Annotated in this window: 51 protein-coding genes (2 of these 51 running past the window's edge); 26 read left to right on the top strand and 25 right to left on the bottom strand. The window is 61.5% G+C overall.

The window, feature by feature from the left end; translation table 11 throughout:
* The 6 genes from AC56KW_RS13460 to AC56KW_RS13435 form a co-directional block, all read left to right on the top strand.
* On the top strand, positions 1–285 hold the 3' end of the coding sequence (locus AC56KW_RS13460) for a copper resistance system multicopper oxidase (protein WP_109343472.1). The gene continues 1,575 nt to the left of window position 1, outside the view; 285 of the gene's 1,860 nt are visible here — the last part of the coding sequence; its start codon lies off the left edge, out of view; its stop codon occupies positions 283–285.
* A gap of 623 nt (positions 286–908) precedes the next feature.
* Positions 909–1,649 (top strand): copper resistance protein B, encoded by a 741-nt coding sequence (locus AC56KW_RS13455; RefSeq protein ID WP_040778337.1) that lies wholly within the window; start codon positions 909–911, stop codon positions 1,647–1,649.
* 105 nt (positions 1,650–1,754) lie between these two features.
* Positions 1,755–2,132, top strand: coding sequence for a four-helix bundle copper-binding protein (locus tag AC56KW_RS13450; RefSeq protein WP_109343470.1), 378 nt, complete (start codon positions 1,755–1,757; stop codon positions 2,130–2,132).
* A gap of 84 nt (positions 2,133–2,216) precedes the next feature.
* On the top strand, positions 2,217–3,719 hold the full coding sequence (locus AC56KW_RS13445; protein WP_005670894.1) for a calcium-binding protein: 1,503 nt from the start codon (positions 2,217–2,219) through the stop codon (positions 3,717–3,719).
* 139 nt (positions 3,720–3,858) lie between these two features.
* Positions 3,859–4,425: a c-type cytochrome gene (locus tag AC56KW_RS13440; RefSeq protein WP_081590007.1), complete on the top strand. Its 567-nt coding sequence runs from the start codon at positions 3,859–3,861 to the stop codon at positions 4,423–4,425.
* Positions 4,426–4,505: 80 nt separating this feature from the next.
* The gene (locus AC56KW_RS13435) at positions 4,506–4,955 is read left to right on the top strand and encodes a DUF305 domain-containing protein (protein WP_005670891.1); all 450 of its coding nucleotides are present in this window, start codon (positions 4,506–4,508) and stop codon (positions 4,953–4,955) included.
* A 312-nt stretch (positions 4,956–5,267) separates the two neighbouring features.
* Here the strand turns inward: AC56KW_RS13435 and AC56KW_RS13430 are convergent, their stop codons facing one another.
* From AC56KW_RS13430 to AC56KW_RS13395, 8 genes are all read right to left on the bottom strand, one after another.
* Positions 5,268–5,711 (bottom strand): YybH family protein, encoded by a 444-nt coding sequence (locus AC56KW_RS13430; protein ID WP_005670889.1) that lies wholly within the window; start codon positions 5,709–5,711, stop codon positions 5,268–5,270.
* Between the two features lie 25 nt (positions 5,712–5,736).
* Positions 5,737–6,675 carry a CopD family protein gene (locus AC56KW_RS13425; protein WP_497171209.1) on the bottom strand — a complete coding sequence of 313 codons (939 nt, stop codon included), beginning with the start codon at positions 6,673–6,675 and terminating at the stop codon, positions 5,737–5,739.
* A 1-nt stretch (position 6,676) separates the two neighbouring features.
* Positions 6,677–7,042, bottom strand: coding sequence for a copper homeostasis periplasmic binding protein CopC (gene copC / locus AC56KW_RS13420; RefSeq protein WP_005670885.1), 366 nt, complete (start codon positions 7,040–7,042; stop codon positions 6,677–6,679).
* 75 nt (positions 7,043–7,117) lie between these two features.
* Positions 7,118–7,474: a copper-binding protein gene (locus tag AC56KW_RS13415; protein ID WP_005670883.1), complete on the bottom strand. Its 357-nt coding sequence runs from the start codon at positions 7,472–7,474 to the stop codon at positions 7,118–7,120.
* Between the two features lie 32 nt (positions 7,475–7,506).
* Positions 7,507–7,950, bottom strand: coding sequence for a DUF411 domain-containing protein (locus AC56KW_RS13410; protein ID WP_005670881.1), 444 nt, complete (start codon positions 7,948–7,950; stop codon positions 7,507–7,509).
* Between the two features lie 23 nt (positions 7,951–7,973).
* Positions 7,974–9,365, bottom strand: a complete 1,392-nt coding sequence (locus tag AC56KW_RS13405) for a multicopper oxidase family protein (protein ID WP_109343467.1) — start codon at positions 9,363–9,365, stop codon at positions 7,974–7,976.
* Between the two features lie 18 nt (positions 9,366–9,383).
* A complete protein-coding gene (locus tag AC56KW_RS13400) occupies positions 9,384–10,751 on the bottom strand; it encodes a TolC family protein (protein ID WP_005670877.1) in 1,368 nt (455 codons plus the stop codon).
* A 534-nt stretch (positions 10,752–11,285) separates the two neighbouring features.
* Complete coding sequence (locus AC56KW_RS13395; protein WP_040778120.1) at positions 11,286–11,714, bottom strand: hypothetical protein; 429 nt, start codon at positions 11,712–11,714, stop codon at positions 11,286–11,288.
* 497 nt (positions 11,715–12,211) lie between these two features.
* Between AC56KW_RS13395 and fdx the strand changes: the two genes are divergently transcribed.
* The 3 genes from fdx to AC56KW_RS13380 all read left to right on the top strand — a co-directional run bounded on the left by fdx (position 12,212) and on the right by AC56KW_RS13380 (position 15,219).
* On the top strand, positions 12,212–12,550 hold the full coding sequence (gene fdx, locus AC56KW_RS13390; protein WP_109343465.1) for an ISC system 2Fe-2S type ferredoxin: 339 nt from the start codon (positions 12,212–12,214) through the stop codon (positions 12,548–12,550).
* Between the two features lie 69 nt (positions 12,551–12,619).
* A complete protein-coding gene (locus tag AC56KW_RS13385; RefSeq protein ID WP_370659806.1) occupies positions 12,620–15,037 on the top strand; it encodes a heavy metal translocating P-type ATPase in 2,418 nt (805 codons plus the stop codon).
* Entirely contained in the window at positions 15,034–15,219 is a 186-nt protein-coding gene (locus AC56KW_RS13380; RefSeq protein WP_040778113.1) for a hypothetical protein, read from the top strand. The genes AC56KW_RS13385 and AC56KW_RS13380 overlap by 4 nt, the downstream gene beginning before the upstream one ends.
* Positions 15,220–15,323: 104 nt before the next feature.
* Here AC56KW_RS13380 and AC56KW_RS13375 read toward each other — a convergent pair whose 3' ends face one another.
* Positions 15,324–15,857 (bottom strand): hypothetical protein, encoded by a 534-nt coding sequence (locus AC56KW_RS13375; protein ID WP_157225732.1) that lies wholly within the window; start codon positions 15,855–15,857, stop codon positions 15,324–15,326.
* Between the two features lie 308 nt (positions 15,858–16,165).
* Here AC56KW_RS13375 and AC56KW_RS13370 point away from each other — a divergent pair, with 308 nt between their 5' ends.
* The gene (locus tag AC56KW_RS13370) at positions 16,166–17,245 is read left to right on the top strand and encodes a DNA-binding protein (RefSeq protein WP_005670865.1); all 1,080 of its coding nucleotides are present in this window, start codon (positions 16,166–16,168) and stop codon (positions 17,243–17,245) included.
* Between the two features lie 1,740 nt (positions 17,246–18,985).
* Here AC56KW_RS13370 and AC56KW_RS13365 read toward each other — a convergent pair.
* Entirely contained in the window at positions 18,986–20,062 is a 1,077-nt protein-coding gene (locus AC56KW_RS13365) for a DNA-binding protein (protein ID WP_497171208.1), read from the bottom strand.
* A 345-nt stretch (positions 20,063–20,407) separates the two neighbouring features.
* Here AC56KW_RS13365 and AC56KW_RS13360 point away from each other — a divergent pair, with 345 nt between their 5' ends.
* The 4 genes from AC56KW_RS13360 to AC56KW_RS13345 all read left to right on the top strand — a co-directional run bounded on the left by AC56KW_RS13360 (position 20,408) and on the right by AC56KW_RS13345 (position 24,855).
* The gene (locus AC56KW_RS13360) at positions 20,408–21,217 is read left to right on the top strand and encodes a redoxin family protein (RefSeq protein WP_497171207.1); all 810 of its coding nucleotides are present in this window, start codon (positions 20,408–20,410) and stop codon (positions 21,215–21,217) included.
* Between the two features lie 760 nt (positions 21,218–21,977).
* Entirely contained in the window at positions 21,978–23,453 is a 1,476-nt protein-coding gene (locus tag AC56KW_RS13355; protein ID WP_497171206.1) for a SulP family inorganic anion transporter, read from the top strand.
* A 14-nt stretch (positions 23,454–23,467) separates the two neighbouring features.
* Positions 23,468–24,313: a universal stress protein gene (locus tag AC56KW_RS13350; RefSeq protein ID WP_497171205.1), complete on the top strand. Its 846-nt coding sequence runs from the start codon at positions 23,468–23,470 to the stop codon at positions 24,311–24,313.
* 8 nt (positions 24,314–24,321) lie between these two features.
* Positions 24,322–24,855: an NUDIX hydrolase gene (locus AC56KW_RS13345; RefSeq protein WP_497171204.1), complete on the top strand. Its 534-nt coding sequence runs from the start codon at positions 24,322–24,324 to the stop codon at positions 24,853–24,855.
* Between the two features lie 319 nt (positions 24,856–25,174).
* Here the strand turns inward: AC56KW_RS13345 and dsbG are convergent, their stop codons facing one another.
* The 3 genes from dsbG to AC56KW_RS13330 are packed head-to-tail and all read right to left on the bottom strand — an operon-like array spanning position 25,175 to position 28,696.
* Positions 25,175–25,990, bottom strand: coding sequence for a thiol:disulfide interchange protein DsbG (gene dsbG, locus AC56KW_RS13340; protein WP_273162127.1), 816 nt, complete (start codon positions 25,988–25,990; stop codon positions 25,175–25,177).
* Positions 25,991–26,016: 26 nt separating this feature from the next.
* Positions 26,017–27,846: a protein-disulfide reductase DsbD gene (dsbD, locus tag AC56KW_RS13335; RefSeq protein WP_497171203.1), complete on the bottom strand. Its 1,830-nt coding sequence runs from the start codon at positions 27,844–27,846 to the stop codon at positions 26,017–26,019.
* A 43-nt stretch (positions 27,847–27,889) separates the two neighbouring features.
* Entirely contained in the window at positions 27,890–28,696 is an 807-nt protein-coding gene (locus tag AC56KW_RS13330; protein ID WP_497171202.1) for a redoxin family protein, read from the bottom strand.
* Positions 28,697–28,901: 205 nt separating this feature from the next.
* On the opposite strand from AC56KW_RS13330, the gene AC56KW_RS13325 reads away from it, so the two are divergent.
* Positions 28,902–29,567 carry a response regulator gene (locus AC56KW_RS13325; RefSeq protein WP_497171201.1) on the top strand — a complete coding sequence of 222 codons (666 nt, stop codon included), beginning with the start codon at positions 28,902–28,904 and terminating at the stop codon, positions 29,565–29,567.
* Positions 29,564–30,886 carry an ATP-binding protein gene (locus AC56KW_RS13320; RefSeq protein WP_497171200.1) on the top strand — a complete coding sequence of 441 codons (1,323 nt, stop codon included), beginning with the start codon at positions 29,564–29,566 and terminating at the stop codon, positions 30,884–30,886. The genes AC56KW_RS13325 and AC56KW_RS13320 overlap by 4 nt, the downstream gene beginning before the upstream one ends.
* A gap of 202 nt (positions 30,887–31,088) precedes the next feature.
* Here the strand turns inward: AC56KW_RS13320 and AC56KW_RS13315 are convergent, their stop codons facing one another.
* Positions 31,089–31,463 (bottom strand): SpoIIAA family protein, encoded by a 375-nt coding sequence (locus AC56KW_RS13315; RefSeq protein WP_349680687.1) that lies wholly within the window; start codon positions 31,461–31,463, stop codon positions 31,089–31,091.
* Positions 31,464–32,009: 546 nt separating this feature from the next.
* On the opposite strand from AC56KW_RS13315, the gene AC56KW_RS13310 reads away from it, so the two are divergent.
* From AC56KW_RS13310 to AC56KW_RS13290, 5 genes are all read left to right on the top strand, one after another.
* Complete coding sequence (locus AC56KW_RS13310) at positions 32,010–33,377, top strand: UDP-glucose dehydrogenase family protein (protein WP_497171199.1); 1,368 nt, start codon at positions 32,010–32,012, stop codon at positions 33,375–33,377.
* Positions 33,374–34,375, top strand: a complete 1,002-nt coding sequence (locus AC56KW_RS13305; protein WP_027867971.1) for an NAD-dependent epimerase/dehydratase family protein — start codon at positions 33,374–33,376, stop codon at positions 34,373–34,375. The genes AC56KW_RS13310 and AC56KW_RS13305 overlap by 4 nt, the downstream gene beginning before the upstream one ends.
* On the top strand, positions 34,348–35,838 hold the full coding sequence (locus AC56KW_RS13300) for an ArnT family glycosyltransferase (protein WP_497171198.1): 1,491 nt from the start codon (positions 34,348–34,350) through the stop codon (positions 35,836–35,838). Before AC56KW_RS13305 ends, AC56KW_RS13300 begins: the two co-directional genes overlap by 28 nt.
* Before the next feature lie 197 nt (positions 35,839–36,035).
* Positions 36,036–37,022, top strand: coding sequence for an aldo/keto reductase (locus AC56KW_RS13295; RefSeq protein WP_027867972.1), 987 nt, complete (start codon positions 36,036–36,038; stop codon positions 37,020–37,022).
* Between the two features lie 5 nt (positions 37,023–37,027).
* Positions 37,028–37,837: an SDR family NAD(P)-dependent oxidoreductase gene (locus AC56KW_RS13290; protein WP_051306776.1), complete on the top strand. Its 810-nt coding sequence runs from the start codon at positions 37,028–37,030 to the stop codon at positions 37,835–37,837.
* Between the two features lie 59 nt (positions 37,838–37,896).
* On the opposite strand, the gene AC56KW_RS13285 is transcribed toward AC56KW_RS13290, so the two are convergent.
* From AC56KW_RS13285 to AC56KW_RS13275, 3 genes are read right to left on the bottom strand one after another with little or no spacing between them, the layout of a single operon-like run.
* Positions 37,897–39,510 (bottom strand): ABC1 kinase family protein, encoded by a 1,614-nt coding sequence (locus AC56KW_RS13285; RefSeq protein ID WP_497171197.1) that lies wholly within the window; start codon positions 39,508–39,510, stop codon positions 37,897–37,899.
* On the bottom strand, positions 39,503–39,796 hold the full coding sequence (locus tag AC56KW_RS13280) for a hypothetical protein (RefSeq protein ID WP_497171196.1): 294 nt from the start codon (positions 39,794–39,796) through the stop codon (positions 39,503–39,505). The genes AC56KW_RS13285 and AC56KW_RS13280 overlap by 8 nt, the downstream gene beginning before the upstream one ends.
* Positions 39,797–39,856: 60 nt before the next feature.
* Positions 39,857–41,314, bottom strand: coding sequence for an MDR family MFS transporter (locus AC56KW_RS13275; RefSeq protein WP_036216186.1), 1,458 nt, complete (start codon positions 41,312–41,314; stop codon positions 39,857–39,859).
* Positions 41,315–41,808: 494 nt separating this feature from the next.
* On the opposite strand from AC56KW_RS13275, the gene AC56KW_RS13270 reads away from it, so the two are divergent.
* Entirely contained in the window at positions 41,809–42,018 is a 210-nt protein-coding gene (locus tag AC56KW_RS13270) for a DUF6640 family protein (RefSeq protein ID WP_369094361.1), read from the top strand.
* A gap of 620 nt (positions 42,019–42,638) precedes the next feature.
* Here AC56KW_RS13270 and AC56KW_RS13265 read toward each other — a convergent pair.
* The 5 genes from AC56KW_RS13265 to AC56KW_RS13245 are packed head-to-tail and all read right to left on the bottom strand — an operon-like array spanning position 42,639 to position 49,170.
* The gene (locus tag AC56KW_RS13265; protein ID WP_497171195.1) at positions 42,639–44,855 is read right to left on the bottom strand and encodes a heavy metal translocating P-type ATPase; all 2,217 of its coding nucleotides are present in this window, start codon (positions 44,853–44,855) and stop codon (positions 42,639–42,641) included.
* Between the two features lie 4 nt (positions 44,856–44,859).
* Positions 44,860–46,017, bottom strand: a complete 1,158-nt coding sequence (locus AC56KW_RS13260; protein ID WP_027867974.1) for a c-type cytochrome — start codon at positions 46,015–46,017, stop codon at positions 44,860–44,862.
* A gap of 25 nt (positions 46,018–46,042) precedes the next feature.
* Positions 46,043–46,930 carry a c-type cytochrome gene (locus tag AC56KW_RS13255; RefSeq protein WP_497171194.1) on the bottom strand — a complete coding sequence of 296 codons (888 nt, stop codon included), beginning with the start codon at positions 46,928–46,930 and terminating at the stop codon, positions 46,043–46,045.
* On the bottom strand, positions 46,927–47,559 hold the full coding sequence (locus AC56KW_RS13250; protein ID WP_497171193.1) for a cbb3-type cytochrome c oxidase subunit II: 633 nt from the start codon (positions 47,557–47,559) through the stop codon (positions 46,927–46,929). Before AC56KW_RS13250 ends, AC56KW_RS13255 begins: the two co-directional genes overlap by 4 nt.
* Positions 47,560–47,562: 3 nt before the next feature.
* Entirely contained in the window at positions 47,563–49,170 is a 1,608-nt protein-coding gene (locus AC56KW_RS13245) for a cbb3-type cytochrome c oxidase subunit I (RefSeq protein WP_497171192.1), read from the bottom strand.
* 390 nt (positions 49,171–49,560) lie between these two features.
* Between AC56KW_RS13245 and AC56KW_RS13240 the strand changes: the two genes are divergently transcribed.
* The 4 genes from AC56KW_RS13240 to AC56KW_RS13225 all read left to right on the top strand — a co-directional run bounded on the left by AC56KW_RS13240 (position 49,561) and on the right by AC56KW_RS13225 (position 55,031).
* The gene (locus tag AC56KW_RS13240; protein WP_497171191.1) at positions 49,561–50,325 is read left to right on the top strand and encodes a glycosyltransferase family 2 protein; all 765 of its coding nucleotides are present in this window, start codon (positions 49,561–49,563) and stop codon (positions 50,323–50,325) included.
* Positions 50,322–51,026 carry a TVP38/TMEM64 family protein gene (locus AC56KW_RS13235; RefSeq protein ID WP_497171190.1) on the top strand — a complete coding sequence of 235 codons (705 nt, stop codon included), beginning with the start codon at positions 50,322–50,324 and terminating at the stop codon, positions 51,024–51,026. Before AC56KW_RS13240 ends, AC56KW_RS13235 begins: the two co-directional genes overlap by 4 nt.
* A complete protein-coding gene (locus tag AC56KW_RS13230) occupies positions 50,998–52,725 on the top strand; it encodes an ArnT family glycosyltransferase (protein WP_497171189.1) in 1,728 nt (575 codons plus the stop codon). Before AC56KW_RS13235 ends, AC56KW_RS13230 begins: the two co-directional genes overlap by 29 nt.
* A 299-nt stretch (positions 52,726–53,024) precedes the next feature.
* Positions 53,025–55,031 carry an LTA synthase family protein gene (locus AC56KW_RS13225; protein WP_497171188.1) on the top strand — a complete coding sequence of 669 codons (2,007 nt, stop codon included), beginning with the start codon at positions 53,025–53,027 and terminating at the stop codon, positions 55,029–55,031.
* Between the two features lie 48 nt (positions 55,032–55,079).
* On the opposite strand, the gene AC56KW_RS13220 is transcribed toward AC56KW_RS13225, so the two are convergent.
* The 3 genes in view from AC56KW_RS13220 to AC56KW_RS13210 are tightly spaced (at most 55 nt apart) and all read right to left on the bottom strand, a layout consistent with a single transcriptional unit that may run on beyond the window.
* On the bottom strand, positions 55,080–55,478 hold the full coding sequence (locus AC56KW_RS13220; protein WP_497171187.1) for a diacylglycerol kinase: 399 nt from the start codon (positions 55,476–55,478) through the stop codon (positions 55,080–55,082).
* Between the two features lie 55 nt (positions 55,479–55,533).
* Entirely contained in the window at positions 55,534–56,307 is a 774-nt protein-coding gene (locus tag AC56KW_RS13215) for a phosphatase PAP2 family protein (RefSeq protein WP_497171186.1), read from the bottom strand.
* Between the two features lie 35 nt (positions 56,308–56,342).
* Positions 56,343–57,671: the 3' portion of a phosphoethanolamine transferase gene (locus AC56KW_RS13210; RefSeq protein ID WP_497171185.1), read on the bottom strand. Its footprint extends 312 nt past the window's final position; the window shows 1,329 of its 1,641 coding nt (coding positions 313–1,641); its start codon lies beyond the right edge, outside the window; it ends in the stop codon at positions 56,343–56,345.

The following is a 57,671-nucleotide window of genomic DNA, read 5'->3' as shown; positions in this document are numbered from 1 at the left end:
AAATTTTCGGAGTCCCTGCCAATTCATTTCAGGTATGGCGAGCGGTTGCGCGTTGTGCTTGTCAACGACACGATGATGAATCACCCGATCCACCTGCACGGGATGTGGAGCGAGCTTGAATCTGCAACCGGACAATTCCAGGTGCGCAAGCACACCATTAACGTTCAGCCCGCGCAACGCGTCAGCTTCCGGGTGACCGCAGATGCGCCGGGCCACTGGGCTTTTCACTGTCATCTGCTTTATCACATGGAAGCCGGAATGTTCAGGGAGGTAGTAGTGTCATGAAGAATCAACTGAGGAAGCCGATTCCTTATGCCTTGGTGATCGCCTCGCTTTTTTCGCAGAATGCTGCCGCGCAAGCGACTGCGTCCGTCCAGCAGGTCCCCTCGGTGCAATCATTGACGGGGGACACTCACTCGACAATGGATCATGCGGCCATGGGTCACGTGACACCGCCGAGCTCTCCAGCTAAGCCTGTTCTGCAACCAGCAGTGCCTGCAAAACCAGATGCCAGACAAAGTTCTGGACAAGCAGCTCATTCTGTCCCAACGGAAGCAAAGACATCACGGGCGGAACAGCAGAATCAGCAACAAGGACAAGGATCTGAACATACTGGCCATCATACGACAGCTCCAGCCAATCGCTCAGGCACGCCTACGGCTCCGGAACCAGGAAACGTTGGGCAGCCGGTAAGAGAGCAGAGCCCGGCTTCAGGGCACGCAGGACACGCGATGCCAGCGCAAGCAAGTCCGACAGTGCAGGGGCAACGCAACGCGCCTCAAGCGCAGAATATGGATCACTCGGCGATGGGCCATGCACCGCCCCCCGGAGCGTCCGCCAGTAACGCCCATGCTGGGATGGATCATGCCGCCCAAGCCATAGTTTCGCCCGCCGCCGGCGGACAGGACATGCAGATGGGGCGCATGCAAGGCGGTCCACCGCCGGCCGACGCGCGCGACCCGAACGCGTATAACGAGGGCACGAAGTTCGCGCACCTCGGTAATCATGAGATGAACGACAACGCGCCATTCTGGAAAGTCCTGTTCGACAAGGCCGAGGCGGCGAAAGGCGACGGTGAGCAAGGCCAGAATGTGGAGTTCGAGGCCTGGTATGGCAACGACTACGACAAGGCCTGGGTGAAGGCGGAAGGCGAGCGCCGTGGCGAGGCACTTGAGTCGGCGCGCACTGAGCTCTTATGGGACCGGGCGTTTGCAACATTCTGGAGCACGCAAGTAGGTGTCCGGCACGATAGCGGCGAAGGCAAAAGCCGTAACTGGTTAGCCTTTGGCGTGCAGGGCCTGGCTCCCTACTGGTTCGAGACCGAGGCGACAGCGTACTGGCGTCCTGGCAGCGGCTTGGCAGCACGCCTGAGTGTCAAGTACGAGGTTCTATTCACTTCCCGACTGATCCTTGAGCCCGAGGTGGAAGCGAACCTTTACAGCCGTAGCGATCCGGAACGTGAGATAGGCAGCGGCCTGTCCGACATCAGCGCGGGCCTGCGGCTGCGTTATGAAGTCACACGCCAGTTTGCACCTTACATCGGGGTGACATGGAGTCGGCAATTCGGCGAAACCGCCGACTTCACGCGCATTCGTGGGCGGGGCCAAAGCGAGGTGCAGGCTGTTGCCGGCATCCGGTTCTGGTTCTAGTTCTGGATTGAGTAAATAAAGAAGCGAATTCGTATGAGACACGCTGAAAAGCGTGCGGGATTAATGGAAGAGGCAACCTTTCAATGAACGCTTAAGGAGAAGATCATGATCCAAAATCAGTTCCAATCGTGCATTCAGGCTTGCTACGAATGCGCTCAAGCCTGTGACACATGCGCTGCGGCCTGCCTTCAGGAACCGGATCCAAAGATGATGGCTCGCTGCATCGAACTGGACAACGAGTGCGCTGCGATCTGCCGTCTTGCTGCGCAGCTCATGAGCCGCTCGACCGAGCACGCAATTCAAGTGTGCCAGCTGTGTGCCGACATTTGCGAAGCTTGTGGGGACGAGTGCGCGCAGCACCAGGCGCAGCATTGCCAGGATTGCGCTGCCGCATGCCGCCGTTGCGCACAAGAGTGCCGAAACATGAGTCAGTCGGCCGCTGGAGCCGCATCGATGTCTGGATCGCAAATCGGATCCCACTAAGCGTATGGGCTGCAGTCATCGATGGGATGAAAACCGACTGTAGCCCCTTTTTGGAACAAGTATTGCATTCAAGGAGAGCAGATTATGGCAAATAACATGAACAGGGCAAAGGATGCACAGGATGCGGGCGCCCGGGCATTGGAGCGGGTTGGAGCACAGCACGCAAAACGTGATGGCATCTCTTTTGATTTCGACGCTGGTAGCGCCCCTTATGACTATGCAATCCGTGTCGGCACTGGCGCAGTCAATACATTGTCGGGCAGCGAAACGCGTGATTATCTGTGGGGCCTGGGCGGCGATGATGCGCTCGATGGCGGTGCTGGTGAAGACAATCTCTTCGGGGACGCAGGCGCCGATCTGCTCGTCGGCGGCGATGGTGGCGACCGGATGATGGGAGGGATGGGTAATGACCGGTTGTATGGAGGTGCTGAAGCAGACGGTCTGATGGGAGGAGCGGGTAACGACTTGCTTGACGAGGGCGAGGGCCATGGCGACCTCAACGGCGGCGCCGGCGACGACATCCTGATCGGGGGCTTGGGCGCGGACGCTTTCATGATCTCGCCCGACAGCGGCAATGACGTCATTCGCGACTTCACTGCTGGGCCAGGAATGTTCGATCACCTCGCGATCAACGGCCTGAGCTGGGCGGACCTTTCGTTTGCCGACACTCCCGACGGTGTCAAGATCAGCTGGGACGGCGGTTCGGTGCTCATGAATGGAGTGACAAAGGCGGATTTATCGCAAGACGATTTCATGTTTGCCGAGTCTCCTGAGCTTCCACCCTCCTCACGCCCGGCTGACGCTCCTACGCCTGAGCGGCCGACTATGAGCGAAGAAGGACCTGTGATTAACGGTTCGGACAGAAGCAATCCAGCGTTTGATCGCATCGCTGATGCAATGTTAAGGCGTGATACACCGGTGCAGTTCGGCTTTACCGGTGATGAAACCTACAGGGTGAAAGTAGGTACGGAGGTCGCAGACACCTTCGATGGGGCCGAGACATGGGATCACTTTTTTGGTCGCGATGGCAACGACCAGCTCTTCGGCAATGGTGGTGACGATATCCTCCAAGGCGACGCAGGCGACGATAGCCTGGAAGGTGGCGCAGGGTCTGATAGGCTCGACGGCGGGATGGGTAATGACCAACTTGACGGTGGCGATGCGGAAGACGAGGTCATGGGAGGGGACGGTAACGACGTCATCGATGCGGGCGCTGGTCACGACATGATTGAAGGCGGCATGGGTAACGATACCATACGCGGCGGTACTGGCGCAGACGCATTCATGGTCATGCCTGACAGCGGTAACGATGTCGTACTTGACTTCGAAGCGCGTGGTGCTGCCCAAGGGGCTTTCGATCACATCGCATTCATCGACATCATGCCAGACCAGGTATCTGTCCAGGATGCGACGGCTGGTGCCTTGATCTCGTGGGACACGAATGGGGATGGCGCGGCGGACGGTTCGGTCTTGCTGCAGGGTGTCTATATGGCGGATCTACGCCAGTCCGACTTCATGTTTAATGAAGAGCCTGCCTTTATCGCTGGGGTAAGTACGGTTGGCTCTAATTACGTCTTCCCGCTGTAAGGCCAGACGCCTTGCATGAGCTGTCAGTGACATCTTAGGCATCTTTTAATGCTTTAGATGTCACTGCTTAAAATTGCTATTAGCGTAGTATCGGGGAAGGTAAAAACACAACTTAAGTTTCCGTTCTTTGAGGTGACTGATGGTGGCATTGAAAACATTGCTTCTGGCGGCCGTGATAGTAATTGCCGCTGGATTCGCGTTTATATACTCTGGCTTATATAATATTGCGGCAAATGATATGCATACGGCGCCAGTCCGTTGGGCGCTTGAAACTACGCGCAACCAGTCAATTGATCGTCGTGACGACAGTATAAGGGTCCCTGCCGATCTCGCTGACATGCGACGAATCGAGAACGGCGCGAGGTCGTACGCAGCAATGTGCCAGATATGTCATCTCGGGCCTGGTGTCGAGCCAACGCCAATACACCTTGGGTTAAATCCGCAACCACCTTTATTTACCAAAGAAAATAGCCATCAGTCAGACGAGAGTTTGTTTTGGATTATAAAGAACGGTATCAAGATGACAGGGATGCCTGCGTGGGGAGCGACACACAGCGATAAAGAGCTATGGGATATCGTTGCTTTTCTCAAGAAGCTCCCTGAATATTCAATCGAGCAGTACGAAGATCTTAGTGGTCGCGCGGAGCACAACAGTAACCCGAGTTCGACACATGCGAATGGAGATTCCCCCGCTCATTCGCACTAGCAGTTTATTCCATAAAAAGCACTCGCACTGATGAATCTTCGAGCCTGAAGATTTTTTCACTCAACATGACAGGAGTAGCCATGAATAGTTATTTGCGGTTCGGTACGATGATTGCAGCATCTACGGTGGTAATGTTTGGCTTGATGTATTTGAACGTCTATGAGTCGGCGCATATATTTTTCAGCGAAACTCGGCTGTATATGGCCTTAGTGATGGGCGCGGCAATGGCGGTAGTTATGCTCGGATTTATGCTCGGCATGTACTCAAATAATAGGCTCAATGTAGGTATCTTTGTCGGCAGCATCGTATTGTTTGCGGTGGCGTTATGGCTGGCACGCAGTCAGAGCACAGTCGATGACGTGTCTTGGATGAAGGCAATGATTCCTCACCATTCGATTGCGATCTTGACCAGTGAGCGAGCGAATATTTCCGATCCACGCGTGCAGAAACTCGCTGATCAAATCGTCGAATCGCAGAGGAGGGAAATAGCGGAGATGAAAGCTCTTATTCTAGAGCTTGAGGGAAAATGAAACGCTGCGAGATCTGAATTTTTTGCCAAAAAAATATGTGTAAGACACCGTCGAGACACGGAATGTCTTTGTTCAGGTCCAATTTTTAAAAGCGGAAGTGATTCGAGGCAAACGAGGAGATAGAGCGCGGTAGAGGCTGATTTTCAGGTAAGCGCCATCTTGTTGTGCGTTGCGTACATCGCTGCGCGCGTATCACAACAGGGGACATCTGATGCTGAGTTCACTGTGTTTTGCTGGATTCGCCGTCAGATTTCGCTGTACAAGCGAGGAGCAATGCTCCTCGTTTCGAAGTATCAGGCGCAAGGCTTGCGATTACTTAGCCTTCCTAGAGGACCAATGCACGTGCACGATGGACCAGATATCGCCCTTCTTTTCGAGGACCGCCGTGCCTGTTCCGAATACGTGCACTGGTTTGCCTTTAGAAGTGCCCGTGGTTTCAGTTTCCTCCCACACGACGGCAGTATTGCCATCGATGCGTTCGGTCTGCTTCAGTACCTTCCGCGTCGAGTTCTTTGCGAATTCCATGTCGCCGCCCAGATGATGGCTCGCATATTCATCGCGCGAACGCTCGACGTAGCCCGATTCATAGATCGCAATTTCCGGGGACAGCAGGCTGAGTGCTTTCGCCTTGTCGCCGCTCGTGAGGGCATCATGGAAGGCTGCGAGCGCCTCTTTCGGTGACGCCGCCAGACTCGCTGCGGAGACCGCGAAGAGTGCAGCGCTCAGGACGAGCGCTGGAATGGTTTTCTTTTTCATTATTATTCCTTGGAAGATGAAGTCCTCACGACGCCGTCGGCGGTGAGGTGGAACTCAGGACGGCTGCTGCGACGAGTACGGCCACCAGGATGCATGCCTCGACCTGAAGGATGAGAGCAAACCTCCCATCGGCGCCGCCTTCCGGCTTTGGCTTGCGCAGTTGTGCCAGCAACTGGGGCATCACGACGAACCGGTTCAGGCCACCCAGTGCCGCTGCGGACAGCACCAGTCCGATCTTGATGAGCAGGGTCGTCCCATAGGGATTGCCGAATGCGTTCTCGAAGCTTCCCAGTCCGCGCCAGGCGCTCAGCACACCCGTGATGAAGATGCCGACGAGGGCGACGGTAGCCGATGTCGACAGCGACTTCACGAAGCGTGCGCATTCGCCGCGGTTCGTCGACTCCCATTCAGGCTGGGTGCGCAGCGTGACCAGGCCGGCCACGATGACTTCGCCGATCCAGATGCTGATCAACACGAGGTGGACCCAGTCGACGAGCACAGCCCAGGTGAAGTCGCCAGCGGCGCCGGCGTGGCTCACCATGCTGCGCGAATAGAGCAGTACGCCCAGGGCAACCGCACGCACCAGCGCGGCTGCGGCACCCGGCCGTTCGCCATGGTGTGCCCGGAGGGTGAAGACAACGACGAGCAGCGCCGCTGCGCCGATCATCCAGGCGAGTCCGTAATGCGTCGCGGTGATGACGGACCGCACTGCGGGAAAAGCCTCGCTTATCGGAACCTCCGCCATAGATGCCGCTTCGAGCCACAGGACCGCGACATACGCCACCGCTGCCGCCGAGACCGTAAGAAGCATGAGCTTGCGCAGTCGCGGAACCATGCCGATGCCCCATGCCGACCGTGCGCTGCGCAGCCAGATATGGGCTGCACTGGCGCCGACAAGTATGGCCATCGACAGGTTCAGGACGACCGTGACGAAGCGTTGTGCCAGTGCGAGGTCAGCCTCCATGTCACTTTACCCGGAAGTCGAATTGGCCTTTGACCTTGTGACCGTCCCGTGTAACCGTGGACCATTGAACCCGCCAGGCCCCGGAGTGCAGGGCCGGAACGGTGGCGACCAGCACCTTGGGATTCGCATCGTCGAGGGCTGTCTTGCTTGCCTCGACGACCGCGCCTTTCTCGTCAACCAGTTTGACCTTGCTGAATGGCAGCTCAAGTTGCTCGCTGAACTGCAGGCGCACTTGCGAAGGCGCCGGGCTCACTATCGCATTCGCTTGTGGCGACGACGACTCGAGTTTGGCGTGTGCGGACGCGGCGGAAGTCGCCACCAGTCCGGCTACCGCTACTGCCGCTGCAAAGAAAGATTTGATTTTCATGCTGGTCTCCTGGGAGGCTCGCCAAACGCGGTTCAAGCGTACCGAGCCTCCGGTTGATGGATGGGCTCGGTGGGCTTACTGGGCCGCCTGGAGCTGGACGATCGTGACCGCGCCGTTGACGCGGTCGGCTGCGAACTTGACCTTGTCGCCCGCCTTTACCTGGTCCAGCATGGCCGGGTCTTTAACCCGAAACACCATGGTCATCGCTGACATGTTGAGGTTCTTCAATTCGCCATGGCGCAGCGTGATTTTGCCGGCTTCCTTGTCGATCTTCTTGACTTCGCCATCGGTGAGTTCAGCCGTCGCCGGCGCCGCGTGGCCAGCATGAGCGTCATGAGCACCATGGGCGCTGTGCGCGCCGTTCTGGGCGGTGGCAACGGACGCTGCGGCGGCCAGGGTGATTGCGAGAGTCAGTTTCGAGAGTGCGTTCATGTTCATTCCTTTCGTTCGTGAGGAAATACTGTTCAGTTGTAGTGCTTGAATACTTTGGTACTGCCGTCGGCCTGTACCAGCAGGACGTTGTACGGATCCTTGCGCGGGCCCTCCATGCCCGGAGAGCCGAGCGGCATCGCGGGAACTGCCAGCCCTTTTGCCTTGGGCTTCTCGGCAAGGAGGCGCTTGATGTCGCTGGCAGGGACGTGGCCTTCGATGGCATAACCGCCTACCATCGCGGTATGGCAAGAGCCGAGTTCATTCGGGATCCCGCCACGTTCGCGGTAGTCCGAAGGATTGTCGACGTTGGCCACCCTAGTCTGGAAGCCGTTCGTTTTCAGGTGCTCCACCCAAGCGGTGCAGCACCCGCACGAGGCGCTCTTGAAGACGTCGATAACCGGTGCGGCCGCCATTGCGAGCGCCGGAGCGCACAATGCAGCGGCGAGCGCGATCTTGCTTGCTAGTCGTCGGATCATGGGTTCGTCCTTTCCTGTTGCGATCAGTGATGACCCTTGTGGCTGGTCGGCTTGCGGACGGTGACTTCGACGTCCCCAGGCTTGGCAGCGGGCATCGCCTGGCCGCCCGCGCTCTGGCTGCGCACTGCGGCCGGCGGCTCGCCTTTCCACTCGTAGGCGACGGTGCCGGCGGGGTGCTTGTACCAGCCCGGGTCCTTGTAGTCGCCCGGCTTCTGGTCCTTGCGCACCTTGAGCACGGTGAACATGCCGCCCATCTCGACGCCGCCGAAGGGACCCTGGCCGGTCATCATCGGCAGGGTGTTCTCCGGGAGCGGCATTTCCATGTCGCCCATCGAGCCGCCTTTCTCGCCCATCACCATGTAGTCGGGCACGAGCTTCGTGATTTTCTCGGCGACGCCGCGGTGGTCGACGCCGATCAGGTTCGGCACGTCGTGTCCCATCGCGTTCATGGTGTGGTGCGACTTGTGGCAGTGGAAGGCCCAGTCGCCCGGCTCGTCCGCGATGAACTCGATGGCGCGCATCTGGCCCACGGCGATATCGGTCGTCACTTCCGGCCAGCGCGACTCCGGACGGGTCCAGCCGCCATCGGTGCCGGTGACCTCGAACTCATGGCCATGCAGGTGGATTGGGTGGTTCGTCATCGTCAGGTTACCGGCGCGGATGCGCACGCGGTCGCCCTGGCGCACGTTCATGGTGTCGATGCCTGGGAAGGCGCGGCTGTTGAAGGTCCAGATGTTAAAGTCGAGCATCTCGTTCACGCGCGGCGTGTAGCTGCCCGGCTCGATGTCGTAAGCGTTGAGCAGGAACACGAAATCGCGGTCGACGCGGTGGTGGGCCGGATTCTTCGGGTGCGTGACCCAGAATCCCATCATGCCCATCGCCATCTGGACCATTTCGTCGGCATGCGGGTGGTACATGAAGGTGCCAGGGCGCCGGGCGACAAACTCGTAGACGAAGGTCTTGCCCGGCTGGATGCCCGGCTGATTCAGGCCTGTGACGCCATCCATCCCGTTCGGCAGGCGCTGGCCGTGCCAGTGGATACTGGTGTGCTCCGGTAGCTTGTTGGTGACAAAAATACGCACACGGTCACCTTCGACCACTTCGATGGTCGGCCCCGGGCTCTGCCCGTTGTAGCCCCACAGGTTCGCCTTCATGCCGGGCGCGATCTCGCGCACGACCGGTTCGGCGATCAGGTGGAACTCCTTGACGCCATTGTTCATTCGCCAGGGCAGCGACCAGCCGTTCAGGGTAACGACGGGGTTATACGGCCTGCCGTTGGGCGGCGGCGGTGGCGGCTGCGTGGCGGCGCTGGTCATGACCGGGGCTTCCGGGAGGGTGGCCGCGCCAGCGCGGCTGACCAGTCCGGCGCCGACCAGGGCGGCTGCGCCAGTGAAAAAATCTCGACGAGAACTCATTGCTGATTCAATCCTTGTTTAATGTTCGGCGGCGGCTTCGGTGGACGCGGCGGAGGAAGCCATGGAGAGCGACGAACCGCCGCTGCCGCTGATGGCGGCCTGCAGATCCGTTTCCGCGATCCAGAAATCACGCTGGGCATCGATGGCCGCGTTCACGCCCGCTATCTGTGCGCGTGCGTCGGCCAGCAGTTCGAACACGCTCATGAGCATGCCGTTGTAGCGAAGCAGACTCTCTTCGGAGATCTTCTTGCGCAGTGGTACCAGCTCATCGCGGTGCTGCCTGGCGACGTCATAGGTGGTCCGGTAAGCTGAATACGCTTCGCGGACCTGCGACCGGGCATTGATGGCGGTATCGGCGGTGCGGTGGACCGATTGCATGTACAGCGCCTCGGCCTTTGCGACACGTGCGCCTCCCCAGTCGAAGATCGGCAGGGCGAGCTCGATCTCGTAACCGTTCTCACGTGGCGCGCCGGATGTGCTCTTGTTGACGTAGCCAGCGTCGAGCACGTTGATGACGCCGGTTGCCTTCGTCAGTCCCAGGGCGCGCGCGGTCGACTCGGTCCCAAGCTTTGCCAGGCGCACATCGAGGCGCTGCTGCATGGCGAGCGACTCGATATTGCCTGCCTCACGTGGCGCCGCCGGCAGCTCCGGCAGCTTGTCGGGAAGCTGGAACGTCGTGTTCTCTCCCCACACACCCATCAGCCGCGCAAGCTGCTCGCGCGCAGCGGTCGCATTGTGGCGCGCGCGCGCAAGCTGGGTCGAGGCTTCGCTCGAGAATGCCTGTTCGCGCGCCTGGTCAAGGGCACTCAGGTGTCCGACCTTGGTCATGCGTTGCGCCAGCTCGGCACTCGCGCCGGCCGCCTCGCGGACCTGCTCTGCGTAGCGCGCCGACTGCACAGCGGCAACAGCATTGAAGTAGGCCTTGCGAGTGTCAAGCGCGAGCCGGACCGCTTCGGTTGCCGCGACCAGCTTGGCGCTCTCGAAGCGGCGCGACTCGATATCGCGGCGGATCGGAATGGTCACCAAACCGACGAGATCGAACATGACGCTGCGTTCGATCTCCGTTTCGCCGCCGCCGGACATGCGGCCAAAACTGAAACCTGGATTAGCCATTCGGCCCGCCTGCACCAGGTCCGCCTCGGCGACACCCAGCTCGGCGAGCGAGGCGCGCAGGCCCCGGTTGTTGATCAGGGCAATGCGAACGGCACTGTCGGCGGTGAGCGGCTGTTTCAGCAATTGGTTCAGCTCGTCCTGGATGGCCGCGCCATTGGCATTCGTCTTGGGCAGGCGAACGTCCTGGCCGGTGCGCTCGGCGGTCAAGGATGAGACTGCGTCCAGGCCGCCGTCCTTGGAGAACGTCGCGCAACCGCTCAACGCGAGGGCCATGGCAGCTGCCGCGACGGCACGCATTGTGGGAATTGAAAGCTTTGTTGTCATTATGTGTTCGGCTTAATGATGTTTGCTGTGATCCACAGGCGCAGGACTGGCCGGCTTCGCTGGCGACGTGGGCGCTGGTGCGGACGGAGCCGGCGCTTCTTTATGGCCGTGGTGATTCTGTTCACCGCCGTGGGCACCATGTCCCGCGTGTCCCGGCGCTCCGGCAACGGCATCGTTTGCGGCGCGCCAGGATTTGTCAGGCGTGGCCTGGTCGGCCTGCGGCGCCGGCGAAGATCTGGTGATGACCGATTCGTACACGGTCGGTGGCACTGCGACGGCGGGGTCTGCAGGGTCTGGCAGCGGACGGGATTGCTGGGCGTGCGCGTACATCGGCAGGACCAGCAAGGCGCCTATAGCGGCGGCCAAAAGCTTGGAGGTCATGGACAATCCTCAAAATCGGTAACAGGGCGTGCACGGGCACGCACGAGTGCTCAAGAGCGACGACGGCGCCGCCAAAGGACAGCGGGTCAGCTCTTGTTACGATTAAGCGGATTGGTGCCGGGGAGGGCGTTGAGGGCCGTCCTGGATGAAGCCAACGGCGAAGGCCGCAGGAGCAACGACGACTGCGTTGGAGCCGTCGAAAGCCGGGACAGCGAAATGAGTGGAGGGTGGCGCGACGGCGCCCAGGCAGAACGCGGAGCACGCACTGCAGGTGGAGTGCGGCTTTTTACCTGCCTTGGAGTCTGCCGGATCGGCGTCGACCAGGGAGTCGTCCGACTGGCTTGCATGCTCGCCACCGTGATGAGCGTGCGCATCGGCCATGTGCTCGTGGGACTGCATGCCCGGATCAATCGAAATCTGGCTGGACTGCTGGTGAGCCGGGCCGCACGACATACGGTTGGCCGCAAGCGCGTGCAGCGGAAGCACGGCCAGCAGGAGCCAAACCAGAAATGTCTTGAGTGCGCGGTTCATAGGTGTCGCGAGTATAGCACGACATTTTTTGGCCTGAAGCAGCTCTTAAGGCTGACTAAAGTCAGGGCGACAGGTACGCCGCATTGGCGAGATATGCAAACAGGGTGCGTCAGCGCACAGCATGGGTCGTCGGACTTCTTCCAGAATCGGAAATGGACGCGCAGTGTTTTCCTACGTCGCACGCGGCGCCGCTTCACCCTGGAAGGCATGCCGCTACCTGCGCCTTCGTTCAGCGGAAATTCCGCTTGACCTTTCCATCATTGGAAGGTTTACAGTGGAATAGTCCACTTTCCGGAGGCGTTTTATGTATGAATCCACCCGTCGCGAGGCCCACAGCTCAGACAAGCGCGTGGCCGCAATGCCAAGTACAGGCCTGCGCGACTTCGCGCGTGCGAAGCAGGCAGGGAGTGCCCTTTCCGATTCGGACGAGACGCCAGTGACACCACGCTGTCTGTTCTGCCGGTACCGCAGTCCAGGTGCCGGAAAGGAGTTGGCACATGCCTAGAATTACTGTGTTACCGCATCCTGAGTGCGCGCCTTCCGGCGCATCGATCGTGGCCGCTCCCGGCACCAGCATTTGCGACGCGCTGCTGGAGAATGACGTCGACATCGAGCATGCATGCGGCAAGGTTGGTGCCTGCACGACGTGTCACGTCATCGTAAGGGAGGGATACTCGTCCCTCGTCCAAGCGAGCGAGGATGAGGAAGACATGCTCGACCGGGCATGGGGCGTGGAGCACTTGTCCCGGTTGTCGTGCCAGGCCATTGTCGCGGAGGCGGATCTTACGGTCGAGATCCCACGGTATTCCCTGAATCACGCCAAGGAAAACGGATAGACATCACAGGTCGCGCACCGCTTGCGACAGGCGGGCCGCGCGAGGACAATGGTTTTTACTGGAGCTGCCATGAAACATGAAGTGCATGATCACGTCGGTCACCAGCAGAAGGGCCACGAATGCCACCACGCGCACGGGCATCATGCCGTCGACGCCTCCGGTGCAAGCATGGCCGGTGCATCCCAACATCATCCGACTGCTGCGTCCGATAAGCCCTATACCGATCCCGTATGCGGGATGAACGTTGCCGACCGGCCGGATCGGCGCGTCGAGCACGACGGCGTCCTCTATCACTTCTGCAGCGTGAAGTGCATGGACAGGTTTCGCGCCGATCCCACCAGCTATACGGAGAAAGGCGCCCCCGCGGCTATGCCCGAGGCGCCGCCAGGGACGATCTACACCTGCCCGATGCATCCGGAAATCCAGCAAGCCACCCCGGGTAATTGTCCGATATGCGGAATGTCCCTGGAGCCGATGCTGCCGTCGCTGGAGGATGAAGAGAATCCGGAACTGGAGGACTTCCGCCGTCGTTTCCGGTGGACGCTGCCGCTGACGGTCGTCGTCACCATCCTGGCGATGGCAGGGCACCGGATCTTCAGCGGAGGCCTTGCTTACCAGAGCTGGATCGAGCTCGTCCTCAGCACGCCGGTCGTCCTGTGGGCCGGGTGGCCTTTCTTTGTCCGTGGTGCGCAGTCGTTCAAGAATCGCAGCCCCAATATGTGGACCTTGATCAGTATCGGGGTCGCCGCGGCGTATGGTTACAGCCTGGTTGCGACCGTGTTCCCGGGCCTGTTTCCGTCGAACTTCGCGATGCACGGCCGTATCGGCGTCTACTACGAGGCCGCCGCCGTCATCGTTTCGCTGACCCTGCTCGGTCAGATCCTCGAGCTGCGTGCACGCTCGCAGACATCGGCTGCGATCAAATCCTTGCTCGGCCTTGCGCCGAAAACGGCCAGGCGGATCCGCGCCGATGGCACCGAGGAAGACATCGAGCTTTCGCACGTCCACATCGGCGATTCGCTGCGGGTCAGGCCTGGCGAGAAGGTGCCGGTCGACGGGGTGGTCCTGGAGGGCGAAAGCGCGGTGGACGAAGCCATGCTCACTGGCGAGCCGCTACCGGTGACGAAGCGCCCCGGCGACAAGGTCATCGGCGCAACCATCAACACTAGCGGCAGTCTCGTCATTCGCTCCGAGCGCGTGGGATCGCAGACCATGCTGTCCCAGATCGTGCAGATGGTCGCGCAGGCGCAACGTTCGCGGGCGCCCATGCAGCGCCTGGCCGACGTGGTGGCCGGCTATTTCGTCACCGTCGTCGTGGCCGTCGCGCTGCTTACCTTGATCGGTTGGGGGCTGTTCGGGCCCGAGCCCAGCTGGGTCTACGGCTTCGTAAACTCCGTTGCGGTCCTGATCATCGCCTGCCCGTGTGCATTGGGCTTGGCGACGCCGATGTCGATCATGGCCGCGACAGGCCGCGCCGCCACCCAGGGCGTGCTGTTCCGCGATGCCGCGGCGATCGAAGCGATGCGCAAGGTCGATACGTTCATCGTCGACAAGACCGGCACGCTCACGGAAGGGAAACCTGCGTTCGACCGGGCGATCGCTGCCCCCGGGTTCCAGGAAGTCGATGTTCTACGGATCGCGGCAAGTATCGACCAGGGGAGCGAGCACCCGCTGGCACACGCCATCGTCGCGGAAGCACGCAGGCGGAATCTGCCGCTGCACAAGCCTGAAACCTTCGAATCGTCCAGTGGGATCGGTGTACGGGGCACAGTGCAGGGCGAGCGGGTTGCGTTGGGCAATACGGCGCTCATGGACACCGAAAAGGTCGACTGGACGCCACTACAGAAGGCCGCGGAAGAGCTTCGACAAGTCGGTGCAAGCGTCATGTACCTGGCACTTCAGGGAAAGCTTGTCGGCCTGATCGCGGTGTCTGATCCAGTCAAGGCGACGACGCCGGAAGCGCTGGCGACGCTGCGCGATGCCGGCATGACGGTGGTGATGGCGACCGGAGATGGCGTGACCACGGCGAAGGCGGTCGCGTCGAGGCTCGGGATTTCGGAGGTCTACGGAGAGGTCACGCCACAGGATAAACTGGCCCTGGTCGAAAGGCTGCAGCAACAGGGCAAGGTAGTGGCAATGGCCGGCGATGGCATTAACGATGCCCCGGCGCTGGCGAAAGCGGACGTTGGGATTGCAATGGGTACCGGTACTGACGTCGCCATCAATTCGGCACACGTCACACTCATCAAGGGCGACTTGCGTGCCATTTCGCGATCGCGACTTCTTTCGTTGGAGACTGTGCGCAACATGAGGCAGAATCTCGCCTTCGCCTTTGTTTACAACGCCATGGGAATTCCGCTGGCCGCAGGTCTGCTTTATCCCTTCACCGGGCAGCTACTATCGCCGATGATCGCCGCGCTGGCCATGAGCCTGAGTTCGGTATCGGTGATCGGTAATGCACTGCGCTTGAGGGGAAGTACCACATGAACCTGGTTGTTACGGACGAGATGCGGGATCTGACGGTACTGGTCGGGGTTATCTTTGGCATCATCGCGGCCGGGTTCATCGCTTACGGCGAGGTTCAGCGACGTCGCGGCCGCAAAAGCCGGACGAAAGAAACCAATACGCGTGGCAGAAGGAAGCCTGGCAGGGCCGGCAAGAGCAGGTAGTGCGCAATTTCGCTGATCGTCTGGCTGCGGCGGACTCACAATGTGCTCAGGCGGGCGAGGACCACTCGTCCGGTCGTAAGGTCGGGTCGCTGGAGCCTAGGGGCTTAGCGCACAGCGAGGACCGACTTCCGGATACTCTCGGCCCCAGACGGCATTGCGCCGCACTCAAGCGCTAACTTGTGGAACTCTTCCGCGGCCTCGTGTGGATTAAGCCGAGCTGATCGCACAGCGGCACGTGCAGCAGGAGCCAGGTCGTTGATGTCCCCATAGGTCAAATGCCCGGAGAACGACATGGCCTCCGTGAATTTCGCGACGATATTCGGCGGAAGGGCAGGGCCATAAATGAAGTATTCGAGAAACTTCAGGAAATTCCCATGAGCATAGATTTCAGTACCTGAGATGCCGTTATTCTCGAAAACCTGCTGACGGGATTTCCCGCGCCCTCCTGGATTGCGCTCGGGATCGGTGAAGTATAAAAGCCGCACCTCGGGGATCGCACCGCGTTCCAATAACGACTCGGTCAGGCCTGCCATCGGCATAAGAGACGCACGGAGCTCATCATGCGATGTGTAGCGGAACCTGATTTGGTTCAGGAGATCGGTCTCTCGCTCGGTCAGTTCGATGTCGGGTACTCGCAAACCAGAACCCCCTTACAAGATGAAAAAGCGACCAGCTCGACCTATAGCCTGCTATTGCTGCCTGCCAGTGTAGCAAAGACTAATTTCTTACGGTAGCTGAGCAAAAGGCCTTTGCTTCGTCGATATCTCCATGTTGTGGCTGCAGTTTTAGATCCCGCGGCTGTTAGACGGAGAGTGGCAGCCCGCGACGCTTCTCCAGCCAGCGCTTGAGCATATTCGACATTATAGAAGTAATGTCAGAATTATGGAGCAGGGCGCTAGTATTTCAACGGTTTACGTAATATTACGAAACCCTAACGGAGGTCAAAATGCTCGGAAATTCTCAAGTCACCCATTCGATCCAGGAGGACATTGAAGAGCTTCGTCATCGATATCCACGCACTGCGGACCTGTATAGGGAAGCCTGTACGACCATGTTCTTCAGGTACGGCATTACTCCGACCGCAAACTCACTGTATCAACTGGTCCGCAAAGGGAGCATGTCTGTCCCGACTCAGGCCTTACGGGATTTCTGGTCCGAACTTCGCAAACGGGCAAGGGTCGACCTGCAGCACGTGGATCTGCCGGATCAGGTCAAAGAAACCGGTGGCAGGCTGATCAGCGAAATTTGGACCATGGCGCGCGAAGCTGCCAATGCCCAGGTATTAGAGATAAAGCAAAGCTCGCTCGTCGAGCTTGCAGCAGCGCGTGCCGAGAAGGTCCAGTTAGAGCACCAAGCCGCTCAATTATCGGCGTCTCTATCCGAGACCAAAGGGCAAGTTGCAGCAGTTGAGGCAGCGATGGGGACGCTGCAAGAAGAACTCTCTGCTAGCCGGGCAAACCAACTCAAGGCAAGTTCGGAATTAACAGACGCGTACGCGAATCTGCAGCGTGTTCGTGAACAGGTCGACACGATGGCGGAAGCCCATGCTGAGGAGATCAACATGGTTACTGGCCGCATTGTACAAGCGGAGCATCGTTACACCGAGTTAGAAAAACGGATGCTAATCGAGGTAGACAGGGAGCGTACAGCGGCCGTTAAACTACAGAAGCAATTTGACGCCGAGCGCCGGGCTGCAACAGCGCGCGTCGAGGAGATGCAGGCCCAAGTCCAAGAGGCGCAGTTTCGGCTCGCGCGGCAAGGCCAGGAACTTGGATCGTTTCTGACGAGGGCCGAACTGCTGGCCGAGGAACGAGATCGTGCTGTAAGCAATGCGGAGAAGTCAGCAAGCCTTCGCGCCGAGCAGGAAAGTGAACTTGCGGCTGAGCGTGCAAAGGTTGCGGAGCTGCGTAAACAGCTCGAAGCAATGAGCGCGCCATCGAAAACGATCACACGTAAAACGCGCCAGGATCCGGCAGCGCCTGGCCAACGCCGTCGCGTGAAAGGAAAGTCAGGCGACGTCAATTAACGTACTCGAGCCGGTCGAGGCGGTGTGCCGGTCCGCAAGTTCCAGTCCAGGTTATTGAGCATCCTTGGGAAGTAAATTCGTGTGATGGTTGCGCCGAGAAGGATCTAACAACTTTACTTCCCGAAGTCTAACAAATTCACTTCCGAGAGCTACTGGACGGCCAAGTTCAGGCTGCGGAGTCTCGGCGTGTGAGGCAAGGCCAGGAGCTCGCTGGCTATTTGGCGAAGGGTGAACTGTTTGCTGACGAGCGTGACCGAGCGACTAGGCAGGCTGCGGAAGGCGCACTCCAGAGTGCTTAGCTGGACAGCCAACTCGACGCAGAGCGCGCCCGGTGGCCGAACTTCGCATGCAGCTCAAACGAAAGGCGCAGAAAGTGGTATCGGCCGGTCGGGCTTCGGGTCTAGCGCGGGCAGTACTCCCCAGCGGAAATCTGCCCGGGCATGCCAAGCAAGTGCAGACGGCGTTGTACCTAAAGCTAGCGACTTGGCGAGTGGGCCTGGAAAATGTACCTAAACATATAAACTAAGCCTTGAAAAAGACGCCTTTAAACTGAGTCGGTATATTTAGGTATGCTGAGTGTGCAGTTTTAGGTACGAGCACTATTCTCGATTGCTGCGAGCGTTCGACGTGTGTCGCCGTCTCCGTCACTGATCTTCGCATAATCTATATTATGTTAAATAGACTCTCTGGGGACGCGTATTCGGAAGGTACGTGCACTAGCTTCCGGCGAACTAAAAGTGTACATTTAGACGAACTAAATTTGAGACTCGCCGGAAGTTGCGAACTAATTTTGAGACATTCATAGGGCTTAGGCCTCTTCGGCTCCACGAAGATCGTCGTAACGATTCTGTGAGGGCTGCAGCCATCTTTCTTGAGGGCTTGTATGCGTTTGGGAATGTCTTCTTCCAGGACTCGGCAATGTACGCGGTTTTGGATCGAGCCACAATGCAGCCAAACTCCTCGTGCCGTCCAGGAATCTTTTACGCCGAGTGGACCCCGGCCAATCATGGGTGCGTGGCATGATTTACTATTTTGTCGCCAACGGAGCGCTAGCATTATGCTGTTGGGTGCCGGGCGGCCCATCCTCGCTGGCAACAACGGCGTTCTGAGGGCTGTACGGTGGCAACTACTTGCCTACATCGTAGGTTTTAAACGGAATAGAAACCTTCTCGGTGCGACGACAGCCTATTCGTTCCGCTACAGGAAACTGTAATAGTTCCTGGGCTAGCCGTCGTTCGCACTCCGCCGGCGCGGACCGACTTCCTTATAGGACTACGGGAGGAATGATGCACAAGAGTCCAGCGGTAACTAGCGGGCCTTGGAGGTCGAGCTCTGGGTAGATAATTCCTAATAGTCGTACGGACATTGCATTTGATTTGGAATACGAGAACTGGAGCCAGAGCCAGGCAAAGTGCTCATCTGAGCTCTGTGTTGTCGAATTAGCCAGTGGGTTGCAGGTGCGCTCGATCCCTGTTCGTTGACTTCCGACGTGGGTAGCTATTGCTATACAGGTTGGTTTAAGGAGTGATACCGGAATGCCGGAATAAATAAACTCGACATTACAGGAAATAATGTCGATTTAAAGAAAGAAGCGCGAAGTAGCGTGATGAGGCGTCAACTTCTCACCTTTCTTGGCCTGCGTCGCTGCTCTAAATCAAGCGGATTCTCTGTTCCATCACCGGCGTTGATCCATCGACCATTTTATCTAAAAGTGCAGAGAGGGCGGAAAAGTTGACCTATCTACCCGTCGCTTCCGCCGACTCCTTTGTCGCGCCGTTTGCTTCTGACGCTGCGCCGTGCGGATGGCTCCTGACGAGTATTAGCTTTGGCTCGGCTCCTCTCCAGTTCGTCCCGCAGAAGGTTTGCTCGTGCACTGTCGGTAGCTGCTTGGCGTATAGCTGTTTCTAGCTGCTCCCGCACTGACTGTAGCTCTGCCCTCTCGCGGTCACGCTCATTAGTCAGCGTCTTCACGGAGTTCTGCAGCGCGCCGATCTGTTCCCTGAGCTGCCCGATTGTCGCCTGCGTCGCGTTTTGCTCGATGCGTGCCCGCTCAATGGCAGCAGCATGCTCTGTCCGTTCCGCTTCGGCCTTCTTCTGAAGCTTCGCCGCGGCTGTGCGTTCCCTGTCAATTTCGAGGAGCGCACGTTTTTCCATGTCGGCGAACCGATCCTCGGCCAGACGAGTGCGATCCGCCAGCCTCTCCCGCTCAGCCGCATGTTCGGCGCTCGATTGGTCCATGCGCGCCTGCATGGCGTCAAGTTCGCGTCGAGCGTCTTCCAGTCGTTGCTCCAACCCTTTCCTGGTTGCGGCGGCGGCCGCAAGCTCCTGTCGAAGCTGCGAGGCGCCGTCCTCGCTCGTTCGGAGTTGCGAACGGACGTGCTCGAGGGCTTGTAGAGCGTCAGCGCGATCGGCATGCGCATTCACCTGATCGGCCTTTGCGCTGTCGACAGCGGCAGCGGCTTCTGCCTGGAGCGTGGCTAGGGACTCAAGGGATTTTGCCTGAGCCGATTTCCATAGGGTAGCCACCAGGTCGCCGGCGGCCGTCCGCAGCTCCTCAGGAAGATCCGAATGTTCGATCGTGACGCGGGATCGTTCGCGCAGCGTTTTCCAGAAATGGTTCAGCGCTTCGGTCGGCGCTGACATACTACCCTTGCGCACCAGCTGATATAGCTTGTTTGCCGTCGGCGTGATGCCGTGGCGGAAGAATAGTAGTACGCAGACCTCGCGGTAAAGGTCCGGCGTTCGCGGAAACCGCTCGCGCAGTTCTGCGACGCTGGCTGCGATAGCTGTTTCGCTCGAAGGTTCTTCGCTCTTCATTAGATCGCCTCGGGGTCGTTTAGCGTCAATATTATTACGTAATACGTAAACTATCAAACTCCCGACTCGGGAAATATGACATTATTCTTATAATGTCAGATCCGGCCAAGGTTCCTTCCTCTTATACCGCGGCTGCGCCGCAAACGCTTCCCGCACAATCGAGGCACGCGCCTAGGACGGCGTGCCCATCGTCAGCCGGAATGCTGGCGGCAGCCCACCACGCAGCCTTATTGAAATGCTAATGCTCCGTTAACCCTCAACCCTTAGGCTTCTTTCCTAAGCGGTCCGCCAGCACGGAATGGCCGTGGATGGCAGCCATGTCGGCTGTCCGTTAGGAGCGCCGTAGTGGACGAATTTGACGTGGGTAGATGGGCAATACCGGCGCTGGCAATCTCCGCCAGCGCTGCCGTGAGCTGGTGGTACCGGCACAGGCGCGGCTGGCACAGCTGGCCAGCGATATGGAAAACGATTCTCGGCAGCCTGGTTGTGGCGCGTGTCATCTTCGTGCTGCAGAACGCACCGGAATATGCGGCCGAACCGCTCTCGATAGCCGATTTGAGTGACGGCGGCTTCTCTGACGCTGGCGGCATCCTTACGGCATTCGTGCTGGGCGCGCACTTCACGGCCCGGACTGGCACGCCGCGCCGTCCGGTCCTTGCCTCGATCCTCACCGGTGCCGTCGTCTGGATAGGTGGCGCGATCGCCACGCTCAATTTCAGGCCGCCCAGTACTCCAGTGCCCCTGGTCGAACTTCGGCGTCTCGATGGCACTCCGGTCCAGTTGCGGACCCTGACAGACAAGCCGATGGTGGTCAACCTGTGGGCGACGTGGTGTCCACCATGCCGACGCGAGATGCCAGCGCTTGAGGAAGCCCAGCGGCGTCACCCCGGCATCACCTTTGTCTTCGTCAACCAGGGTGAGGACGCGGCGACAATACAGGCCTTCATGGCGCAGCAAAAACTCAAGCTCGACAACGTATTCACCGACCGTGCCCGGGAAGTGGGACGGCGCACCGGCTCGTTTGCCATGCCGACAACCCTGTTCTATGGCAAGGATGGGCGCCTCTTCCTGCGTCACATGGGGGAGCTAGACCGTGATGGCCTCGACACGCGCCTCGAGATGCTGGCGGCGCCGGTGAATGGATTCAAGCGCTGAACATCCAATAGCGCCCTGCCGAAGCGCCTTAGCTTACCGTCGCCGGCAACGAGTGACGACGCGCGTGGGTAGCCACGCCTTCCACATGCGGCCGATGCGCGACCTACCCGCGGCGAGCTTGAAAGTGCTGACCATTGCCAGAAGCTTCTCGGCCTGCGCCTGCATTGAACCGCCGCAGCAGCGGCCTCTTCGACGTGTGCCGCATTCTGCTGCGTAACTAGGTCCATCTGCGCGTTGGCGTGGTTAACGCGGGCGATCGCGGCGCTCTGCTCCTGCCCGGCAAGGGCGACTTCGGTGTGAACGATAAAAGAAAATGTCACTGATCGGTGTTGGGAGTCCCTTGATCTTATTGGCGCACGTGAGAATCCGAGGTCAAATAATTCTCACTACTGATATAGAAATAGCAATTTCGACTGTAACTTGGGATGAAAATATCCTTCACTACAACTACGTCGGCACGCTACCTTTCGGCGCGTCCACAGAGTGTAGGCGCGTCGATCAGCCAGCAATGCCCTACTGGTGTAAAATTACGGGAGTTTCCAAAGCAATCAACCGGAGTCAGACCCTTGTAAGCCTTATTTCTCGCTGCGAGTCAGCTACTCTACACATCACTCGCGCGAGGCTTACGCCCGGTTCATTGCGTCTTTGCGCCCCTACGCCAGGGGCCGTCCTGATTCTTTTCCGAGAGGTCGGAGAGGCGCATTTTCCATCGCGCCTCCCCCACGGTCACGTCAGTGGCCACACCAACGAAAAGAACTCTATGAAATCATTACGTCAGGATTGGCTCTCTAATATTCGCAACGATCTGCTCGCAGGCGTTGTCGTTGCACTGGCACTCATACCAGAAGCAATCGCATTTTCGATCATCGCCGGGGTGGACCCGAAGGTCGGTCTGTATGCGTCATTCAGTATTGCAGTCGTTACCGCGTTCGCCGGTGGCCGTCCCGGCATGATCTCGGCGGCCACCGGGGCAATGGCACTTCTGATGGTCACGCTGGTCAAGGAACACGGGCTGCAATATCTGCTGGCCGCAACTATCCTGACTGGCCTGCTGCAGGTACTAGCCGGCTGGCTTAAGCTGGGTGTGCTGATGCGCTTCGTGTCGCGCTCGGTCATCACCGGCTTCGTCAACGCTCTGGCCATCCTCATCTTCATGGCCCAGTTGCCGGAACTGACCAACGTCAGCTGGCACGTGTACGCAATGACGGCCGCGGGCCTGGGCATCATCTACTTGTTCCCCTATATCACCAAGGCGGTACCTTCGCCGCTCGTGGCCATTGTCGTGCTAACGGCAGTCGCGATCTACCTCGGCCTGGATATCCGCACGGTCGGCGATATGGGCACGCTGCCGGATAGTCTGCCGGTATTCCTGTTGCCTGAGATCCCCCTTAACTTCGAGACGCTGGCGATCATATTCCCTGTGTCGGCAACGCTAGCAGTCGTTGGCCTGCTCGAGTCGATGATGACCGCATCGATCGTCGACGACCTGACTGATACCAACAGCAACAAGAACCGTGAATGCGTCGGCCAGGGCGTCGCTAATATCGCCACCGGCTTCCTCGGCGGAATGGCGGGCTGCGCGATGATCGGCCAGTCCGTCATCAACGTCAAATCGGGTGGCCGGGGCCGCCTGTCGACGCTGGCAGCCGGCGTCTTCCTGCTGCTCATGGTTGTGTTCCTTGGCGACTGGGTCGCGCGCATCCCGATGGCCGCGCTGGTCGCGGTGATGGTCATGGTTTCGATCGGCACCTTCAGCTGGGCATCGATCCGCAACCTGCGCGAGCATCCGAAGAGCTCGAGCGTCGTCATGCTTGCTACCGTGATCGTAGTCGTCGCCACGCACGATCTGGCGAAAGGCGTGCTCGTTGGCGTAATGCTGTCGGGCTTCTTCTTCGCCAGCAAGGTCGGACGCATCCTGCATGTTCGGTCCCAGGCGCAGGACGAAGGCCGAGTTCGCCACTACACGGTATCTGGCCAGGTCTTTTTTGCCTCTGCTGAGCGCTTCGTGGGGTCCTTCGACTACAAGGAAGTCATCGATAAAGTGCGTATTGACGTGGGACACGCCCATTTCTGGGACATCACCGCAGTGAGCGCGCTGGACAAGGTTGTCATCAAATTCCGCCGCGAGGGAACCGACGTGGAGGTGCTCGGCCTGAACGAAGCGAGTGCAACGCTCGTCGACAAGTTCGGCGTGCATGACAAGGAAGGTGCCGAAGACATGCTTGCGGCTCACTAACAGGGGGAAAGATCATGAACAGCGAAAACAAAGTGCTCGCCTTTGTGAGTCAGTCGCAGCTTGCCGATCACGTCACTGATTATGCGGCATGGGCAGCAGCGAGCCTGGCCATTCCTCTGGAGTTGCTGCACGTGATCGAACGCCATCCTGAGCTGGGCTCTGGCGACGACCGTAGCGGCACCATCGGTGTCGACGCGCAAGAAGCGCTGCTATCAAAGCTGTCGGCCGACGACGAGAGCCACGCCAGGTCTATACGAGAGAGGGGTCGTCTGCACCTGAATCAGCTGCGTGAGCGAGCGCTGGCCGGAGGCGCCGCCATAGTCGATGTCCGGCAACGCTATGGAGAGCTGGACGAAACCCTGGCTGAACTGGAGGGCGATGCGCGCATCATCGTGATGGGGAGAGCAATGCCTTTCGTTCCAGGGGCCGGTTTCGAGCAGGCTGTGAGGAGTTCGCGCAGGCCTATCCTGACAGTGCCTGGTTCATTCAAGGTGGTCGAGCGTGTGATGATTGCTTTTGATGGCGGCATCGCTAGCCGCCGCGGTGTCGAACTGGTCGCCGCGAGTCCATTGTTCCAGCAATGTCGGATCTACCTCCTCATGTCAGGTAACGAAAGTGCGGGCGCAGCCCGCCAGCTTGAGTGGGCACGGCAAATCTTTGAAACAGCGGGCCTGGAAGTCAACGCCACGTTGACGCGAGGAAGTGCGGAAGACGTGATTCCAAATGCCGTTGAAGCTGCCGCGATCGACCTGCTGGTGATGGGAGCGTATTCGCATTCGCCGCTCCGGTCCCTGGTCCGGGGCAGCAAAACGAGCGAGCTCTTGCGGTCATTTACCATCCCCACGTTGCTGATGCGCTAGGAGTTCCTGTGCCACTACTGCATACGCTGATCCATCCAGGGGTGTCGGTCCAGGGCCCCATGCTTGAACGGCAAGCCGTGCGTGCCATCATCATGCGCGGCAAAGAGATTTTGCTGCTCTACACCCGTCGTTACGATGACTACAGTTTCCCCGGCGGCGGGCTGGATGCCGGGGAAGATCCGATCAGCGGTTTGCGCCGTGAGCTGCTTGAGGAAACGGGTGCCGCCAATGTCAGCATCGAGCGTTATGTTGGCTACCTCGACGAGTATCGTCCACCGCTGAAAGGTGGCTGCGACGTGCTGTTCATGCGTTCCCACTTCTATCTCTGCCGCGTTGATGATGAACTAGGGGCGGCTTCGCCTGAAGCCTATGAGGTTGCCAATGGCATGGTGCCAAAGTGGGTCGGCATTGACGCTGCAATTGAACACAACAGGCGAGTACTCGGCACCAAGCCGGCCAGCATGGGCTTGTCGATTCAGCGCGAGACCTGGATGCTGACATACGTCTTAGGCACCATAGCACTGCAAGCTAAATACCCCTGAAGGCGGGTCTCTTCGTTAATGCTCAAGGGCAGATATTTCCTAAGGAAGCCCCTGAGCGTCTGCATCAGTAAGTGAGTGATTTATTCACTTGCTGACGACTTTGTTTAGATGGTGACCGTTTTCTTCATTGTGTACATTCGGGCATGATGTCGGTGACACGCTTCACGCACGCACTTAGCCCGCGTCTTCGTTGGAAGAATCAGGCTGAGTCGGCCGATGAGGCATCCGCCACAGCTTGGGGTAAGCGGATGGCTTAGCTCATGTAGTGCCCTGCCCTGCTCTCGTTGGCGATGCGTGTCACTCCGCGCCGTAAATCACATCACTTGAACTTGGCCAGCGCCGGATCGCTTATCCGTTGCTCAGGCAGGCCAGTCATGGCGGGCAGTTCCGACAGGCGCGGCATGCCGCTCTTCACCTGGACCTTGCCTTGGCTGTCGCGCCAGACCACGCCAGGGGTACCGGCGATGCCGAACTGCTCCATCAGCTCGCCATTCCTGCGGATCGACGCCGCCACCGCGGGCTGGTTCTGCTCGGTCTTGCCGGCCTGTGGCTTCCACGGCTTCCCATGGTTCTGTTCCATGTGCCGGAACGCCGCGGTCTTGTCCGGCGATGCCAGCACCTCGATCGCTTTCGGCATGCTCGTCGGGCCGAGCGTTGCGACGGGGATCCAGCGCACCTGCAGTCCAGCCGCCTCGTACGGCTGGACTGCACGCCACATGAAGTGGCAATAAGGGCAGTTCGGATCGACGAAGGCATAGATGATGCTTTTCGGATTCTTGGTGCTGCCCTCGGCGATGAATGCCGATTTCTCCAGTTGTGCGAATGCGGCTGCGAAATCCGGCTTGGGGATGTACATGTCTTCGTGCTGGGCCGAGAGGTTCTGGCCACGTTCATCGATCAGCGCTCCCGCCACCAGCGTCTTTCCGTCCGCCGTTGTGTATACCAGCGAATGACGCCCCCCCTGGGAAAGCACCCAGCCGGTGAGCCCCGAGCCGGCCGGGAACTGCCTGACCACCTTGACGCCCGCGCTTACGGCGCGCTCCAGGACCGGTGGGGTCTGCTCGGTGGCGAAGGCGGCCGTATTGATGAGTGCTGCTGCGAGTGCGGTTGGCACCGCGTATTTGAAAGCCTGCATGTCGACTCCGATAGTGAAGGCGTTGATTAAGATTGGGGGGGAGTTTGCGCGGCTTCCGCCTTGCGAAGCGAAGCGAGGAAGGAATCGGCATCCTCGTAGCCAATGACTCGTGTGCCGCCGAGTTCACGGCCGTCGGCGCCGAAAAAGATGATCCCGGGTGGGCCGAACAGGCCGAAGCGCTTGAGCAGGGCCTGGTCGGCCGCATTGTTGGCGGTGACGTCGGCCTGGAGCAGCAGCATCTGGTCGAAGCGCGACTGTACGCGCGAATCGGAGAACGTGAAACGCTCCATTTCCTTGCATGACACGCACCAGTCCGCATAGAAGTCGAGCATGACGGTCTTGCCCGGGCTCCGGGCCAGAATGGCATCAAGCTCCTCGAGCGAGCGGATTCTCTGGAACTGGGCCGCCCGGTGCGCCTCTGCCGTAGCGAACGGCGCCAGCGGATCCGTCCCGCCTGCTGCCAGGCCGGCCAGCTGCGCCGCGCCCAGCACCCCGACGACGAGACCCGCCGCTACTGCGAGCGGCCGGCGCGGACGCGGCAGCAGCAGCGACGCGGCATAACCCGTTCCCAGCAAGCCCCAACCCAGCATCAGCGCCCGGGGCGGCAGGACCGGCGCGGCAATCCACAAGGCGGTGCCCAGCATTAGCACCCCGAAGAAGCGCTTGACACCCGTCATCCAGGCGCCCGCGCGCGGCAGCAGGGTGCCCGCCGAGGCGCCGACCAGCAGCAGCGGCACGCTCATTCCGGCGGCCATCGCGAACAATGCGCTGCCGCCAATGAAAGCATCCTTGGTCTGGCTGATGTACACGAGCGCACCTGCCAGCGGCGCGGCGACGCAGGGACCGACGATCAGTGCCGAGATGGCTCCCATTGCGAACACCCCCACGTGGGTACCTGCCCCCTGCCGGTTGGACGCTCCCGCGAGGCGCGACTGGATCGCCGCCGGCATCTGCAGCTCGAACACGCCGAACATCGGCAGGGCCAGCACGACCATCAAGAGGGCGAACGCGCCCAGCACCCAGGCGTTCTGCAGTGCCGCCGCCAGTCCTTCGCCCGCCAGGCCCGCCGCCACGCCCAGCACGGTGTACACGATCGCCATGCCGAGCGAATACGACACCGACAGGGCAAAGCCGCGCATGCGCGACGCGGAACCCTTGTCGCCGACGATGATCGACGAGAGGATCGGCAGCATCGGCAGCACGCAGGGCGTGAACGACAGGCCCAGGCCCAGCAGCAGGAACATCGGGACGATGACTGCCAGTTCGCGGCTGCTCAAGGCCCGTTCGATGCGTCCGCTATCGCTGTCATCCGTCAGCGTACCGCCCGGCGCGGCAGCTGCCGGCTGCGGGTTTGCCTGCGGCGGCGCAGCGGTCGTGGTCAGCCCGGATGGCGCGGCGGTCGCCAGTACCGCGGTCGATGCCATCGGCGGGTAGCACAAGCCCTTGTCGGAGCAGCCCTGGGAGGTGGTCTTCAGTGTGAAACTTCCCTTCCCGTCCACGGGAAGGCGCACCTTGACGATGCCGCGGTAGGTTTCCATCTCCTTCTGGAAGGTCTCGTCGAAATGCTTCTCGCCAGCCGGGAACACAGGCTGTCCGAGCCGGGTCTGCCCGGCTTCGAATGCGAAGCGCTCGCGGTACATGTAATAGCCGGGCGCAATGTCAAAGCGCACTTCAGCGGTCTGTCTGTCGACCATGTAGGCGGCGAAGCGGAATGCCTGCTCGGGCGGCAGGAAATCGTCGTCAGCGGCCGCCGCGTTGCCGGATGCTGCAAGCAGCACCGCGGCAAGCGGAGCCAGCAGCAGCGCAAGCAGCCACCGGCCCATTTCGGGTACCGTCCGTGATAAGAAAACCATCATTCTCTCCTGTGGTTCGTTGATGTCGCTATCTTGCGTTTGCGGTTCAGCGCTTGCTGCGCAGGACCGCCAGGTGTTCGGCCAGCGTGGCGCTCGATACCTCGCCCATCCGCTTGTCGACGAGTATTCCGTTCGCGTCGACGAACAGCGTGGTCGGCAGGCCCGGGGCACCGGCTGCCTTGGCCAGGGCTCCGCCGGGGTCGAGCACCACGTTCCGCAGCGGCAGGCCCTCGGCCTTCAGGTAGGCACGTATTTTGGCGTTGTCCTCGCCCTGGTTGACGAATACGAAGGTCAGGTCGCTTGCTTCGCGCTGTGCCTTGCCAAGGGCGGGCATTTCTCGCCTACAAGGCGGACACCAGCTCGCCCAGAGGTTGACCACCATGGGCTTGCCGGCAAATGCGGTCAATGGAACGGCGCGTCCGTCAAGATCTGTCAGCATCACCTCGGGTAGGGCCTGGCGCTCGGTGGCCATGCGAACCAGCCCATTCCCGGCGATCCAGATGAAGAGACCGGACCATACGGCGATGACGATCGCGGCACGCTGGTCCGCCTTGCGCCATGCCAGGATGGCGCCGATGATGACGGCCGCAGCGAAGCCCGCGACGGGCGCCAGCCCGCCGTCGCGCAGGTCCGGCAGCCGCCAGGGCTCTTCCGCGTACAGCGGCCAGTAACGGGCAACAAAGACGATGCGCGCCACCAGGATCGCCCCGGCGATGATCAGCCAGAGCGAGCCCTCGGCCTTCACGCCGCGCCTGGCCGCCACCCGATTGCCGATGGCGGAACCGAGGATGATCGTTGCGAAAGCGACCAGCAGTTGCGCGGGTAAGGCAAGCGGGCCGAGTGTGACAGTCATGGTGGTGTGCTTTCCTGCGCATGGCGCCGGCCCGACGGGCCGGTTCGACGCCTGGCGAATACAGCCATCCTATTTCCTGCCGATTAGCACCACATTAACGAATCCGTCGATTTGCCCGGAAGCATCGGCTTCGCCCTCCCGTTAATCGCGGCATAACCGTATAGCGGTAAGATCGCGGTTCCTGCTTTTACTACTCGGGTTAGCCATGCGTATACTCGTCATCGAAGACGACGAACTGGTCGCAAGCGGCATTCTTGCCGGCCTGCGCCTGTCCGGAATCGGGGCCGACCATGTCGCCAATGCCTCACAAGCGGAAATGGCCGTGCAGACCGGCCGGTTCGACGTCATCCTCCTCGATCTCGGCCTGCCGGATACGGACGGGCTCACGCTGCTCAAGCGCTGGCGCGGCGCTGGCAAGGACTGGCCGGTGCTGGTCCTGACAGCGCGCGACGACGTGCAGGACAAGGTGGCCGGCCTGCGCAGCGGTGCCGACGACTACCTTGTGAAACCCTTCGAACTCGACGAACTGGTCGCACGGCTGCATGCCTTGCAACGGCGTAGTGCCGGCCGCAGCGTCGACCGCATCGAGCATGGTCCGCTGGCCTTTGATCCGGCCACCCAGGTAGTAACGCTGGATGGGAACCCCGTCGAACTGTCGCGGCGCGAACTGGCCCTCCTCCAGGCCTTGCTCAACAGCGGCCAGCGCATCCTCAGCACCGACCAGGTCAAGGACAGCCTGTATGGGCTCGGCGATGGCGTCGAAAGCAACGCCCTGAACGTCCACATCCACCACTTGCGGCGCAAGCTCGGGCCGAATATCGTCGAGACCGTGCGTGGCCTCGGGTACCGGCTTGGCAAGGCGCGGACGTGAAGACGCTGCGCCTGCGCCTACTGGTCACCATCGGCGCCTCGTTCGCGCTGTTCTGGACTCTGTCGTCGGTGTGGACGCTGGTCGACCTGCGCGACGAGTTTCGCGACGCACTCGACGAGCGGCTTGCGGCATCGGCGCGCATGGTCGCCGCGCTGATTGCCGACTCGCCCCATCTTTCGGTGCAGCCAGGCTCCCGCGGATCCAGCCCTATCCCCTACCTGGTCCGCACCGACAACGTGGCCTGCGAGATCCGGCTGGTGCGGGGCGGCATCGTGGGCCGCACCGAGAACAGCCCGGAACGCCTCGGCCTGGTGGCGCCCGGCTATCGCACCCGCGTCATCGACGGCGTTACCTGGCGCAGCTATACCATCGAGCACAACGGGATGCGCATCACCACCGCCGACAAGACGGAGCGCCGCCAGCAGCTGTTCCGCAATATCGCGTTCGCCACCTTTGTGCCCTTCCTTGTCGCTATGGCGGCCACCTTGATCGCGCTATGGTTCGCCGTACGCCATGGCCTGCGCCCGCTCGAACGGATCCGCATTGCCCTCGAAGCGCGCGAACCCGGTGCACTCCACCCGCTGCCCGAGCAGGACCTGCCGCGCGAGCTCACCCCGCTGGTAACGACCGTCAACGGCCTGCTGGCCAGGATCGAACGCACCATTGAGCGTGAACGGCGCTTCACCGGCGACGCCGCGCATGAATTGCGCACGCCGCTCACCGCCGTCAAGACCCATCTCCAGGTTGCCCGGATGAGTGGAGATGGGCCGGACACGGCGATCGCGCTCCAGCAGGCCGAACGGGGGGTAGGACGCCTGCAGGGCATCATCAACCAGCTCCTGATGCTGGCGCGCGTCGAGGGTTCGATGGCATTCGAGGATGACGAGCGCCTGCACGCAGCCGCAATCGCGGAGCAGGTCCTCATGCACCTTCCGGCGCAGCAGGCCGCCAGGGTGTGCGTTCACGACGAAGGCGGCGCAGCACGCGTTCTCCGCATACCCGCATCCCTCGCCGTGACGGCGCTGCGCAACATCCTCGACAACGCGTTGCGCTACGGCGATGCTGAGGCCACTGTCGTGCTGCGGATCGTGCAGCATGGCGGGATGGCAGGTTTTACGGTGGAAGACCAGGGCAGCGGCATGAGCGATGCGGACATCGGCAAGGCCGGGCAGCGCTTCTGGCGCAAAGGCGGCGGCCAGGGCAGCGGCCTGGGCCTCTCGATCGTGAAGGCGATCGTCGCGCGCTACGACGGCAGCTGGAAGCTCGAACAACGCGCGGGCGGCGGGCTGGCCGCACACCTGGCCTTCCCTGCCGCATGAGCTTCGAACGACATGCCTCGCCGTCGGTGCCTTCGTAAAGGCACCTATGCGTACGCGCAGCGCCGCCACCGGTTTTCTGCTGGCGCGCGCAGTCGTATTCGATGCGCCGCTGCGGGACTCCGTCACGGGCGCTCTGCCAGACAACTTTAGCGTCCGGACTGCGGTCATGCAGGGCCGCTGACACGAAAAGCGGACGTTGCTTTTACTCTTCAAGCCAGTGCAAGGCCTGGCTAAGGTCGTTATAGAAAACACGGTATTCGCCTTCACCAAATTGTCCGAATGCGATCCGTGCAAAGTAGGCCAACCGAGTATTCGCCACCAAAATGGCTTTACGCAGGGGCCGGTCGTGGAACAGTTGACTGGCTTCTTTTTCGAGTTTTTCCTGCAACAGTGCATGCTCGACATTGGGCGACTCGATTTCCAAGCCGTCGTAGAGAACGCGCGTGTGTCCGGTATCCTGTAGCAGCTGGACGACCCGCTTATGGGTTTCCTCAAGCATGCTTTCGCTTAATTCACCTCTCAATCGCGCCACTATGACATGGCCGAGAGGTTCGATCCACAGTTGAGTATTCGGCATCTTATACAGTTAAAATAGTTTGAAACCTATATGTTGGCTACAATCACCCGAGGCCACCGATACTTGACTGTGCCCTCTGATCCGATGGCAGAGGTCGGGACCGACAAGTGTACGGTCTTGTTGCTATCAGCACAAGGACGGTTTTTTCTGGCGTCTATGGATTCCCCCCCGGTTTGCCAAGCATTCATGGATAGGCGCGATCGGGCTCAAGGCAATATCTTGGCCGAACGCCAGTGGCGCAATGTCAAACAGGAGGACGTATATCTGGCCGCTTTCGCCAACACGTAACAGGCGCTCAATTACAATGAGCCAGCGAGCGGCAAGCGTAGTGGCAGTGGCAGTGGCAGTGGCAGTGGCAGTGGCAGTGGCAGTGGCAGTGGCAGTGGCGCGCTGATGGTCGGCAAATAGACAGTACGCAAGTGCTGGGCCAACGCCGGCCAACTGCAGTGACAGAAAACACCGCAGCCTTAACCCCGAAGAATTGTCTCACCGACGGGTCACTTTATATTGTCCCGATTTGGTTCTTTTTTATACATTTTACTGCACATGAAAATATCAGTTATTGGCACCGGTTACGTCGGACTAGTTTCAGGCGCGTGCTTTGCCGATGTCGGCAATACCGTCCTGTGTATGGACCTGGACCAACACAAAATCGCGATGCTCAACGCTGGCCGGAGCCCTATCTTCGAGCCAGGCCTTGATGCCCTGATCGCCCATAACACGGCGGCCCGCAGATTGCTTTTCACCACGAATTATGACGAAGCGGTCGCGGATGCAGACATCATTTTCCTGGCCGTGGGTACGCCGCCGGATGAAGATGGCAGTGCCGACCTGACGCACGTTCTTTCGGCGGCGCACAGCATCGGCCAGCTCATGCAACGGCCGATTACCCTGGTCAACAAATCTACCGTCCCGGTGGGCACTGCCGACCGGGTAAGAAGCGTGATTGCCGAACAACTCCGGGCCCGCGGTGTCTGTATCGACTTTTCTGTCGTCAGCAATCCCGAGTTTCTCAAGGAGGGGGCGGCAATCGAGGATTTCATGCGCCCCGCCCGGATCATCGTGGGCAGCGACAATCCGCAGGCGACGAAAATCATGCGGAACCTTTATGCACCGTTCAGCCGTAATCATGAAAAGCTGCTGGAGATGGATGCGCGCAGCGCCGAGCTGACGAAATACGGCGCCAATGCCATGCTGGCAACGCGCATCAGCTTCATGAACGAACTAGCGAACCTGGCGGAGACGCTGGGCGCCGACATCGAGCTGGTGCGGCGCGGCATAGGCTCGGACCCGCGCATTGGCCCGGATTTTTTGTATCCGGGAATAGGCTATGGCGGCTCCTGCTTCCCCAAGGATGTCCGGGCGCTCTTAAAAACGTCGGCCGACCATGGGCAGAAACTGCGCATCCTGGCTGCCATTGAAGCGGTGAATGCGACGCAAAAAAATATTCTGTTCAAAAAAATTGCGCAGTACTTCAATGGGACCGACAGGCTGGCAGGAAAAACCGTCGCACTTTGGGGCTTGTCTTTCAAGCCCAACACGGATGATGTGCGCGAGGCGCCGAGTCTTGCACTGATCAGGGCGCTTTTTGCTGCGAATTGCCGGGTCCAGGCATACGACCCGGCCGCCAGCGAAGAGGCAAAAAACGTGCTGATCAGCGAGCATGGCGAAGCACGTTGCCATGAGCTGCTCAACATCGTTGATTCCGCAGTAGCCGCAGTGGAAGGCGCCGATTTGCTCGCCATCGCGACGGAGTGGAAGGAGTTTCGCTCGCCTGACTTCGGCTACCTGGCTGCATCGCTTCGGCACCGGGCGATCTTTGATGGCCGCAACCTGTATGCTCCGGAGCTTGTTGCGTCGTTCGGGCTGAGCTATTTCAGCATCGGCAGACCCGTACTGGTGGCGCAGCGATGATTCCTGCCAACTCGCCTGTCCTGGTCACTGGCGCCGCCGGCTTCATCGGGAGTTTCGTCGCGTCGCGCCTTGCCCGGATGGGCATGGCCGTTACCGCGTGCGACAACTTCAATGGCTATTACTCGACCGATTTGAAGCACGCACGCGTCGAGGCCTTGCTTGCACCGCAGGGAATCAGGTGCGAAGCGGTAGAGCTTGCCGATGCGCTGCAAGTCAGGCAGTTGTTCGAACGCGTTCGACCCGCCTTTGTCGTCCACCTTGCGGCGCAGGCGGGCGTGCGTTATTCGATCGAGGATCCTGCCGCCTACGTGCAGTCGAACCTGGTCGCGTTCGCCAATATCCTAGAAGCTTGCCGGCAATTCAAGCCACGCCATCTGGTCTATGCGAGCAGCAGCAGCGTCTACGGTGCAAGCCAGAAAGCTCCCTTCAAGGAGAGAGATATAACCGATGAGCCTGTCTCCTTCTACGCGGCGACCAAGAAAGCGAACGAGGCAATGGCATATTCCTATAGTCACCTGTTTGGACTGCCGGCGTCCGGTTTGCGCTTTTTCACCGTATATGGTCCGTGGGGCCGCCCCGACATGGCGTATTTCAGTTTCGCGCAAAAAATGCTAAAAGGCGAGGCGATTCCCGTCTTCGCGCAAGGTGAACTGAAACGGGACTTTACCTATATCGATGACATCGTTGAAGGTATCGTGCGGGTGTTGGCGAAGCCTGCCGACGCGGGCGCCGGCGCGGCCCCGCACATGGTATTTAATATCGGTAATCACCAACCCGTGCGGGTACTGGATTTTATTGCAGCCCTGGAAGAAGCTCTGGGCGTCAAGGCAAAGATGCAATTCTTGCCGATGCAGCCGGGTGACGTGACGATCACGTATGCCGATACCAGCAAATTGCGGGACTGGGTCGGGTTCGCACCTGCAACGCCGCTTCGCGAGGGGCTGCTCTGTTTCCGGGAGTGGCTGGCTGGATGGATGGAGCACAACAAGATGAATTAGCCATGCAGAACGATGGGATCGCGAGTGCGTACCCGAAGCGCGCCGGCACCAATTTCCTCCTGGCGCTCGGGGCTTACTTCGTGCTGCAGATCATCCTGCGGACAAGTTCGCCAGCAGTGCTCGACCTGGACGAATCGGAACAGGTGCTGGCGTTCCAGCACCTGCAGCTGGGCTATGGCAGCCAGCCGCCCTTGTATGCCTGGCTGCAATGGCTCATGTTCTCGGTGTTTGGCGTCAATCGTTTTGCCCTCTCCTTTCTCAAGAATCTGCTGCTGTTCGGTACCTACCTGGCGATGTTTCATGCAGCCAGGTCGCTCGTCGGCATTACCGGTGGCATCATCGTCGCCGCCTCGCTGGTGCTGTTCCCGCAGATTGGCTGGGAATCGCAGCGCGATCTGACGCACTCGGTGTTAATGACCTGCATGGCGGCGCTCACGCTATGGTGCTACTTCGCTTTGCTTCATCATCCGGGCAAGATGCGCCATGCGCTCTTCGGTCTGCTGATCGGGCTCGGGCTGCAATCGAAATATAACTTTGCCCTGTTTGCGCTCGCCCTGACGATGGCCAGCCTGCTGGTTCGGGAACACCGTGAGCGACTGTGGAGTCGCAGGGCCTGGATTTCACTTGCAGTGATAGCAATTGCCGTTGCTCCACACGGGTTATGGCTGCTTAACCATCTGGATGCGGCCACCCGCTCTACTCTGGAGAAAATGAATGGCAGTGATGCCGGCTATATCGGCAATGTCGTGCGTGGCCTCGGCAGTATGGTGAGCGCGACATTTCTGTTCGTGACACCGTTGTGGATGGTGTACGCCTGGGTCTTCTGGCGGCGCCGTGCCCAGGCCGAGGCAAAGGTCGATGACCCGCATGCCCGTTTTTTTCTCCGGTTTTACCTGGCGGCCTACGGCGGCATCACGGCCCTGGTGCTCAGCGGCGAGCTAACGAGCTTCAAGGATCGCTGGATGCAGCCGATCCTGTTCCTGCTGCCGCTTGCATGCTTCGTCATCTTTCCCTCGCTCGCACGTCGGACAGTGTGCCGGGAGATACTTCAAATAGCGGGCATGTTTGCCATGATCGTTCTGGTGGGACTGTCGGCACGCGCTTACCTTGGCAAGAACACGCGCGCACCGTATGTCGAACTGTCGGCCACGCTCCTGCATTGCTTTCCGCAAGCAAAAACCCTGATCGCTAACGAACTGACGGATGCCGGAAACCTGAATCTGCAGAATCCAACACGGCCAACAATGCTGCTGTCCAATACTTTACAACAACGGCCGGACATCGGCGGCAAGGTCCTGCTGATCGATTCCGACAGCGGTCAATCCGATTGGATGCATAAATTTCTTCGTGCGTATCCGTCGAGCGCCGTCCTCGAGCGGGGACGACTCGCGGTCGGAAACCCGCAGGAGCGGCAAGGCGCGATGTCAGTGGAATATGCACTTGTAGCGATAAGGAAAGAGTAAATGCGATATCGCCTGCCATTCGCAACAGGTTTCCGACGGACGGAAACATCCTACATATCGAAATAGGATCGTCCTATTGGTGACAGGCTTCTGAACGCTTACGATGATTTTCCTCTTTTTTAATCAGTGTCGGCAGCTGCCCGGAATCGCCGCGACGTCGATAGCATTTCTTAACTACGAACCACGGGAGAATTCACATGAAGATGCGAACATTAGGGCAACAAGGCTTGACGGTTTCCGCGCTCGGCCTGGGCTGCATGGGCATGTCGGAATTCTATGGCCAGCCTGACGAAGCAGAGTCAATCGCCACCATTCACCGCGCCCTGGAATGCGGGATCAACTTGCTCGATACGGCCGACATGTACGGGCCGTTCACCAATGAGAAACTGGTCGGCAAGGCGATCCGCGACCGGCGCGATCAGGTGATCCTGGCAACGAAATTCGCCAACGTGCGCGGCGACAACGGAGAGTTTCTCGGGGTACGCGGCGATCCGGAGTATGTGAGGCAGGCCTGCGATGCCTCCCTGCAGCGGCTGGGTGTCGACCATATTGACCTGTATTACCAGCATCGGGTCGATCCCGGCGTGCCGATCGAGGAAACCATTGGTGCAATGGCGGACCTGGTGCGTGCCGGCAAGGTGCGCTTTCTCGGCATGTCTGAAGCCGCGCCGGAAACGATCCGGCGCGCCCATCAAGTTCATCCCATCAGTGCGCTGCAGACCGAGTATTCGCTCTGGAGCCGCGATCCCGAGCACGCCATCCTGCCTGCCGTGCGCGAACTCGGCATCGGCTATGTCGCGTACAGTCCGCTCGGACGCGGGTTCCTGACCGGCCAGATCAAGCGGATCGAGGACCTCGAAGAGCGTGACTACCGGCGCCATTCGCCGCGCTTCCAGGGGGAGAACTTCCAGCGCAATCTGGACCTGGTCACCGAAGTCGGGCGCATCGCCGCAGAGAAGGGCTGTACCCCGGCCCAGCTTGCGCTGGCCTGGGTCTTGGCGCAGGGCGAGGATATCGTGGCGATCCCCGGCAGCAAGAGACGGCCGCATCTGGAGGACAACGTCCGTGCGCTGGATGTCCGGCTGAGCGACGAGGACCTTGCCCGTATCGATCGCATCCTGCCACCCGGCGCTGCCGCTGGGGAGCGGTATGACGATTCGCAGATGCAGGCCTTGAACGGTTGAGCGCCATGGATTGGAAAACATTGGACGGGCGCGTCGCGATCGTCACCGGCGGTGGACGCGGACTGGGACGTGCGATGACCCTGGGGCTAGCGCGGGCGGGAGCGCGTGTAATCGCCACGGCCGCACGGGAAAGCGCGGAATTGGAACAGGTGGCCGCCGAGATGCATGCAGAGTGCGGCGAGCAGCGTGTGCTGCCGCTGATGGCGGATGTGCGCAATGCCGAAGATTGCGAACGGGTCGTGAACGCCGCGCTGGCGCAGTGGCAGCGACTCGACATTCTGGTGAACAATGCCGGACGCGGCATGAAGTACGCCAGCGAGCGTTTTCTTGTCGAGCCCCCCAGGTTCTGGGAAGTGGAGCCGGAGACCTGGCGCATGGTCATGGATACCAACGTCAACGGCCCTTTCCTGATGGCGCGCGCCGCCGTTCCACACCTGCTCCGGGCAGGCCGGGGGCGCATCGTCAACATCTCGATGAACCACGACACCATGCGCCGGCGGGGCTTCTCGCCTTATGGTCCGTCGAAGGCCGCGCTGGAATCCGAAACCATCATCTGGGCGCAGGACCTGGAAGGCACTGGTGTAACGGTCAATGCGCTGCTTCCGGGAGGAGCGACCGCGACCGGCATGATCCCGCCGGGCCTGCCCGATGCGGTGCGCGCCACGCTGCTGGAACCGGAAATCATCGTGGCGCCGCTATTGTGGCTGGTCTCGGCCGATGCGGATGGCATCAATGGCCGCCGCCTGCTCGCCAACCGCTGGGACGGTGCCGATCCGGCGCTTGCGATCGAGGACGCCGGATGGCCGCGCTCCTGACCCGGACAAAGCGAACGTGCGCCCGTGCTTCCGCGAGTTCAGGCTGCCAGATGCCAGCGTCATCGCTGCTTTAGCCAGCCCACAATGGCCAGTGCCACGGAAAGCAACGCCAGCAGGGCCGCCAGCTGCGGTTCGGAGGAGGAGACGATCGCGGCGCAGACAGCGAGCGCAGCGGGATAAACCGGGGGAGTGGCCGCGCCGCCACGCGCCTTGTCGCGCAGTCGCTCAAGGTCCGCGGGGGCGATGCTGACTGTGATCGCCCCGGTTCGGGCTACCTTCTCGATTTGCCTGACCAAGTTCGGGGTCGATAGCACCGCCCTTCCCAGCGATGCCAGCAGCTTGCCCGCTTCGCCGCGCAGTCGTGCGGGTCGGATGCGCTCCCGAATCAAATCCTTGGCGATCGGAGCCAGTTCGCTGGCGATGTTGAAATAGGGATCGGTCCGTCGAACAAAACCCTCGGCCGTGAGCAGCGTCCGGAGCACCAGGGCCAGATCGGGTGGAAGGGTGAGATGGAATTCGCGCAATAGGGCAAAGACGCGCTGGAAGATGTCGCCAAGGTCGATCTGCTCGAGCAGGACGTTGCTGAAGCGGTCGATCAGGTCGGCCAGCGCCTCTTCCAGCCTGGTCCGGTCGACACTGGGCTCCCCGGCCCATAGCATGAGAATGTCGACCACGCCGCCCGTGTCCTGCGACGCAATCGCGAGACCGAGCCGAACCAGTTCCTCCCGGCGCTTCGGCAGGAGCGTCCCGACCGCGCCAAAATCGATGAGCCCAAGCGTTCCGTCCTCGAGGAAAAATACGTTCCCGGGGTGCGGGTCGGCATGGAAGTGACCGTTGATAAGGATCATGCGCAGCACCGCCTGTGCATAGGTGCTGGCCAGCGCACTGAGATCGAGCTGGCTCCGGCGCGCCGTCTCCAGGTCGCTCGCCGGAATGCCGCGCAGCCGCTCCTGGATATTTACCCGCCTGCCGGAAAGCTCCCAGTCGAACCGGGCGGTTCGAACACCGAGATCCTTGAGGAAGGCGCCGATCGCATTGCTGGCGCGCGCTTCCGCCCCGAGATCCATTTCGCGGTCGAGGCTTTCGGCGAAGTAGCGCAGCAACTCGTCCGGCTTGAGCCGTGCGACTTCCGGTATGGTGCGCTCGGCGATACGGGCCAGGCGCCGCAGAATCCGCAGGTCGGCGTCGACGATCCGCTCGATCCCGGGACGACGGACCTTGACGATGACGTCACGGCCGTCGAGCAAGGTCGCGGCGTGGACCTGGGCGATGGACCCGGCTGCGATCGCTTTCTCGTCGAAACTGCTGAAACAGCTCTCGATCGACCCGCCAATGGCGTCTTCGATCAGCGGCCGCATGGTCTGGAAAGGAAGCGGTGGAACCCGGTCCTGCAGGCTGGTGAGCGCCTCGATCCATTCCGGATCAAGCAGATCGCTGCGCATCGCAAGGATCTGGCCGAACTTGACGGCAACCGGGCCGATGTCGCGCAACAGCGCGACGACCGCCTCCGGGCGGGCGCTGTCGAGCGTCTCGTCTCCGCCGCTTCCTAGGCCGAGCCTGGCAGACAGTCCCTTCAGGCCATGTCGTCCGAACAGGACGAGGATTTGCGCAAACCGCTCGCGCTCTTTCAACGCGGCGACCTCGGAGCCGTCGTTCAGTACTAGATCAGCCATGGTTCTTCTTTCTTGAGGTAACAAAACGAGCGCTCCACAATCCGGCGGGCTCTTCGGTCTCAGTGCGGCGGTCACGCTGGCGCCGCCGGGGAAGCGCAACAGCCATTGAACTGGCCGCTTCCGCCAAGCGCTGCACCTTGATTGTCGATGCGGGTGCCGAGGAAGGTGCCTGTCCGGGGTGCGCCCAGAGACCCTTGATGAATTCGTCGGCGATGTGGCAGTGCAACGGATACATTTGCAGGTAGCGTTCGGGCATCGGGAAATTATTTGGGTTTTCTGTGGCCATAGGGTTAGCCGAACCAATAGTATCCGTGGCCAAATGGTTGGGGTCGAGTGAACCAGAACATCAAGCGCGCACCCGATCCCCTTCTTTCGCCTTCTCCCCAACGCTCGACGGCATGAACATCATGACGGCCAACGCGATCGCGACCATGATGGTACCCGCTATGAACATGTCGGCAATCGCTTGCCGGTAGATGACCGGGGTCGGTGCCCGACCATGCAGGTGCTGCGCCAGGATGGCGCCGGAACCGGCGACGCCGACCAGGCCACCTAGGGAGCGGAAAAAACTCAGCATTGCCGTTCCAATACCGCGGCGCGGCGCCGCCAATGCGGTCTGAACCAGAATGGTCATATTGGGCGACACCAACCCCAGGCCCGCCCCGAGCACGAACATGGCGGGCTCGATAACGATGAAGCCAAGCGACTGCGCGATCGCCCATGAAAGAACAGCGAACGCGGCGAGCGCCATGCCCAGTCCGATGACCTGCATTCGCTTGTAGTCGAAGCTGTCGCGGCTCATCAGGCGTCCGTTGACCAACGACGCGAGCACCATGCCTACCATCAGCGGCATCGTGAGCAATCCGGAATTGGCCGGACTGGCCCCCATAACCAGCTGAAAAAGTATCGGGAAAAACATGCTCGCGCCCATCATGCCGACAAAGGTGAAGGCCATGACCACACTGCCGACGTTGAATACCCGGCTGTGAAAAAGGTCCGGCGGCAGGACCGGCTCTGGCACGCGATGCACGTGGAACATCAGCAGCGCAAGCATGCCGATCGCCGCGAGCGTCAGGTAAGCTACCGGCGGAGACTCCCATGGCCACTCACTCCCCCCGAGAGCCAGTACGAGCAGTGCTGAGGTCACCGAACCGATCAGCAAAACGGAGCCGAGGTAGTCGATACTGTGCCGGATGGTCCGGGTAGCCGCGGGCATCGCCCTAGCGATGAGAAACAGCGCAAGCACGCCGACCGGCATATTGATATAGAAAATCCAGTGCCAGGATAGCAGGTCCGTCAAGATCCCGCCCAACACGGGACCGATGACGGTCGTGGAAGCGTAGATCGCCACGATGCGCCCATGGCGCCGTCCGCGCTCGGCAGGCGGCACCAAATCCCCAATGACGATTTGTGCCAGCGGCAGGAAGCCGCCCGCGCCAATGCCCTGGATCGCACGAAATCCGATCAGCTGCGGCAGGTCTTGCGCCAGGCCGCACAGGATCGATCCGATCAAAAAGCTGATGATCGCGAAATAGAGCAGCGGCTTGCGTCCGTACTGGTCGCTGAGCTTGCCGTAAAGAGGCATGACCGCGGTCGAAGCCAAAGCATAGGCCGTCACCACCCACGCCAGGTCCGACATGTTGCCGAACTCTGCGCCGATACGCGGCAAGGCAGTGGCAACGATGCTTTGGTCCAGCCCTGCAAGCGCCATCATCGTGACCAAGGCAAAATAGATCGCGCCGATCTGTTTCGATGACGTCGCGGACTCGGTTCCGGCTCCAGTTTCCGGGGAGTGCCGCGTCATTTACAGATCGCGGCGAGAGAGAGGAATGCCCGCACGGGGACTGGCGTAGTCACTGCGGCATGCGGTGCCAGCTTGGGGGTGTCAATGCCTGCTTGCAGGCCAATGCCATGCAGCAGTTCCGAGGCTGATTCTGCAATGTTGTCGTCGTTGCCGGCGGTATGTACACTCATGTTTGATGAATTGGTCAGCCCAGCAACTATGATAGCCCAGCCTTGCAGCTTCCGCAAAGCTACCGCGTGCGTCGCTGCTGTGCCGAACCCAGCAACGCTGAGGCGAAGCACGCCGCAAACGTGCGCAAGCATCGCGTTAAGTAATCGATCCTTATTCTCACGACTACAAATCAGAATTTTTTGTTACTTCGGTTCGCTGTCTAGGCAAACGCTCACGCCGAATCCTCAGACAAGATGGTTATGTACCCGTCTATGGCCTATACCAGCACAGCGAATCGATTGTGGAGCGGGCGTGCACATTGTACCTAGTTATATGGAGGAACCATGAGCTCAAGTATATCGGCCTCGTCGAAAAAAAGACCCAACCTTGGGGTTAAAATACTTTATGTCGCTAACATCGCCGCAATGACAGGCGGTTGGATAGCCGATATGAACAAGACCCACATGTTCAATCCGAAGTGGACGCCGCACGCGAAGTTCCACGATGCTATGTCAATCAGTGCCGCAAGTTTGGCGGGCGTATCCGGTCTTTAGTCCCTGGCAGGTCGGCCGTTCGATCACCGCGTCAATACTGCGATCGCTGCCTTATTGCCTGCGATAATCTTTGGCGCGCAGGCAACTGCTTTTCTCTATTCTGGTGAAAAGGGGTTGGAACTGAAAACCCCACGATGGCACCCGAAGTCGCGGGCGTCCGGAAGAATGAGCTGCCAGTTGCGCTCCTCGGGCTCGCACTACCAGGCATCGGTTATTTCTTGACCATAAAAAGTCGCGGCTAGCTCGGATATCGGTGTGCCGCCGGAACCAGTTTTGTTGCCGAAACATTGTCCTGCCTTATCGAGCCGCGCATCTGCGGGGATACGCGTTCGGGAGGCTCCAAGACGACCTCCGCGCCGCGCGGCGGCGCGTCGCACATCACGTAGATCCGACTCGGCGTGATTCCCGTCCGCAGCGACTCGCCCCGAGGCGGCATGCGCCAAGGCGACCTGCTAAAAAAAATTGCGAACGTAAGGAGAACCCGGCCATGGTACGCCTATTTGCCATGGCGCCAAAAAGGACCTCCCATTGGATCAGGAAACAGGCCGGCTCGTACGCAACCGCAACGAATGGGCCTGCGTCGGCTATCGCAGTATAGCGCGTGACCTGTACAGTCGCGTTCAGACGCGATGCTCCGCGCTCATTCCGGACAGCAGCCTTCCCGAATTCAGCACCACGCTCAGACTGCTGGCCAGCATGGCGCAGGCAGCGGCAACCGGGGTCACCATGCCGCTGGAGGCCAGCCCCAGCACGGCCACGTTATAGACCATGGAGAACGCCAGGTTCTGGCGCACCACCCGGACGGTGCGCCGTGCATGCCGCCAGGCGGCGGCAACCTGCTCGACGCCGCCGCTCGCGATGACCACCCCTGCCGTGGCGACCGCCGCTGGCGCGGCACCCTGAACCGCGATGCCGCAGTCGGCTGCGGCCAGGGCAAGCGCGTCATTGACACCGTCGCCGACGAACACCGCGGGTCTGCCGGCCCGTTCGAGGACCTTCACCTTGTCCTCGGGCAGACAGTGCGCGTGGACATGCTCAGGCCCAAGACCGACGGCTTGCGCAACCTGGGCCGCGGCGGCCGCACTGTCGCCGGTGACCAGGCGGGTGCGGATGCCCGCATCTGCAAACGTGCGCAGGGCCTCGGCGGCGCTTTCCCGTATGCGGTCCTGCAACAGGACGGCGCCGATCCATGTTCCGTTCCGCGCGACTTCGACCCTGGTGCAGCCTGGCGGCGCACTTGCCGGCAGGGCCACGCCCTGCTCTTCGACAAAACCCGCGCTGCCCACGAGTACCGTCTGATTTCCGTCCTTGCTGCGCCAGGTGCAGCCGCGCGAATGGCGTTGCGCCAAGCCCTCCCCGGCGCTGCCCATGCCTGCGGCCTCGGCCGCCGTGCGGATCGCGCGCGCCACCGGGTGCGCAATGTCAGCTTCCGCCCGCGCCGCCAGGGCCAGTACCTCGGCGGAAGCGGCGCGCTGCGAACCGATCACCTCGCGTACTTCAAGCATGCCTTCGGTCAGCGTGCCGGTCTTGTCGAACAGGATTTCGCGCGCACCGGCAAGCGCTTCGAGCGAAGCAGGATCGCGCAGCAGGATACCCTGGCGCGCCCCACTTGCGGTCGACGCGGCATACGCCAGCGGCAGCGCCAGCCCGACTGCACAAGGACAGGCCGCTACCAATACCGACAGGGCACGCAGCGCCGCCTGCACCGGATCTCCGCTCGCGCCCCAGGCCAGTGCGAAACTGGCCGCCGCCAGCACCAGCGCACCCGGCACCAGCCAGCGCGCGAACCGTTCCGCCTGCATGGCGGCGGCGCTTTTCGTACCGAGCAATTCGAGCATGCGCACGCCGATGCGGTCGATGAAACGTTGGCCCCAGGGCTGCTCGACGCGCAGTACCAGCCGCGACGACACGTTGATGGAGCCGGCAACGATGCTGTCGCCGGGCGCGACCGGCAAGGGAGCCGACTCGCCGTTCACGATCGCCGCATCGACCTCGCCTTCACCTTCGACGACCGTGCCATCGACCGCGACGCGCTCGCCCGCGTGCACCAGCACCAGGTCGCCCGGACCGACCCGGTCCGCGGCTTCCTCCGTCGGGACGCCGTCGGCGCCGATCCGGCGTACCGTTTCCGGCACCGCCTGGCGCAACGCATTCACCGCCACCGAGTTGCGCCGCCGTGCGTGCAGTTCGATCAGGCGGCCGCACAGCAGAAAACTCACGAGCATCGTCGCGGTGTCCGCGTACACATCGGCGCTGCCGCGCAGCAGCGACCATGCCGAGAGCAGGCAGGACGCCAGCACGCCGGTCGACACCAGCGCATCCATGCCGGGCACGCCGGCGCGCAGGGTGCGCCAGCCGGCGCGATAGAAGGACAGGGCCGACCAGCTCACCACTGGCAGCGCGGCCAGGCAGGCGGCGAGCGCGACCCACCAACCCTGGGGCGAGGCGGCCAGCCCGGCGTCCAGGTACAGCGCCACCGATCCGAGCATGCTCCACATCCCGAAAAAGCCGGCCACCGCCAGCCGCATCCAGACCGCGCGCGCCTGGGCATCGATCTGCCGCTCCAGTTCCTGGGATTCGACCAGCGGGACGATGCCGTAGCCGAGCCGCTCGACGCGTGAGAAGACTTCATCGAGGTCGACGCGCTCCGGGTCCCAGCGCACCAGCGCCGAACCGCCCGCAAAACTGGTGCTGGCCGCGGTCACGCCGGGCGCGCGCGCGATCGTGCGCTCGACGGCCAGCGCGCAACTGGCGCACCACATGCCCTCGATGCTGACCACCATGCGCCCGGCGCGGCGCAGCGCCTCGCGGTCCATGCCGGCGAAGGCCGCCTCCACCTGCTTAACCCTTGGCCGGACTGGCCGCGCTGGCCGAGGTGGCGCGGGCCACGCCGACGCCGAGGATCCTGCCGTTCACTTCCTTGCCGTAGTAGCTCTTTTCCTTGTTGTGGAAACGCACCCGCGCCTCCTCGATCGTCCCGGTCTGGCGCGGATCCTTCGGCCGCTCGTGGCTGTTGATGTAGGCCGCCGCGTCCCAGGCGTCCTGGTCCGACAGGCTGTACGGCTTACCGAGCGGCATGTTGGCCTTGATAAAGCCCGCCGCGGTATCGATGCGCGACATGCCGGCGCCCCAGTTGTAGGCTTCCGGCCCCCACAGCGGCGGGAAGCGCAGCTTGCCGCTCTCGTCCTTGCGGCCCTGGCCGTCGGCGCCGTGGCACAGTGCGCAATTCTGCGCGTAGACCCTGGCGCCGCGCGCGTGGTCGTATCCCTGCGGCGTTTCCTTGACCTTGATGTAGCCGCCGCCGCGCATCTTCTCGCCGGTAGGCGCGCCATCGGCAAGCCAGTACATGTAGATCATCAGGTCCTTGTAGATGTCGTCGCCCGGCGGCGGCGCCTTGCCGGCCTCGGAAGCCTGCGCGTTCATCGAATAGTTGAAGCAGCCGTTGATCCGCTCTTCCAGCGTATTGACCTTGTTGTTCTTGGCCCGGTATTTCGGGTACTGCACGTAGGCCGCCCACATCGGCGCCGAATTCTCGCGCCGTCCCGCGTCGAGGTGGCACTGGGCACAGGCCATGCTGTTGCCGACATAGCGCTGGGCATACTGCGGCGTGTGGATGAAGATGTCGCGGCCGCGCCGGATCGCGTCGCCTTCCGCACCGTCGGGCATCTCGCTCTCGGATGGCGGCACGAAGTAGCCGTCCGGGCCGGTCGGCTGCAGCGGCGCGGCCACCTTGCCTTCCTTGTCCTTCTTGCGCTCGGCACGCGCGGCGAGCATCGCCTTGCGCGCTTCCGCCCCCGCGGCTTCGCGCGAAACGGCCGGCGCCGGCGTCTCGGGCGTGAAGCCCGCAGCGGTCTGGAAACTGCGCCAGGCGCCGGTCTGGACCACCAGGGCGCCAAAGGCGAACAGCACCAGGCCGCCGCCGGCCGCGGCGGCCAGGCGGCGGGCGGTACTGCCCAGGGCGTAGGGAGACTGCGTCGTGGTTTTTTTCGGGTCGTTCATATTCTGTCGGGTTCAAGCGTTGGCATCACAGCGTGGAGGCGGAGCGCGCAGCGCCTTGCGCCACCGTGGCGGGCGGCGTGGCGGGAGGTATCGCGGCCGGCGGCATCGAGCCGAGGTAGTCCGCAACGGCGCGCATGTCGTCGGGGTTCATGCGGCGCGCGATGTCATCCATCAGCTTCTGCGGCGAGTTCTTGCGCTCGCCCGCATGCCATGCCGCCAGCTGGGCGAAGATGTAGTCGGGCTGTTGGCCGGCCAAGGCCGGGAAGCCGGGCGCGACGCCCTCGCCGCTCATGCCGTGGCAAGAGAAGCAGGCCGGGACGTTGGATTTCCAGTCGCCTTTTTCGGCGATCAGCCTGCCGCGTTCCAGGTTGCCGCCCAGGCTGGGCGCCAGCGTGGTGCGCAGCTCGATGCCGGCGTAATAGCGCGCCAGCTTCTCGATATCCTGGTCCGTCAGCGCGGGCGCCACCAAGGCCATCGACTCGTTGTGGCGCAGGCCCGAACGGAAGTCCTCCAGCTGCTTGGCCAGGTAGGCGGCCGGCTGGCCGGCCAGGCGCGGCGTGCTGAGACCTCCCTCCCCGGCCGCGCCGTGGCAGGACGCGCAGCTCCAGGCCTGGCCCTTGCCGGCGGCGACGATCTGCAGCGTAGCCGCATCGACCTCGCCCAGGCCGCTTGCCGCTGCCGGTGGCGCGAGCGCAGCGCGCACCGCGGCCGGTGCAGCGGCGTGCTGCTGTTTGAGCTGCTGCGCCCGCCGCTGCGCCTGGTACTCGGACACATAGGTCAGCAGGCCCCAGAACGCCAGCGCGAACACGAGCGCCACCACGAACAGGGGAATCGGGCGCGTGCGCTCCCATGGATCGAAGGCCTCGTCGACCTGCGGCGCTGCCGGGCGCTTGCTCGGATCGTTCTTGTTCATCGCTGTTCTCCCTTGGACAAGGCGTAGCCTTCGTCGCGAACGGCTTCGCCCGCCGGCGCCGCCGGATAGGTTCGGTTCAGTCCCTGCAGGTAGGCCGCCAGGTCGAGCGCTTCCTGGCGCGCCACCACGACCTCGCCCTTCGGCTGGAATTCCGGGGGCAGCTTGACGACGATGTCGCCCGGCGCGGCCTGCTTCTTGCGCTCGAACAGGTAGGGATAGGCGGGCATGATGCTCCAGTCGAAAATCGCGCGCGGCTGGTACAGGTGCGTCAGGTGCCAGTCGCGGCTCGGCAGGCGCGCGCCGACATTGAGAAGGTCGGGACCGGTTCGCATGGTGCCCAGCTGGTGCGGGCGGTCATAGGCGAAGTCGGCCGCGGTCGGAGGCCGCCCCCAGCCTTTCGACAGGTCGGCCAGGGTCTGCCCCGCCGCGCGCGGCTGCTGGCTGTGGCAATAGACGCAGCCCTGGTTGATGTACTGCTGGCGTCCCGCCAGTTGCTGCGGCGTGTAGTCGGCCAGGCCGGGCGCCGGCGCCTGGTCACGGATCTGGGCGCCGGGGATCACCACCAGCATCAGGGTCGCAAAGGCGAGGATGGCGATGGCGCCGACGAAAATCGGAATGAGGCGGTTCATGGATCAGGCTCCAGCGTTGGCAGCGGCGGGCGCCTCGCCGGCGATGGCCGTGCGCAGGGTGCCCTTGCCCATCAACAGGGCGGCGATGTGGAAGGCGAACACCAGGTGGCCCAGTGTCATCAGGCTGCCGCCAAGCGAGCGCGCCTGCAGGTAGGGGATGGTCGCCCGTGTGACGGACTCGAACGAACGGCCCGTGTCGAGCAGCCCCACGCCCTGCAGCCATCCGCCCGCGGAGACCGCCAGGAAATACACCGCGAAGCCGCCGACCACCAGCCAGAAATGCAGCTTGAGCAGGCGCGGCCATGGCCAGTCGCGTCCGGTGAGGTAGGGCAGCATGTAATAGAAGGCGCCGAACAGCACCATGCTGGTGAAGCCGTAGGCCCCCAGGTGGGCATGGCCGACCGTATAGTGCGTGAAGTGGGTAACCGAGTTCACCGGACGCAGCGCCTGCAGCGAGCCCTGGAACGAGGACAGCGTGTACATCAGCGCGCCCAGGGCCACGAAGCGCAAGGCCACCGACTGCTTCAAGGCCCAGGCGTTGCGGGCAACCGTGGTGTGCTGGTTGATCGCGACCGCGATCACCGGGATGAACATCATCACGCTATGGACGATCGACAGCGTCACCAGCCAGGTCGGCACCGGGGCGCCGATCAGGTGATGGATGCCGACCTGGCTGTAGAACAGCGCCAGGCCCCAGAAGCCGAGCAGCGACAGGCTGTACGAATAGACCGGCTGGCCCACGATCTTCGGGATCATGTAATAGGCGGTTCCCACGCCGAGCGGGGTCAGCCACAGGCCGAGCACGTTGTGCGCGAACCACCAGTTCACCGTGGCGTGCTGCACCCCGGCATGCAGGCCAGGCAGGTTGGCGATGAGGTACAGCACCGGGAACCACACCAGGCCGCCCAGGAAGTACCAGCCCGACACGTAGATGTGGTGCGACTTGCGGTGGCGTGCCGTCATCACCAGCGGGAAGGCCAGGCAGGCACCGCCCACCGCGAGCAGCAAGCCGATCTGCCAGGGGATCTCGAGCCATTCGACGCCTTGGGTGTAGCCCAGGCCGATGGCAGTCACACCCATGCCGACGCCGATGGTCCAGACCATGGCGCCGAACATGGCGACGCCCGGGTGACGCAGTGGCGTGTGGAAGATGCGCGGTACGATCCACAAGGCCGAGGCGATGCCGGCGACCGACAGCCAGCCGTAGGCGACCAGGTTCAGGTGCATGCTGCGCATGCGTCCGAAAGTGAGCGGCGCGTGGCCTACGAGCCAGTCCGGCAGGTGCAGCTTGAGCGAAGCGATCACGCCGAACACCGAGCCCAGCACCAGCCAGAACGCCGCCACGGCCGCCATCAGCAACACGGTGCGGCGCCCGGCGACGTCGATCCGTTCACGGATCACGTCGAAGCGGTGGGCATGGGAGCCTTGCGGCGCACGGCCGAAAGCGGTGGTGTCGTCGGGCGCGGCGGTCTCGCCCGGCTCGAAGATCGTGGAGGCATCGCTTTGCGACAGCGCGAACTGGCGGCGGGCGATGGCCCAGATCAGGAAGCCGAGCGCGGCAAGCGACGCGCTGAAGCTCAGCGCGAGCAGTAGTCCAATGGTAATGGGCATGGCCTTGGAATGGTAGCGGGCTGCGCCAGGCTGGACACTGCCCTGTTCACGGGTTCGCAAACTCGGAACCGCGCTGATTGTCGAACAGGTCACGTCATCGACGTGTGCCGTGTATTGATTACGGGCAATTCTTCGTTGCGGAGTGGGATGCTACGCGGCGCCGATTAAGGCAGGATTAAGGAATGCCGTCGTACCGGAATGCCGTCGTACCGGACTGTCGTCCGTGACCGGGAATGGCGCGGGCGCTGCCACGACCTGCGTCCGCATTATTGTTTAACGGGAATTTAACGTCGACTGGTGCAGAATGATGTTGGGCAAGACATATCAAGTCGTGTACGCTGTCCGCTCATCGAACGCCACAATAAACGTCTTCATAAATGATTGAACAACATGTCTGAGGAAACAAACGACAAGCAAGCATTCCTGGTATCGGTGCTGATTCCGGCAAAGGACGAGGCCGGCAACATCGGGAACCTGGTGGACGAGGTTCATCGCGCCCTGGCCGGCCGCTATTCGCATGAGGTAGTCCTGGTCGACGATGGCAGCGGCGACGACACCGGCGCTGTGTTCCTGCGGCATTGCCAGCAATCGGGCACGCCGGCGCGGCTGATCCGCCATGCGCGAAGTGCCGGGCAGAGCACGGCCCTGTGGACCGCCGCGCGCCACGCCGCCGGGCGTTTTTTCGTCACGATAGACGGTGACGGCCAGAACGACCCGGCCGACATTCCGGCACTGGTGGCACAGGGGCTGACCCTGGAAGAGAAGCACCGGCATTTCTGCATTGCCGGTTTCCGCAAGAACCGGCGCGACACGCGCTGGAAGAAAATCCAGTCGCGCATCGCCAATGCCGTGCGCCGCAGCATACTCGACGACGGCGTACCGGATACCGGCTGCGGACTCAAGCTGGTGCCGCGCGAAACCTGGCTTGGCCTACCCTACTTCGACCATATGCATCGCTTCGTGCCGGCGCTGGTCAAGCGCCTGGGCGGCGCGATCGCGGTCGTGCCGGTGCACCATCGGCACCGCACCGCCGGCGTATCGAAATACACGGCCTGGAACCGGCTGTGGGTCGGCATCGTCGACATGTGGGGTGTCAGCTGGCTGATCCGGCGCAGCAAGCTGCCGCTGATCGAACGCATGGAAGTGCAGCAGTGAAAGCCGAACTGAAACTGCTCCTCAAGCCGCTGCTGCTGAGCTGCCTGCTGGCGCTGGGCTTTGCCTCCCTCCATTTCCAGTGGTGGGGATCCTTCACCGAAATGGACCTGCTGGACCGGCTGTTCGAACGACATTGGACGATTGCCTGGCCTGTTTTCGTGATCACCGGCGTCGTGTACACCGCGCTCGGGGGCCCGCGCCAGCTGCTCGCCTTCAGTTGCGGTTACTTGATGGGGGGCTTGGCGGGTGCGCTGCTGAGCACCCTTCTTACCGGATTCGGCGCCCTGCTGGCGATCTACTGGGTGCGCAATATCGGCATGGAGCGCATGCTCAGGCGCCATGGCGAACGCGTCGCCTTCATCCGCAGGCTGCTGGCGGGGGACACCTGGCTGTGGATTTGCACGGTGCGCCTGATGCCGGTCGGCAGCAACCTGGCGACCAACATCGCGGTGGCGCTTGCCAGGCTGAGCATACCGGCGGTGTTCTGGGGCAGCCTGCTGGGCTACCTTCCTCAAATGCTGCTGTTCAGCTTTGCCGGCGCAGGCCTGGCCTTGCAGGACGAGCAGCAGCTCTGGATCAGCCTGCTGATGCTGGTGCTGTCCACGGCGCTCGTGCTCTATCTCTACCATCATGGCTTCAAGCAGCGGCTACAGGAAATCCGAGGACAAACGCATGCAACTCCCATCCAATCCCAGTGCTAGGCAAGACGCAAGCTGGTGGCCGTGGATCGCTGCCCTGCTGATCGCGGCCCTGTTCGCCGGCATCGGGCTGCGCGACCCCTGGCCTGCCGACGAGCCGCGCTTTGCCCAGGTCGCCCGCGAAATGGTGGAATCGGGCCGTTGGCTCTTCCCCACGCGCGGCGGCGAGTTCTATCCGGACAAGCCGCCCATCTTCATGTGGCTCATCGCCCTCTTCTACCAACTGACCGGACAACTGAAGATCGCATTTCTGCTGCCCAGTGCGCTGGCGGGCCTGGGGACGCTGTGGCTGGTATTCGACCTCGGGCGGCGCCTGTGGGGAGAGAAGGTCGCGCGTTCGGCTGTGCTTGCGCTCGCGTTCACGCCGCAGTTCCTGCTGCAGGCCAAGGGCGCGCAAATCGATGCGCTGGTCTGCTTCTGGATCACCCTCGGCTGCTACGGACTGCTCCGTCACTTTCTGCTCGGTCCGGCCTGGGGCTGGTATGCCGCCAGTTGGGTGGCGATGGCCCTGGGCATCGTGACCAAGGGCGTCGGTTTCCTTCCCGCACTGATGCTGATACCGCTGGCGATCTGGGGCCGCCCCGCCACCGCGTCCGGGCGGCAGGTCTGGTCCATGCGCGCGTGGTGGGGACCGGCCCTGTTGCTGGGCACACTGGCGCTGTGGCTGGTGCCGATGTGGATCGCGGTCGAACGCATCCAGAGTCCGGAACTGCTGGCTTACCGCGACAACATCCTGCTCAGGCAAACCGCTGAACGCTATGCCAATGCCTGGCATCACATCAAGCCCTGGCACTACTACCTGACGATTGCGCTGCCGAGCATGTGGTTTCCGCTGGCCGTGCTGTTCCTGCTGCGGCTGCGCAGGATCAGGAAGCTGTGGCCCTCCAGCGCCGCGCTGCGCGTACTGCTGAGCTGGGTTGCACTGGTGTTGCTCTTCTTTTCCATCAGCCCCGGCAAGCGCGAGGTCTACATCCTGCCCGCGCTGCCGATGTTCGCCCTGGCGCTCGCCTACGTCTGGGAACAGGCGCCGGCAGAAGGGCGCCGCGGCACGGCTGTCGTGTTGCGTGCGGCGCTCGCGATCATGGGGCTGCTGCTGATCCTGCTTGCGGCGGTCGCGCTGTTTGCCCCCGAGCACCTCCCGTCCCGGGCGGACGACTATGCCGACGCCGTCGCGGCGCTGGCTCCGGGCTTGCTCGTCCTCGGACTGGCGCTGTCTGGCATTGTCTGGCTGTTGCGCAAACGCGCATTGTTCGAACAGCTCGCCCTGGCCAGCGTGCTGACCTGGCTGTTCGTCTCTTTCTGGCTATGGCCCATCCTCAACCCACTTCGGACGCCGCGCGCCATCATGCAGGAACTCGAACGACGCCTTGCCCCGGAAGCGGAAGTGGGCATGCTCGAGTTCAAGGAACAGTTCCTGCTGTTCGCAGACCGGCCTCTGGTCCACTTCAGCTATCTGGCGCCGCTGCCGCGGCAGGAATGGAATGCCTGGCGCTGGATGCGCGCAGACCCGACGCGCGTGCTCCTCCTCCCCGATGGCCTGGCCTTGCGCTGCTTCGACCTGGCGAAGAAACGCGTTCTTGGCGAAGCCCATCGCCGCAACTGGGTTCTGCTCGATGCCTCGTCCGCACGTGAAAGCTGCGATGCGGCTGCCGATCACGCCCCCTACCGCTACGTACCGGTGAAGAAGGATATCCTTCAGTGAATCAGGGCGGAACGACGGGCGCCGGGTGCTGGTCGACGGCGCCGCCAGGCTTCATCGGCTGCTGGGATAATTAGACGCTATCGGCCGCTTGCATTCGATTTGGTTTAACGCGATCTTAACGGCGCCTTAACGCCGTCCTAACGGCGCTTGTCCTAAGATCGCCCTCCACTTTCCCCTATGCACTATTCGCTTCCCCTGCGATGGGAGACTTCCTGTCTTAGCGGCGGTCCACGTCAACCGCTCCTGCCTGGAGTGCGGCAGTATTTTTGAGCGACTGACAACCCCATCCGCAAATATCTATGAGCAATGCATTGCCTGGTAAAACCTCGATCTTTCATCACTGTGCGCACCGTCTTGCACGGTCAAGCAGCTGGGCAGGCCCCTTTGCCGGCACGCTCCAGATGCTGCTCATCGGCCTGGTCATCCTGTCGCTATCCAGGTTCGCGCTGGTCGCATGGCAGTGGGACCGCGTCGAAGCGGCCGCGATCCCGGCTTCGCTGTTCGTCCAGGGCCTGCGCGCGGACCTGATCCTGCTGGGGTACTTCGAGGTGCTTCCCCTGTTGCTGGCCCCCTTGCTCGCCTACCGCTCGTTCGCACGCGTGTGGAGGACTGTGAGCATTGCCTGGGGCACTGTTGCTCTTATTTTCATCTTGTTTATGGAATTGTCCTCGCCTCAATTCCTGATGCAATACGACGTCAGGCCGAACCGCCTGTTCATCGAGTACCTTGCCTACCCGAAGGAAGTGTTCGCGACGCTGTGGAATGGTTTTCGCATCGCGGTGGTGACCGGCGTCGGATTGACGATCGGCCTCGGCCTGTTGATTTTCGATCTGCTCAGGCGTGCTTCGCCCGGCATAAGCATGTGGCCCGCAAGGAAACTGCTGCTCGTATGGCCGGTTCTGTGCCTGATCGTACTGATGCAGATCCGGTCGACCACGGGGCACCGCCCAGCCAACCCGGCCTTCTTTGCGCTGACCGGTGACGCGATGGTCAATTCGCTCATCATCAACTCGGCATGGTCGGTGCTGGACGCGCTCAACTCCCTGAAGAAAGAAGCAGTCTCCTCCGACATCTATGGGGCATTCCCGCGGGAACAAGTTTTTCGAGAAGTTAAATCAGCGCCCTGGCTGCACGGCTATACGTTCAGCAATACCGACACTCCGACTCTACATTTCCAGCAAGCCGCCATCGCGCGAAACCGGCCGCTTAACCTGGTAATCGTCCTGCAAGAAAGTCTGGGCGCGACCTTCGTCGAGTCGCTGGGCGGACTGCCAGTGACGCCGGAGCTGGAAAAGCTCAAGAGCGAAGGCTGGTGGTTCGAGCAGCTCTATGCGACCGGCACCCGTTCGGTGCGAGGCATCGAAGCGGTCGTGGCCGGCTACGCACCGACGCCCGCCCGCAGCGTGGTCAAACTCTCGCTCGCGCAGCAAGGCTTTTACACGATTGCGGCAGGACTGAAACAGCAGGGCTATCATACTGAATTCGTGTATGGCGGCGAAGCGCATTTCGACAATATGCGCAGCTTCTTCACCGGGAACGGATTCCAGCGCGTGGTCGACATACGGGAAATGCGTCCGGCCTTCACGGGAAGCTGGGGAGCGTCCGACGAGGACTTGTTCAACAAGTCGCTGGAACGCCTGAAGGAACTTCATGCCCAGGAGAAACCGTTCTTCAGCCTGATTTTCACCTCATCGAATCACGAACCGTTTGAATTTCCGGACGGAAAAATTACGCTTCACGATCCGGTCAAGCAAACGGTGAACAACGCCGTCAAGTATGCGGACTACTCGCTCGGGAAATTTATCGCCGAAGCGAAGAAGCAGGCGTACTGGAAAGACACCCTATTTCTCGTCGTTGCCGATCATGACAACCGCGTCTACGGCAATAGTCTGGTGCCCGTCAAGAAGTTCCATATCCCGGGACTCATCCTGGGGGCGGACATTGCACCGAAACGGATTGGAACGATCGCCAGCCAGATCGATCTTGGACCGACCCTGCTGTCATTGATGGGCGTTTCGAGCATGCATCCGATGATCGGCCGGGACTTTGCAAGAGACAGCAGCACCCCTGGCCGCGCCATGCTCCAGTTCGATAATTATTTCGCCTGGCTCGAAGACGGGTCGGCGACGATCCTGCGTCCGCGCCAGCATCCACTGCTTGGAAACTATGATGCCCAGAGCGGAAAACTGGATCTTCAGGCGGGTGCGCCCGACAAACTGCAAGTGAGCAAGGCAATGGCTCACGTTATTCTGCCCTCGCTACTCTACCGCGAGCGCAAGTACACCTTGCCCGAACAAGGGCCTTGAATAGCGCTCGCTCGATGGCAATGGTCCTCCATCGGAGGACCATTGTGCTTACTTCAGCAAAACCGGCGCCACGATCACGGTCCAGGTGACTGCCGCAACGGCCACCGCCAGGAATACCGCCGCGCTGCCCAGATCCTTCGCGTTCCTGGATAGTGGGTGCCGTTCCAGAGAAATGCGGTCGACGACGGCTTCGATCGCGGAGTTGAGCAGCTCGACAATCAATACCAGCGCCAGCACCAGCACCAGGGCCAGTTTTTCCAGCACCGAAACGGGCAGGAGCAGTGCGACGAACAGCGCCGGTACCGACATGAGCAATTCCTGCCTGAACGCGTATTCGTACTTCCATGCGATTCTTAAACCGCGGGCGGAATAACGTGACGCGGCCACGATGCGAGCCAGACCGCTGGTGCTCTTGAATTCACTGACCTCTTGCTTATCCTGAAGCATGGTTGTAGACCTTTTGGAATAGTCGGCTGCGCGATTGGTAAGCGAGCCGGGTTAATCAGGCGGTTTCGGAAATGTCCGTTTCAGGGTCAAGCCTGTGCCGCTTCTGCGTTGCGGCGGGAGCCGGCGGGCAAGACAGGGCAGCGCCGGCTTGCCTCCCCTGAAGAACAAGGATGACGAGGACCACGGTCGCGCTTGCGATCCAGATCGACCAAAGGCTGTGGGTGAGGAAATGAGCACCGCGCAGTTGCTGCAAAAGCCCGAGAAAGTTGCCGGCAGCGATACCTGAAAAGGCCGCTATCCGGGCTGCGCGAGCCTGAGCAGGTAGCCAGTAGACCGCCAGCGACAACAGCCACAGTGCGCTCGAGGCGTGGCCAGCAGGAAGGCAGCGGCCAGGAATCGCGCCGTCTGGCAGTACGTCGAAAATCCGGACATAAGGCTGCTCGCCTCCGTAACGGGAAAGGTCCCATGGGCAGTGCGATGAACTGAGCTGCTTCAGCAGGCTGATCAGGGCCGGGACCAGTATCGCGGACGATGCGACGATGCGCAGGCGGAGCCGGCCCAGGACACCCAGTCGTGGCAAGGGCCGGAACGCATCGACCACAGCACACCCGATAAAGGCCAGCGCCGCCAGCGTCAGCACCCGCTTCAGGATCACGTGTCCGAAGGTGTCGGTGAGCCATGCATCGCGCCAGGGAAAAGTATTGCTGGCGGCGTCGAACAGCGCATCGGCGAGCAGCAGATCGACATCGGAGTAACGTCCAATCCACAGCGTCGACAAGGCCCCGGCGATAAGTGCGACAGCGATCCTTCGTGCCGCGCGGTAGCCCAACAGTGTCGGACAAGCAAGGTGACGAGGCCGACGCATCAGCCTCCCCTGACACAGGAATGGAACAGGTCGAGCCGTGGATTGAGTACCGCGGTATTCACATCGAGCATCCCGAGGACGGAATGAAACACATTGTCATGCGATAGCGGTTGCCTGCGCCGTTCGTTCAGGCAGCGTCGATCGAGACGAAAGCGTTCGCTGAAGCCTGGCGACATCCACAGCATCATGGGGACGTCGGTCTGCTCGCGCGGCGCCAGGAAATACGGGGCGCCATGGAGGTACATGTTGTTTTCTCCAAGCGACTCTCCATGGTCGGAGAAATACAGCATGGCCGTATCGAGGCCCCCGCTTCCCGCGATGTCGCGCAACATATCGATGGTCTTGCTCAGAAAGTAGTCGGTGTAGAGGATCGTGTTGTCATACGCGGCCTGGATGGATTCACGCGAACACTCTTCGAACCGGTTGGATGTGCACACCGGCCCGAACCTTGAGAACGCGCGTGGGTAACGGTTCGCATAAGCAGGGCCGTGGCTCCCTTTCTGGTGCAACACAATGACGAGATCCCTGGTGCTGTTGCGGATCAGCTCAGGCAAACCTTCGAGCAAACGCTCATCGTAGCACTCCTTAGCGCCACAATGGCTGTCAGGCCCCGCCGGCTTCGACAGATCTTCGTACTTCACACGGGCGCACACACCCTTGCATCCGGAGTTGTTATCGCGCCAGATGACGTCGAAGCCGGCGTGCGTGAGTACGTCGAGCAATCCTTCCTGGCTGGTGGCCTTCGACTGGCTGTACCCATCCCGGCCGAGTGCCGAAAACACGCACGGTACTGACACCGCGGTCGCTGTACCGCAAGAACGCACGTTCGAAAAATTGATCAGCCCCGCTTGCCGCGCCAACAAGGGATTTGTCTCGCGAGCATATCCGTTGAGCGAAAAGTTCGCGGCACGTGCCGTTTCGCCGACCACGATGACGGTGAGCGTTCTGCGCTCCTGGCCGGTCCAGGTCGCGCCCTTGACCGCGTCGCGGCCAAGGGGAGCCACGACGAGGCTGGCAGCCAATCGCTTGCGCAGATAGCCATGCGTCGCCTGGATAAAATTGGTGGGAGTCACGAGAAAACGCAGCTCCCGATGCTCGCGCAGTACTGGCGCCAGGCTCTTGAAACACAGGATGAGCAGCAAGGCCGCCAGCGCCAGCGATCCCGCCGCAATGCCGAAGCGCTGCATGAGTCCCTTTGGTCCTTGCGGGAAATGGATCCTGGCACGCGCAATCAGCAGCGACGGCAGCACGCCGAGCAGGCAGACCGTCGCCGCCAAATGCCAGCTGATCAGCTCCATCGCTTCGCGCGCATCCGTCTCGAAGACATT

The organism is Telluria sp. RT2P19, assembly GCF_059685725.1.
The sequence above is the reverse complement of the archived record's forward strand: the minus strand, read 5'-3'. Positions and strand labels throughout refer to the sequence as shown.

Bases quoted from the DNA above. Each gene is read 5' to 3' on its own strand.
- AC56KW_RS13455 (WP_040778337.1), top strand. From the start codon at position 909: ATGCAGATGGGGCGCATGCAAGGCGGTCCACCGCCGGCCGACGCGCGC.
- AC56KW_RS13450 (WP_109343470.1), top strand. From the start codon at position 1,755: ATGATCCAAAATCAGTTCCAATCGTGCATTCAGGCTTGCTACGAATGC.
- AC56KW_RS13445 (WP_005670894.1), top strand. From the start codon at position 2,217: ATGGCAAATAACATGAACAGGGCAAAGGATGCACAGGATGCGGGCGCC.
- AC56KW_RS13440 (WP_081590007.1), top strand. From the start codon at position 3,859: ATGGTGGCATTGAAAACATTGCTTCTGGCGGCCGTGATAGTAATTGCC.
- AC56KW_RS13435 (WP_005670891.1), top strand. From the start codon at position 4,506: ATGAATAGTTATTTGCGGTTCGGTACGATGATTGCAGCATCTACGGTG.
- AC56KW_RS13430 (WP_005670889.1), bottom strand. From the start codon at position 5,711: ATGAAAAAGAAAACCATTCCAGCGCTCGTCCTGAGCGCTGCACTCTTC.
- AC56KW_RS13425 (WP_497171209.1), bottom strand. From the start codon at position 6,675: ATGGAGGCTGACCTCGCACTGGCACAACGCTTCGTCACGGTCGTCCTG.
- copC (WP_005670885.1), bottom strand. From the start codon at position 7,042: ATGAAAATCAAATCTTTCTTTGCAGCGGCAGTAGCGGTAGCCGGACTG.
- AC56KW_RS13415 (WP_005670883.1), bottom strand. From the start codon at position 7,474: ATGAACGCACTCTCGAAACTGACTCTCGCAATCACCCTGGCCGCCGCA.
- AC56KW_RS13410 (WP_005670881.1), bottom strand. From the start codon at position 7,950: ATGATCCGACGACTAGCAAGCAAGATCGCGCTCGCCGCTGCATTGTGC.
- AC56KW_RS13405 (WP_109343467.1), bottom strand. From the start codon at position 9,365: ATGAGTTCTCGTCGAGATTTTTTCACTGGCGCAGCCGCCCTGGTCGGC.
- AC56KW_RS13400 (WP_005670877.1), bottom strand. From the start codon at position 10,751: ATGGCCCTCGCGTTGAGCGGTTGCGCGACGTTCTCCAAGGACGGCGGC.
- AC56KW_RS13395 (WP_040778120.1), bottom strand. From the start codon at position 11,714: ATGAACCGCGCACTCAAGACATTTCTGGTTTGGCTCCTGCTGGCCGTG.
- fdx (WP_109343465.1), top strand. From the start codon at position 12,212: ATGCCTAGAATTACTGTGTTACCGCATCCTGAGTGCGCGCCTTCCGGC.
- AC56KW_RS13385 (WP_370659806.1), top strand. From the start codon at position 12,620: ATGAAACATGAAGTGCATGATCACGTCGGTCACCAGCAGAAGGGCCAC.
- AC56KW_RS13380 (WP_040778113.1), top strand. From the start codon at position 15,034: ATGAACCTGGTTGTTACGGACGAGATGCGGGATCTGACGGTACTGGTC.
- AC56KW_RS13370 (WP_005670865.1), top strand. From the start codon at position 16,166: ATGCTCGGAAATTCTCAAGTCACCCATTCGATCCAGGAGGACATTGAA.
- AC56KW_RS13365 (WP_497171208.1), bottom strand. From the start codon at position 20,062: ATGAAGAGCGAAGAACCTTCGAGCGAAACAGCTATCGCAGCCAGCGTC.
- AC56KW_RS13355 (WP_497171206.1), top strand. From the start codon at position 21,978: ATGAAATCATTACGTCAGGATTGGCTCTCTAATATTCGCAACGATCTG.
- AC56KW_RS13350 (WP_497171205.1), top strand. From the start codon at position 23,468: ATGAACAGCGAAAACAAAGTGCTCGCCTTTGTGAGTCAGTCGCAGCTT.
- dsbG (WP_273162127.1), bottom strand. From the start codon at position 25,990: ATGCAGGCTTTCAAATACGCGGTGCCAACCGCACTCGCAGCAGCACTC.
- dsbD (WP_497171203.1), bottom strand. From the start codon at position 27,846: ATGATGGTTTTCTTATCACGGACGGTACCCGAAATGGGCCGGTGGCTG.
- AC56KW_RS13330 (WP_497171202.1), bottom strand. From the start codon at position 28,696: ATGACTGTCACACTCGGCCCGCTTGCCTTACCCGCGCAACTGCTGGTC.
- AC56KW_RS13325 (WP_497171201.1), top strand. From the start codon at position 28,902: ATGCGTATACTCGTCATCGAAGACGACGAACTGGTCGCAAGCGGCATT.
- AC56KW_RS13315 (WP_349680687.1), bottom strand. From the start codon at position 31,463: ATGCCGAATACTCAACTGTGGATCGAACCTCTCGGCCATGTCATAGTG.
- AC56KW_RS13310 (WP_497171199.1), top strand. From the start codon at position 32,010: ATGAAAATATCAGTTATTGGCACCGGTTACGTCGGACTAGTTTCAGGC.
- AC56KW_RS13305 (WP_027867971.1), top strand. From the start codon at position 33,374: ATGATTCCTGCCAACTCGCCTGTCCTGGTCACTGGCGCCGCCGGCTTC.
- AC56KW_RS13300 (WP_497171198.1), top strand. From the start codon at position 34,348: ATGGATGGAGCACAACAAGATGAATTAGCCATGCAGAACGATGGGATC.
- AC56KW_RS13295 (WP_027867972.1), top strand. From the start codon at position 36,036: ATGAAGATGCGAACATTAGGGCAACAAGGCTTGACGGTTTCCGCGCTC.
- AC56KW_RS13290 (WP_051306776.1), top strand. From the start codon at position 37,028: ATGGATTGGAAAACATTGGACGGGCGCGTCGCGATCGTCACCGGCGGT.
- AC56KW_RS13285 (WP_497171197.1), bottom strand. From the start codon at position 39,510: ATGGCTGATCTAGTACTGAACGACGGCTCCGAGGTCGCCGCGTTGAAA.
- AC56KW_RS13280 (WP_497171196.1), bottom strand. From the start codon at position 39,796: ATGGCCACAGAAAACCCAAATAATTTCCCGATGCCCGAACGCTACCTG.
- AC56KW_RS13275 (WP_036216186.1), bottom strand. From the start codon at position 41,314: ATGACGCGGCACTCCCCGGAAACTGGAGCCGGAACCGAGTCCGCGACG.
- AC56KW_RS13270 (WP_369094361.1), top strand. From the start codon at position 41,809: ATGAGCTCAAGTATATCGGCCTCGTCGAAAAAAAGACCCAACCTTGGG.
- AC56KW_RS13260 (WP_027867974.1), bottom strand. From the start codon at position 46,017: ATGAACGACCCGAAAAAAACCACGACGCAGTCTCCCTACGCCCTGGGC.
- AC56KW_RS13255 (WP_497171194.1), bottom strand. From the start codon at position 46,930: ATGAACAAGAACGATCCGAGCAAGCGCCCGGCAGCGCCGCAGGTCGAC.
- AC56KW_RS13250 (WP_497171193.1), bottom strand. From the start codon at position 47,559: ATGAACCGCCTCATTCCGATTTTCGTCGGCGCCATCGCCATCCTCGCC.
- AC56KW_RS13245 (WP_497171192.1), bottom strand. From the start codon at position 49,170: ATGCCCATTACCATTGGACTACTGCTCGCGCTGAGCTTCAGCGCGTCG.
- AC56KW_RS13240 (WP_497171191.1), top strand. From the start codon at position 49,561: ATGTCTGAGGAAACAAACGACAAGCAAGCATTCCTGGTATCGGTGCTG.
- AC56KW_RS13230 (WP_497171189.1), top strand. From the start codon at position 50,998: ATGCAACTCCCATCCAATCCCAGTGCTAGGCAAGACGCAAGCTGGTGG.
- AC56KW_RS13225 (WP_497171188.1), top strand. From the start codon at position 53,025: ATGAGCAATGCATTGCCTGGTAAAACCTCGATCTTTCATCACTGTGCG.
- AC56KW_RS13220 (WP_497171187.1), bottom strand. From the start codon at position 55,478: ATGCTTCAGGATAAGCAAGAGGTCAGTGAATTCAAGAGCACCAGCGGT.